Source organism: Azospirillum doebereinerae (assembly GCF_003989665.1).
In the GTDB taxonomy this organism is placed as follows: domain Bacteria; phylum Pseudomonadota; class Alphaproteobacteria; order Azospirillales; family Azospirillaceae; genus Azospirillum; species Azospirillum doebereinerae.
The window spans coordinates 1-57671 of the sequence record NZ_RZIJ01000033.1 but is presented as its reverse complement, the minus strand read 5'-3'; the positions used below and the strand labels follow the sequence as shown (position 1 = coordinate 57671).

50 protein-coding genes (1 of these 50 running past the window's edge) are annotated in these 57671 nt (G+C 68.9%); 30 read left to right on the top strand and 20 right to left on the bottom strand.

The genetic code is table 11. The features are described from left to right. Positions 1-6739, top strand: partial view of a beta strand repeat-containing protein gene (locus tag EJ913_RS27715; protein ID WP_244939519.1) — the 3' portion only. It extends 4484 nt beyond the left edge of the window; 6739 of the gene's 11223 nt are visible here — the last part of the coding sequence; the start codon falls outside the window, past its left edge; its stop codon occupies positions 6737-6739. Between the two features lie 56 nt (positions 6740-6795). Here EJ913_RS27715 and EJ913_RS27710 read toward each other — a convergent pair whose 3' ends face one another. The 6 genes from EJ913_RS27710 to EJ913_RS27685 all read right to left on the bottom strand — a co-directional run bounded on the left by EJ913_RS27710 (position 6796) and on the right by EJ913_RS27685 (position 12828). Continuing rightward, positions 6796-7308, bottom strand: coding sequence for a MarR family transcriptional regulator (locus tag EJ913_RS27710; protein ID WP_238520212.1), 513 nt, complete (start codon positions 7306-7308; stop codon positions 6796-6798). 366 nt (positions 7309-7674) lie between these two features. Next, entirely contained in the window at positions 7675-8475 is an 801-nt protein-coding gene (locus EJ913_RS27705; RefSeq protein ID WP_127004047.1) for an ABC transporter permease, read from the bottom strand. Further along, on the bottom strand, positions 8472-9401 hold the full coding sequence (locus EJ913_RS27700; RefSeq protein ID WP_127004045.1) for an ABC transporter permease: 930 nt from the start codon (positions 9399-9401) through the stop codon (positions 8472-8474). Before EJ913_RS27700 ends, EJ913_RS27705 begins: the two co-directional genes overlap by 4 nt. Then, complete coding sequence (locus EJ913_RS27695; protein ID WP_127004043.1) at positions 9398-10447, bottom strand: ABC transporter ATP-binding protein; 1050 nt, start codon at positions 10445-10447, stop codon at positions 9398-9400. Before EJ913_RS27695 ends, EJ913_RS27700 begins: the two co-directional genes overlap by 4 nt. Before the next feature lie 233 nt (positions 10448-10680). Continuing rightward, a complete protein-coding gene (locus EJ913_RS27690) occupies positions 10681-11691 on the bottom strand; it encodes an ABC transporter substrate-binding protein (protein ID WP_244939518.1) in 1011 nt (336 codons plus the stop codon). 225 nt (positions 11692-11916) lie between these two features. Beyond that, entirely contained in the window at positions 11917-12828 is a 912-nt protein-coding gene (locus EJ913_RS27685) for a LysR substrate-binding domain-containing protein (protein ID WP_127004041.1), read from the bottom strand. Positions 12829-13191: 363 nt separating this feature from the next. On the opposite strand from EJ913_RS27685, the gene EJ913_RS27680 reads away from it, so the two are divergent. From EJ913_RS27680 to EJ913_RS27650, 7 genes are all read left to right on the top strand, one after another. Continuing rightward, the gene (locus EJ913_RS27680; RefSeq protein ID WP_127004039.1) at positions 13192-14325 is read left to right on the top strand and encodes an NAD(P)/FAD-dependent oxidoreductase; all 1134 of its coding nucleotides are present in this window, start codon (positions 13192-13194) and stop codon (positions 14323-14325) included. After that, positions 14306-14602, top strand: a complete 297-nt coding sequence (locus EJ913_RS27675) for a (2Fe-2S)-binding protein (protein WP_127004037.1) — start codon at positions 14306-14308, stop codon at positions 14600-14602. The genes EJ913_RS27680 and EJ913_RS27675 overlap by 20 nt, the downstream gene beginning before the upstream one ends. Beyond that, on the top strand, positions 14599-16053 hold the full coding sequence (locus EJ913_RS27670; protein ID WP_244939517.1) for an FAD/NAD(P)-dependent oxidoreductase: 1455 nt from the start codon (positions 14599-14601) through the stop codon (positions 16051-16053). The genes EJ913_RS27675 and EJ913_RS27670 overlap by 4 nt, the downstream gene beginning before the upstream one ends. 12 nt (positions 16054-16065) lie before the next feature. Beyond that, complete coding sequence (locus EJ913_RS27665) at positions 16066-17199, top strand: NAD(P)/FAD-dependent oxidoreductase (protein ID WP_127004035.1); 1134 nt, start codon at positions 16066-16068, stop codon at positions 17197-17199. Between the two features lie 27 nt (positions 17200-17226). Continuing rightward, positions 17227-17574 (top strand): RidA family protein, encoded by a 348-nt coding sequence (locus EJ913_RS27660; protein ID WP_185909970.1) that lies wholly within the window; start codon positions 17227-17229, stop codon positions 17572-17574. Between the two features lie 165 nt (positions 17575-17739). Further along, positions 17740-18501: an ABC transporter substrate-binding protein gene (locus EJ913_RS27655; protein ID WP_127004033.1), complete on the top strand. Its 762-nt coding sequence runs from the start codon at positions 17740-17742 to the stop codon at positions 18499-18501. A 31-nt stretch (positions 18502-18532) separates the two neighbouring features. After that, positions 18533-18880, top strand: a complete 348-nt coding sequence (locus EJ913_RS27650) for a RidA family protein (protein WP_127004031.1) — start codon at positions 18533-18535, stop codon at positions 18878-18880. Between the two features lie 83 nt (positions 18881-18963). On the opposite strand, the gene EJ913_RS27645 is transcribed toward EJ913_RS27650, so the two are convergent. Next, a complete protein-coding gene (locus tag EJ913_RS27645) occupies positions 18964-20850 on the bottom strand; it encodes a multicopper oxidase family protein (RefSeq protein WP_185909969.1) in 1887 nt (628 codons plus the stop codon). Positions 20851-21084: 234 nt separating this feature from the next. Here EJ913_RS27645 and EJ913_RS27640 point away from each other — a divergent pair, with 234 nt between their 5' ends. The 10 genes from EJ913_RS27640 (at position 21085) to EJ913_RS27595 (ending at position 30171) form a co-directional block, all read left to right on the top strand. After that, positions 21085-22020: a pirin family protein gene (locus EJ913_RS27640; RefSeq protein WP_127004027.1), complete on the top strand. Its 936-nt coding sequence runs from the start codon at positions 21085-21087 to the stop codon at positions 22018-22020. A gap of 187 nt (positions 22021-22207) precedes the next feature. Continuing rightward, positions 22208-23527 carry an NAD(P)/FAD-dependent oxidoreductase gene (locus EJ913_RS27635; RefSeq protein ID WP_211099054.1) on the top strand — a complete coding sequence of 440 codons (1320 nt, stop codon included), beginning with the start codon at positions 22208-22210 and terminating at the stop codon, positions 23525-23527. A 2-nt stretch (positions 23528-23529) separates the two neighbouring features. After that, positions 23530-24078, top strand: coding sequence for an L-2-amino-thiazoline-4-carboxylic acid hydrolase (locus tag EJ913_RS27630; RefSeq protein WP_244939516.1), 549 nt, complete (start codon positions 23530-23532; stop codon positions 24076-24078). Positions 24079-24117: 39 nt separating this feature from the next. After that, a complete protein-coding gene (locus EJ913_RS27625) occupies positions 24118-25227 on the top strand; it encodes an ABC transporter substrate-binding protein (RefSeq protein ID WP_127004025.1) in 1110 nt (369 codons plus the stop codon). A 191-nt stretch (positions 25228-25418) separates the two neighbouring features. Further along, complete coding sequence (locus EJ913_RS27620; RefSeq protein WP_127004023.1) at positions 25419-26333, top strand: branched-chain amino acid ABC transporter permease; 915 nt, start codon at positions 25419-25421, stop codon at positions 26331-26333. After that, complete coding sequence (locus EJ913_RS27615; protein WP_211099053.1) at positions 26320-27378, top strand: branched-chain amino acid ABC transporter permease; 1059 nt, start codon at positions 26320-26322, stop codon at positions 27376-27378. The genes EJ913_RS27620 and EJ913_RS27615 overlap by 14 nt, the downstream gene beginning before the upstream one ends. After that, entirely contained in the window at positions 27375-28145 is a 771-nt protein-coding gene (locus tag EJ913_RS27610; protein ID WP_127004021.1) for an ABC transporter ATP-binding protein, read from the top strand. Before EJ913_RS27615 ends, EJ913_RS27610 begins: the two co-directional genes overlap by 4 nt. Next, positions 28142-28852 (top strand): ABC transporter ATP-binding protein, encoded by a 711-nt coding sequence (locus EJ913_RS27605; RefSeq protein ID WP_127004019.1) that lies wholly within the window; start codon positions 28142-28144, stop codon positions 28850-28852. The genes EJ913_RS27610 and EJ913_RS27605 overlap by 4 nt, the downstream gene beginning before the upstream one ends. Before the next feature lie 36 nt (positions 28853-28888). Beyond that, complete coding sequence (locus EJ913_RS27600) at positions 28889-29398, top strand: L-2-amino-thiazoline-4-carboxylic acid hydrolase (RefSeq protein ID WP_127004017.1); 510 nt, start codon at positions 28889-28891, stop codon at positions 29396-29398. Between the two features lie 203 nt (positions 29399-29601). Beyond that, positions 29602-30171 (top strand): hypothetical protein, encoded by a 570-nt coding sequence (locus EJ913_RS27595; RefSeq protein ID WP_127004015.1) that lies wholly within the window; start codon positions 29602-29604, stop codon positions 30169-30171. Positions 30172-30390: 219 nt separating this feature from the next. Here EJ913_RS27595 and EJ913_RS27590 read toward each other — a convergent pair whose 3' ends face one another. Further along, on the bottom strand, positions 30391-31182 hold the full coding sequence (locus tag EJ913_RS27590) for a DUF4394 domain-containing protein (RefSeq protein ID WP_127004013.1): 792 nt from the start codon (positions 31180-31182) through the stop codon (positions 30391-30393). Between the two features lie 195 nt (positions 31183-31377). Between EJ913_RS27590 and EJ913_RS27585 the strand changes: the two genes are divergently transcribed. The 3 genes from EJ913_RS27585 (at position 31378) to EJ913_RS27575 (ending at position 32861) form a co-directional block, all read left to right on the top strand. Continuing rightward, entirely contained in the window at positions 31378-31929 is a 552-nt protein-coding gene (locus EJ913_RS27585) for a sigma-70 family RNA polymerase sigma factor (RefSeq protein WP_127004051.1), read from the top strand. Next, the gene (locus EJ913_RS27580; protein WP_127004010.1) at positions 31926-32645 is read left to right on the top strand and encodes an anti-sigma factor; all 720 of its coding nucleotides are present in this window, start codon (positions 31926-31928) and stop codon (positions 32643-32645) included. The genes EJ913_RS27585 and EJ913_RS27580 overlap by 4 nt, the downstream gene beginning before the upstream one ends. Before the next feature lie 72 nt (positions 32646-32717). Beyond that, complete coding sequence (locus EJ913_RS27575; RefSeq protein ID WP_238520223.1) at positions 32718-32861, top strand: hypothetical protein; 144 nt, start codon at positions 32718-32720, stop codon at positions 32859-32861. A gap of 24 nt (positions 32862-32885) precedes the next feature. Here the strand turns inward: EJ913_RS27575 and EJ913_RS27570 are convergent, their stop codons facing one another. The 7 genes from EJ913_RS27570 to EJ913_RS27540 form a co-directional block, all read right to left on the bottom strand. Further along, positions 32886-33197, bottom strand: a complete 312-nt coding sequence (locus tag EJ913_RS27570; protein WP_127004008.1) for a hypothetical protein — start codon at positions 33195-33197, stop codon at positions 32886-32888. A gap of 10 nt (positions 33198-33207) precedes the next feature. Further along, positions 33208-34011: an ABC transporter ATP-binding protein gene (locus EJ913_RS27565; RefSeq protein WP_127004006.1), complete on the bottom strand. Its 804-nt coding sequence runs from the start codon at positions 34009-34011 to the stop codon at positions 33208-33210. Continuing rightward, entirely contained in the window at positions 34005-35045 is a 1041-nt protein-coding gene (locus EJ913_RS27560; protein ID WP_127004004.1) for an ABC transporter permease, read from the bottom strand. Before EJ913_RS27560 ends, EJ913_RS27565 begins: the two co-directional genes overlap by 7 nt. Positions 35046-35071: 26 nt before the next feature. Continuing rightward, on the bottom strand, positions 35072-36100 hold the full coding sequence (locus EJ913_RS27555) for an ABC transporter substrate-binding protein (RefSeq protein ID WP_127004002.1): 1029 nt from the start codon (positions 36098-36100) through the stop codon (positions 35072-35074). Between the two features lie 43 nt (positions 36101-36143). Next, positions 36144-36755 (bottom strand): malonic semialdehyde reductase, encoded by a 612-nt coding sequence (locus EJ913_RS27550; protein ID WP_127004000.1) that lies wholly within the window; start codon positions 36753-36755, stop codon positions 36144-36146. Between the two features lie 25 nt (positions 36756-36780). Further along, a complete protein-coding gene (locus EJ913_RS27545; protein ID WP_127003998.1) occupies positions 36781-37011 on the bottom strand; it encodes a hypothetical protein in 231 nt (76 codons plus the stop codon). A 239-nt stretch (positions 37012-37250) separates the two neighbouring features. Beyond that, positions 37251-39248 (bottom strand): TonB-dependent receptor plug domain-containing protein, encoded by a 1998-nt coding sequence (locus EJ913_RS27540; protein ID WP_185909968.1) that lies wholly within the window; start codon positions 39246-39248, stop codon positions 37251-37253. Positions 39249-39544: 296 nt separating this feature from the next. Here EJ913_RS27540 and EJ913_RS27535 point away from each other — a divergent pair, with 296 nt between their 5' ends. Beyond that, positions 39545-40717, top strand: coding sequence for a M20 aminoacylase family protein (locus EJ913_RS27535; RefSeq protein WP_127003994.1), 1173 nt, complete (start codon positions 39545-39547; stop codon positions 40715-40717). Between the two features lie 11 nt (positions 40718-40728). Beyond that, positions 40729-41265, top strand: coding sequence for a GNAT family N-acetyltransferase (locus EJ913_RS27530; RefSeq protein ID WP_238520225.1), 537 nt, complete (start codon positions 40729-40731; stop codon positions 41263-41265). A 50-nt stretch (positions 41266-41315) separates the two neighbouring features. Here the strand turns inward: EJ913_RS27530 and EJ913_RS27525 are convergent, their stop codons facing one another. After that, on the bottom strand, positions 41316-42653 hold the full coding sequence (locus EJ913_RS27525; protein WP_127003990.1) for an ATP-binding cassette domain-containing protein: 1338 nt from the start codon (positions 42651-42653) through the stop codon (positions 41316-41318). Positions 42654-42960: 307 nt separating this feature from the next. Here EJ913_RS27525 and EJ913_RS27520 point away from each other — a divergent pair, with 307 nt between their 5' ends. Then, positions 42961-44937 carry an acyltransferase family protein gene (locus EJ913_RS27520; RefSeq protein WP_127003988.1) on the top strand — a complete coding sequence of 659 codons (1977 nt, stop codon included), beginning with the start codon at positions 42961-42963 and terminating at the stop codon, positions 44935-44937. Here EJ913_RS27520 and EJ913_RS27515 read toward each other — a convergent pair whose 3' ends face one another. The 3 genes from EJ913_RS27515 to EJ913_RS27505 form a co-directional block, all read right to left on the bottom strand. Next, the gene (locus EJ913_RS27515; RefSeq protein ID WP_127003986.1) at positions 44938-46293 is read right to left on the bottom strand and encodes a di-heme oxidoreductase family protein; all 1356 of its coding nucleotides are present in this window, start codon (positions 46291-46293) and stop codon (positions 44938-44940) included. It lies immediately after the preceding gene. Continuing rightward, the gene (locus tag EJ913_RS27510) at positions 46290-47606 is read right to left on the bottom strand and encodes an ABC transporter substrate-binding protein (RefSeq protein ID WP_127003984.1); all 1317 of its coding nucleotides are present in this window, start codon (positions 47604-47606) and stop codon (positions 46290-46292) included. The genes EJ913_RS27515 and EJ913_RS27510 overlap by 4 nt, the downstream gene beginning before the upstream one ends. 76 nt (positions 47607-47682) lie before the next feature. Continuing rightward, a complete protein-coding gene (locus EJ913_RS27505) occupies positions 47683-48582 on the bottom strand; it encodes a LysR family transcriptional regulator (protein ID WP_127003982.1) in 900 nt (299 codons plus the stop codon). A gap of 105 nt (positions 48583-48687) precedes the next feature. Here EJ913_RS27505 and EJ913_RS27500 point away from each other — a divergent pair, with 105 nt between their 5' ends. The 4 genes from EJ913_RS27500 to btsR all read left to right on the top strand — a co-directional run bounded on the left by EJ913_RS27500 (position 48688) and on the right by btsR (position 53293). Beyond that, positions 48688-49881, top strand: coding sequence for an MFS transporter (locus EJ913_RS27500; protein ID WP_127003980.1), 1194 nt, complete (start codon positions 48688-48690; stop codon positions 49879-49881). Between the two features lie 45 nt (positions 49882-49926). Further along, entirely contained in the window at positions 49927-50751 is an 825-nt protein-coding gene (locus EJ913_RS27495) for an aldo/keto reductase (RefSeq protein WP_127003978.1), read from the top strand. A gap of 102 nt (positions 50752-50853) precedes the next feature. Further along, entirely contained in the window at positions 50854-52563 is a 1710-nt protein-coding gene (locus EJ913_RS27490) for a sensor histidine kinase (protein ID WP_127003976.1), read from the top strand. A gap of 13 nt (positions 52564-52576) precedes the next feature. Further along, a complete protein-coding gene (gene btsR, locus EJ913_RS27485; RefSeq protein ID WP_127003974.1) occupies positions 52577-53293 on the top strand; it encodes a two-component system response regulator BtsR in 717 nt (238 codons plus the stop codon). Between the two features lie 13 nt (positions 53294-53306). Here the strand turns inward: btsR and EJ913_RS27480 are convergent, their stop codons facing one another. Further along, positions 53307-53804, bottom strand: a complete 498-nt coding sequence (locus EJ913_RS27480; RefSeq protein ID WP_127003972.1) for a BLUF domain-containing protein — start codon at positions 53802-53804, stop codon at positions 53307-53309. A gap of 254 nt (positions 53805-54058) precedes the next feature. Between EJ913_RS27480 and EJ913_RS27475 the strand changes: the two genes are divergently transcribed. Together EJ913_RS27475 and EJ913_RS27470 are read left to right on the top strand one after the other, a co-directional pair. After that, on the top strand, positions 54059-55876 hold the full coding sequence (locus tag EJ913_RS27475; protein WP_127003970.1) for a carbon starvation CstA family protein: 1818 nt from the start codon (positions 54059-54061) through the stop codon (positions 55874-55876). A gap of 176 nt (positions 55877-56052) precedes the next feature. Then, the coding region (locus EJ913_RS27470) for a pyruvate formate lyase family protein (protein ID WP_127003968.1) at positions 56053-57671 on the top strand (1619 nt) is incomplete at its 3' end.

The following is a 57671-nucleotide window of genomic DNA, read 5'->3' as shown; positions in this document are numbered from 1 at the left end:
GATCAGCGCCATCACCATTTCCAACGTCCCGGCCGGGGCGAGCCTGAGCGCCGGCACCTTCACGACGCAGCCGGACGGCACCACCGTCTGGACGCTGACCCGCGCCCAGTTGAGCGGGCTGAAGATCACCCCGCCGCACGACTTCTCCGGCACCATCACGCTGAGCGTCACCACGACCTCGCGCGAGGCCGAGAACGGGTCGACCGCCGTGTCGAACGCGGTGCCGCTGACCATCACCGTGACCGGCGTGGCCGACGCCCCCATCGTCACCGCCCAGGCGGTGTCGGGCAACGAGGACACGGCCATTCCGCTGGCCGTCACCGCCGTGCTGTCCGACCTGACCGGCGAGACGCTGGACCACGTCACCATCACCGGCGTGCCGGCGGGGGCGAGCCTGTCGGCCGGCACCCGCAACGCTGACGGAAGCTGGACCCTGACGCCGGGCCAGCTGACCGGCCTGACCCTGACGCCGCCGTCCGACTATTCGGGCGCCGTGACGCTGAGCGTCACCGCCACCTCGGTCGAGGGCGCCACCACCGCCACCTCGGCGCCGGTGCCCTTCGTGGTGACCGTGGTGCCGGTGGCCGACACGCCGCTGCTGACGGCGAGCAGCGCCGTGGGCGCGGAGGACACGGCCATCGCCCTGTCGGTCACCGCCGCGCTCGCCGACCGCGACGGGTCGGAGACCTTGAGCATCCTGGTCTCCGGCGTTCCGTCCGGCGCGACCCTCAACCACGGCACGCTTGATGCCGGCACCGGGAACTGGGTGCTGACGCTGGCGGATCTCCAGGGGCTGACGATCACCCCGCCGCACAACTCCAACACCGGCTTCGACCTGACCTTCACCGCGCGGGCGACGGAGGGGGCCAACAACGCCCACGCCGACGCCGCCCCGGTGACCGTCCATGTCGAGGTGCAGGGCGTGGCAGACGTGGCGACGCCGTCCGGCGCGCTGACCGCCCACGGCACGGAAGACATCGCGGTCAACCTGGGCCTGGGCAACCTGCAACTGACCGACACCGACGGGTCGGAGCGGCTGTCGCTGGTCATCAGCAACATCCCCGACGGTGCCTCGCTGTCGCTGGCCGCCGGGCACGAGAGCGGACTGGTCTATCTGGGCAACGGGCGCTGGTCGCTCGACGTCGACTACCGCGACGAGCTGACGCTGTCGACCAAGGCGGACTTCGCCGGCACCGTCAACCTCAAGGTCGAGGTGATCACCACCGACAGCAACGGCGCCGCGCCCTTCGTCGTCAACGGGGTGACCTACCGCGGCACGCTGGTGCAGACCCGCGACCTGACCGTCACCATCGATCCCAAGACCGACGAGCCGACCGTCTCGATCTCCGCTCATGCCCTGGAAGACGCGCCCGGCGGCATCCCGCTGAGCATCTCCACCGCCACCGGCGACAGCGACGGATCGGAGCGCATCTCCGCCATCGTGATTTCCGGCCTGCCGGCCGGGGTGACGCTGACCAGCACGATCGCCGGGGCGCTGACCGACAACGGCGATGGCAGCTGGTCGGTCGATCCGGCCAAGACCGGCGGCCTGTTCCTGCACGTGGCCGAGCACAACGCCGACGACTTCCAGATCACCGTCAAGGTGACGGCGGTCGACGGGACCGACAGCCTGACGCGGACCTACACCCCGACCGTGACGATCACCGCCGTCGCCGACGCGGCGGTGTCGAAGGCCGCCGACGGGGCGCTGGTCGCCTACCACGTCGACGACCAGTCGACGACGGGCGTGCCGACCAACATGGTGCTGGACCTGAACGCCCACCTCCAGGACACCGACGGGTCGGAATCGCTGGGCGTCATCATCAACGGCGTGCCCAAGGGCACGGTGCTGTCGCGCGGCATCGACAACGGCGACGGCACCTGGACCCTGTCCCCGACGGAGTACACGGCGGCCCTGGCCGAAGGCGGCCTCAAGCTGACCGTCTTGAACGCCAGCGCGACCGGCATCGCCCACAGCACGGTCACCCTCAACGGCCAGAGCTACGACCAGGGAAGCGTCACGCTCACCGTCCGGCCCTTCACCGTCGAGACCGAGGGCGACCGCAACGCCACGGTGTCCGACAGCTTCGTCGTCAGTTGGACCGTGCCGCAAAGCACGAGCGGCGGCGGGGGCACCACCCCGACCGATCCGGGCAACGGGGGCGGCACCAGCCCGCCGCCCCCCCCGCCTCCTCCGCCACCCCCGCCTCCTCCTCCGCCGCCGGTCGGCGACACCGGGGTCGGCTACAAGACGCCGTCCGCCGTCACCACGGCCGAGGACAGCGCCGTAACGCTCAACCTCGACAGCGGGCTGTCGGATTGGCAGAACGTGTCGGCCGTCACCCTCACCGGCATTCCGTCCGGCGCGGTGCTGCGCGACCACACCGGCGCCGTCGTCACGGTGACCAACGGGTCGGCCTCGGTCGATCCGGCGCATCTGGCCGGGCTGACCATCACCCCGCCGGCCAACAGCGACGCCGACTTCACGCTGGGCGTCGTCGTGACCTCCGGCACGACCGTCACGCAGACGACCCTGCCATTGGCCGTGACGGTGACGGCCGTCGCCGACGCACCCCATCTGACGGTGCAGACCGCGACCGGCAACGAGGACTCGGCCATTCCGCTGAGCATCTCGGCCGCCCTGTCCGACACCGACGGGTCGGAGGTTCTGGCCTCCATCGTCATCGACGGCGTGCCGACCGGCGCCAAGCTGTCGGCGGGCTTCGAGGATCCGACCCAGCCCGGCCGCTGGGTGCTGACCCCGGCCCAGGCCGTCGGCCTGACCTTCACGCCGCCGGCCAACGTCAGCGGGGCCATCCAGCTGAGCGTCACGGCGGTGGCGCGCGAGACCAGCAACGCCGACCGCGCGACCACGACGCAGACCCTGACGGTCGACGTGGCTCCGGTCAGCGACGCGCCGTCGATCGGCGCCACCATCCCGGTCGCGCTGGAGGACCAGCCGGCCGCCCTTGGGCTCGTCGTCGCGGTCACCGACATGATCGGCACGCCGGAGGTGATCACCGCCGTGCGGATGACCGTGCCCACCGGCTTCACCCTGTCCGGCGGCACGGCGCTCGGCAACGGCGTCTACGACCTGTCGGCGCTGACCGCGCCGGAGCGCGCGGCGCTGACGCTCAGCCCGCCGGCCAACTACTCCGGCACGGTGAGCCTGTCGGTCACCGCCGCGTCGAAGGACGGCACGGCGGCCGAAGCCTGGACGACGCAGACCTTCTCGGTGACCTTCAAGGCGGTCGCCGACGCCCCCACCGTCATCGCCGCCGCCGCCTCGGGCGACGAGGACACGGCGATCCCGCTGACGCTCAGCGCGGCGCTGGTGGACACCGACGGCTCGGAGAGCATGACCATCATCCTGTCCGGGCTGCCGTCCGGCGCGGTGCTGAACCATGGCTCCAACAACGGCGACGGCTCCTGGACGCTGAAGCCGTCCGAGCTGGCCGGTCTGACCGTCACCCCGCCGCGCAACATGTCGGGCGGCATGACGCTGACGCTGACCGCCAACAGCATGGAAAGCTCCAACAAGAGCACCGCCAGCACCTCGGTCGACTTCCACGTCGCGGTCGCCCCGGTGACCGACGCCCCGACCGTCATCGTCTCCAGCGTGGCCGGCCGGGAGGACACGCTGATCGCGCTGGACCTGACCGCGCAGCTGGTGGACACCGACGGGTCTGAAACGCTGACCGTCGTCCTGTCGGGGCTGCCCGCCGGGGCCTTGCTGGTCGATGCCGGCGGCCACACGCTGACGCCGTCCAACGGGGCGGTCACGCTGACCTCGGCGCAGCTGGCCGGGCTGAAACTTCTGCCGCCGCCCAACGCGGGCGAGGACTTCACCCTGACGCTGACCGCCACCGCGACCGAGCAGGCGAGCGGCGTCTCGGTCGTCACCACCCAGGCCTTCCGGGTCAGCGTCGATCCGGTCGCCGACCAGCCCGTCGTGACGGTGGCTCCGGCCAGCGGGACGGAAGACCATGCCGTTCCGCTGAACGTGTCGGTCGCCCTGTTCGACACCGACGGGTCGGAGCATCTCGGTCTCGTCACCATCGCCGGGGTTCCGGCCTGGGCGGTGCTGTCGGCCGGCACGCTCAACGGCGACGGCACTTGGACGCTGACGCCGGACCAACTCAGCGGGCTGACGCTGACACCGACGCTCGACGCCAGCGGCGACTTCACCCTGACCGTCACGGCGGTCAGCACCGAGTCGAACGGGCAGACCGCGACCACCACCGTCACGATGCCGGTCAGCGTCGCCCCGGTGTCGGACACGCCGACCCTGATCACGGCGCCGGCCAGCGGCAACGAGGACACCGCCATCGCCCTGTCGGTCACGCCGGGCCAGACCGACACCGACGGGTCGGAGACGGTGAGCGTCACCCTGTCGGGCATTCCGATGGGCGCGGTGCTGAACAACGCGGCGGGCGACACGCTGACCGTCAGCAACGGCTCGGTCACCCTGACCACGGGGCAGTGGGCCGGTCTGACGATCACCCCGCCGGCCAACAGCGACGCCGACTTCGTCCTGACCGTGACCGCCATCTCCAAGGACGGCGCGGCGGCCGAGGCGACCAGGGTCTCGACCCTGGCGGTGACGGTGAACGCCGTGACCGACACGCCGACGCTGAACATCCAGCCGTCGGTCGGCAACGAGGACACGGCGATCCCGCTGGTGCTGAACGCGGCGCTGGGCGACACCGACGGGTCGGAGACGCTGAGCGTCGTCCTGTCGGGGATCCCGGCGGGCGCGGTGCTTCACAACGGCGCGGGCGACACGCTGATAATCAGCAACGGCGCGATCACCCTGACGCAGGCGCAGCTGACCGGTCTGACGATCACCCCGCCGGCCAACAGCGACGCCGACTTCACCCTGGGCGTCACGGCGACGGCCAGGGACGGTTCGGCGGCGCCGGTCACAACGACCGGCACGCTGGCGGTGACGGTGAACGCGGTGTCGGACGCGCCGACGCTGACCCTCCAGCCGGCGTCGGGCAACGAGGACAGCGCCATCGCCCTGCGCATCGCCCCGGCGCTGCTGGACACCGACGGGTCGGAGACTCTGACCACCGTCACGCTGTCGGGCATCCCGGCGGGCGCGGTGCTGCACAACGGCGCGGGCGACACGCTGACGATCAGCAACGGTTCGGCCGTGCTGACGCCGGCTCAGTTGACGGGCCTGACGATCACGCCGCCGGCCAACAGCAAGGACGCCTTCACCCTGACCGTCACGGCCGGGTCGAAGGACGGCACGGCGGCCGAGGCGTTCACCACCGGCACGCTGGCGGTCTCGGTCACTCCCGTGAGCGACCCGGTCAGCCTCACCGTCGCGGCGGCGAGCGGCGCCGAGGACAGCGCCATCCCGCTGACCATCACCCCGGTGCAGGCCGACGCCTCGGAGACGCTGACGGTCACCCTTTCGGGGATCCCGGCGGGCGCGGTTCTCCACAACGGGGCGCACGACACGCTGACGATCAGCAACGGCGCGATCACCCTGGCCGTCGGCCAGTTGGCTGGACTGACGATCACCCCGCCCCAGGACGTCAACGGCGCCTTCACCCTGGACGTCACCGCGACGACCCGGGACGGCACGGCGGCGCCGGTCTCGACGACCGGCCATCTGACGGTGACGGTCACCCCGGCGGCCGAGACGCCCGACCTGACGGTCACGGCGGCGCATGGCAACGAGGACACCGCGATCGCGCTGTCCATCACCGCCCTGCCGACCGACGTGAACGGCTGGGAAACGGTGTCGGTGACCATCGGCGCGCTGCCCGACGGCGCCAGCCTGAACCACGGGACGCGCAACGCCGACGGCAGCTGGAGCCTGACCGCCGCGCAACTGACCGGCCTGACGATCACCCCGCCGGCCGACATGCACGGCACGATCACCCTGTCGGTCACGGCGACCGCGCATGACGGGGTGAGCACGGCCATGACCTCGGAGACGCTGACCGTGACCGTCGACCCGGTCGACGACGCGCCGACCCTGACCGCCGCGCACAACGCGACCGTCCTCGCCGACAGCGCGGTCAACGCTCCGGTGGCCGGCGACGCCACGATCCAGGACGTGGACAGCCCGATCATGTCGGGCATGACGATCCGCATCGCCAGCGGGTCGCAGACCGGCGATCGGCTGAATCTCGACACGCTCGCCATCGACACCGATCCCGGCACCGGCACCAAGACCGTGTCCGGAACCGGCATCGTGGTCTCTTGGAACGACACGACCCACCAGATGTCGCTCCAGGGCGAGGCCTCGACGGCGGTCTACACCGACATCCTGCACCATCTGGCCCTGTCTCCGGGCGGCGATGGTTCGCGGACGTTGGAGGTAACGGTGACCGACCAGCAGGGGGCGAGCAGCGACCCGCTCGCCGTCCAGGTGCTGGTGTCGAGCGACGCGACGCTGACCGGGACGTCCGGTTCGGACATCCTCCACGCCGGCAGCGCGACGACCTCCATGGCGGGCGGGGCCGGAGACGACCTGTTCATCTTCGCGCCGCTCACCGGCAACATGACCATCGACGGCGGAGCCGGCTGGACCGACGTGGTGCAGATGAACAACTTCAGCGGGGGGAGCACGACGTGGCTCGACCAGCTCGACCCGCACAGCTTCACGCAGGATCCGTCGGGCCACGGCATCACCTTCCACACGGAGTGGTCGGGGACGCTGCATGACCAGAACGGGCATGAGCTGGTGTTGCAGAACGTCGAGCGTCTGACCTTCTGACGGCGCGGAAGGCGGATGGGGAACGCCTCCGGCGTTTCCCCGCCCGCTTCTTCGCGTCAGGCTATCGGAAGGTTGAGCGCAGCCGCTGGCGGAACGGGGGCGGGGACGGCGTCCGGGGGAGCCGGGCTGCGGTCCTGCATGTGGGTGACGATGCGCTTCATCAGGGTGGCCAGCACGGCCTGCTCGCTCTCCGTCATGCCGGCAACGGGCGGCCCCAGCAGTTGGCGGAGGGGATCCCTGTCCAGCAGAGCCCGGCCGTCGTCGGTCAGGTCGAACAGCCAGCCGCGCTTGAAGCCGGGATGCGGGCGGCGGGACAGCAGCCCCTTGTCGACCAGCGTCGCGACGGTGCGGGACACCGGGGCCAGATGGATGCGTTGGAAGCGGGCCAGCGCGGTCAGCGTCCGCGCCGATTCATCGGAGTCGTGGAAGTAGCGCAGGGCCACCCATTGGGCCGGAAACAAACCCTCGGCGAAGCCGATTCCGTAGACGAGCCGGCTCACATGGTCCAACAGGTTGACCACGTCGTCGCCCGCCGCCCCATCCCCGGACGCTTCCAAACCCTCCGACACGCCACCCTCCAAACACCCGCGCCGGAACCATCGGCCGCCGGAACCTTATTTCCCCTGGGAAAAATCACCGGACCGGCCGGCCCGGCCTTTTCCGGTTCGACTCTAGCGGCGCCATTTCAGAAGGGGAAGAGAGAGTCTTTGGAGAAATCGGATATTCAGTTGTGAAAACATCCCTTTTCGTAGAACTTGCCGTGTCTGTTGCGCATTAGGGTTGAAAGAGCGGGTGGACGTGCCAAACGATTGACCAACGCTGAACGCTGGATGATCAGCAGCCCATCGTCGCAAGCGAAGGAAAAGGCCGCTTTCCCTTGCGGTTTGCGGACCTCTCCTTTTGGTTAACCAAACCCTTCCTTCGCTCGACGTAACTCAGTCGCGCCCGCGTCCGACCAGCAGGCGCTCCAGCCCGTAGACGCGGTCGAGCACCAGCATGGCTCCGACCGTCATGAAAATCAGCAGGGCCGACACCGCCGCCACCAGCGGGTCGATGTTGTCCTGGATGTAGAGGAACAGGCGGACGGGCAGGGTGGTGGTCTCCGGCGAGGCGATGAAGACGGTCATCGTCACCTCGTCGAAGCTGTTGATGAAGGCCAGCACCCAGCCGCTCGCCACACCGGGCAGGATCAGCGGCAGCGTCACCCGGCGGAAACTGGTCCAGGCCGACGCCCCCAGCGAGGCCGCCGCGTTCTCGATGGAGCGGTCCATGCCGGTCGACGCCGCCAGGATCAGACGCAGCGCGAAGGGCAGGATGATGACGACGTGGCTCAGCACCAGACCGGTGAAGGTGCCGCCGAGCCCGATCTGTGTGAAGAAGCGCAGGAAGGCGATGCCCAGCACGATGTGCGGCACCATCAGCGGCGAGAGGAACAGCGCCTGGATCGCCTCGCGCCCGAAGAACTGGTGGCGGGCGATGGCGAGCGCCGCCGGCACCGCGATGACGATGGCGATGGTCGAGGACGCCACCCCCAGCATCAGGCTGTCCTTGAAGGCGCGGACGAATTCCGGGTTGTCGCCGATGGCCCGGAACCAGCGCAGCGACAGCCCCTTGGTCGGCATCGACAGATAACCGTCGGGGGTGAAGGCGACGGCGCAGACCACCACGATCGGCGCCAGCAGGAACGCCAGGAACAGCGCGTTGAAGATCAGCGCGAGCGGTCCGTTGCGGTTCATTCGAACACCTGTTTGTAGCGCCGTTCGACCAGCCGGTTGCAGCCGACGATGATGACGATGTTGGCGAGCAGCAGCAGGATCGCCACCGTGGCGCCCAGCGGCCAGTTCAGCGTGTTCAGGAACTCGTCGTAGGCGAGAGTCGCCGCCACCTTCAGCCGCCGCCCGCCGATGATCGCCGGGGTGGCGAAGGCGCTCGCCGCCAGGGCGAAGACGATGATCGACCCCGACAGGATGCCCGGCACGATCTGCGGCAGCACGATGCGGCGCAGCACGGTGGACGGCCCGGCGCCCAGCGACAGGGCGGCGTTCTCGACCTGCGGATCCAGCCGTTGCAGCGAGGCCCAGACCGACAGCACCATGAAGGGCACCAGCACATGGGTCAGCGCGATGACGACGCCGGTCTCGGTGTACATGAACTCGATGGGTTCCGATACCAGCCCCAGGTTCATCAGGGCCTGGTTCAGCAGCCCGGTGGAGCCCAGCAGCAGGGCCCAGCCCAGCGTCCGCGACACCACCGAGATCAGCAGCGGCCCCAGCACGATCAGCAGGCACAGGCTGCGCCAAGCCGGCGTCATCCGCCGCAGGATGTAGGCCTGCGGCGCGCCGAGCAGGGCGCAGAGCAGCGTCACCAGCGCGGCGATGCGGAAGGTGCGCAGGAAGACCTCGTGGAAATAGCTGTCGGCGAGGATTTCCAGATAGTTGTCGAAACGCCAGACGTCCTGGATGCCGCCGTAGAAGCTGAAGCTGTTGAGCGACAGCAACGCCGTCATCGCCAGCGGCACCAGCAGCAGCACCGCGAACAGGGCGAGGCCGGGAAGGCTCAGCAGATAGGGCGCCCAGGACCAGCGCTCCCCAACCCGTTCGGGAGCCGGTGCGACGGTCGGGACGGCGGGGGTGGCGGCGTCGGTGGAGGCGGCCATGGTCATGCCGCCTCCTGGGCGGGCATCACCGCCATGTCCTCCGGTCTCCAGCCGACCATCACGCGCTCGCGCTCGTTGGGCAGGACGCCGCCGTCGTGCTGGCGGATCACCATCATGCGGCCGGCGGCGGTCTCGACCTCGAACAGCCATTGGGTGCCCTGGAAGACGCGGGCCTGCACGATTCCGGACAGCCCGGCCTCGGCGACGAAACTGATCTTCTCCGGGCGGACGGCCAGCGCGCCCGGACCCGGCGGCACCGCCTGGATCACCGGCCAGCGCGCGTCGGCCACGGCGATGCTGGTGCCGTTCTGGTCGTGCTCGACGGTGCCCGGCAGCAGGTTGGTGCGGCCGAGGAAATTCGCGACGAAGGCGTTGGCCGGGCGGTCGTAGGCCTCCTGCGGGGTGGCGACCTGCTGGATGCGGCCCTTGTTCATCACGACGACGCGGTCGGACAGGGCCATCGCCTCCGACTGGTCGTGGGTGACGAGGATCATGGTGGTGCCGACGCTGCGCTGGATGCGGCGCAGCTCGATCTGCATCTCCTCGCGCATCTTGGCGTCCAGATTGGAGAGCGGCTCGTCGAGCAGCAGCAGATGGGGCTTGATGACCAGCGCGCGGGCCAGAGCGACGCGCTGCTGCTGGCCGCCCGACATGCGGCGGGGGTAGCGGTCGCCGTAGCTGTCCAGCCCGACCAGCTTGAGGGTGTTGGCGACCATGCGGTCGCGGTCGACGCGGCTGGTGCCGCGCATTTCCAGCCCGAAGGCGACGTTCTCGGCGGCGGTCATGTGGGGGAACAGGGCGTAGCTCTGGAACACGATGCCGAGGCCGCGCTCGTTCGGCTTCTTGGCCAGCAGATCCTGGCCGTCCAGCGTGATGCGGCCGGCGTTGGGGTCGAGGAAGCCGGCGATCATCTGCAAGGTGGTGGTCTTGCCGCAGCCCGACGGCCCCAGCAGCGAGATCAGCTCCCCCTTCTCCACGGTGAGCGACAGATCGTCCACGGCGGTCCAGGAGGTGAAGCGTTTGGTCAGTCGGTCGAGAACCAGATAGGACATACCGTCATCTCCCGTCGCCATCATCGCGAAAGCGCAAACTGAAACCCTCTCCTCCCCCGGGGAGAGGGTGGCCCACAGGGCCGGTGAGGGGGCGTTACGGCCGGTAGGCCGGAAAAAAAAGTGATGCGAGGCCGCTTCTTTTGCGTTTACGGCACGCGGTGCGTCCCCCTCACCCAACCCTCTCCCCAGGGGGAGAGGGCGACAGGGGTGGGAAAGGGGCTTTACGCTTGCCTTTAGCGCTCGATCTCGCGGGTCCAGCGCTTGTTCCAGACCTCGCGGTTCTCGTTGATCGTCGCCCAGTCGACCACCAGCAGCTTGCCGATCTGCTCCGGGCCGTAGGGGATGCCGGCCTGCTTGTCCGCCGGCAGCTCCACCGTCTTGTTGACCGGGCCGAAGCCGGCGCTGACGGCCAGCGAGGTCTGCGCCTCGGGCATCAGCATGTGCTGGATGAAGGACTGCGCCTCGGCGGCGTTCTTGCTGCCCGGAATGGCGCAGGCGGCCGAGCCCAGCACCACGCCGCCCTCCTTGGGGTAGACGAAGGCGGCGGGGAAGCCGGTGTCGGCCAGCGCCTTGGCGCGGCCCGAACCCCAGACGGCGACGACCGCCTGGTTGCTCTGGAACAGCTCGGTCATCTTGCCGGGCGAGGGTTCGTAGGCGAGCACGTTCGGGTTGATCTTGTCCTTGAATTCCTTGAAGCCGGGATCGATGGCCTTCTCGCCGCCGCCGTTCAGCCGCGCCATCATCACCAGCGCGTGCAGGCCGTAGCTGTTGTTGATCGGCGGGATCACCAGCTTCTTCTTGAAGCGCGGATCCTCGATGTCCTTCCAGGCGGAAGGAACCGGGATCTTGTTCTCCTCGAAATAGGTCTTGTTGTAGACGATGCCGGTGCCGACCGCGCCGAAGTTCACCGCCTTGCCCGAGGGCATCTTCGCCAGATCGTAGAGCTGGTCGTAGACCGGCGCCTTGGCCAGATCCGAGCAGAAGCCCAGCGCGACGGCCTGGTACATCGGCCCGTCGTCGAGGATGACGACGTCGATCTGCTGGTTGCCCTTCTGCGCCTGGAGCTTGGCGAGGTTGTCGGTCGAGTTGCCGGCGACGTACTCGACCTTGACGCCGGTCGCCTTCTCGAAGCTGGGGATGACCTCCTTGCGCATGGTCTGCTCGAAGGAGCCGCCATACGCCGCGACGTACAGGGTCTTCTCCTGGGCCAGCGCCGTACCGCACCACAGGGCCGCCGTCGCCATCAGGCCGCACGCCAAGGACCGCCCGTTTACCAAGGACCGCATCATCCGCTCTCCTCTTCTTTCCCTGTTCATCGACGCCGGTCCGAGGACTTGCGGCCTGCGTCCTTCTTGCGTCCGTGACGCCATGGAAAGGTGACGGCGCGGTCACATAACCGTCAAATCGAATTCCCGCGTCGATCCATGCGCCAATGTTATAATTCCGTCGCTCCAACCACTTCGCGATGCCTATTCCTCGCCGCCCAGGCTGGCGCGGAAGCGCTGGGTCTCCTCCAGGAAGCCGCCCAGGAAATCCTCGGCGATCATCGACAGCGGGACCTGCGCCGAGCGCAGGATGGCGATGTCGAAGGTGATGCGCGGCTCGAACGGGCGGACCACGAGGCCGAGCGGGATGTAGTCGTGCGCGGTGAAGGGATCGACGATCGACACGCCGTGGCCGCCGGCGACCATCGCGCAGGCGCTCATGGTCAGCTGCACCTCCACCCGCATGACGCGCGAGACCTCGTGGTCGGCGAAGGTGGTGTCGATGCGGTAGCGCAGCAGCGTCGGCGGCGTCGTCGAGATGAAGCTCTCCCCGGCGAAATCCTGGGGAACCAGCACCTCCTTGGCGGCCAGCGGGTGGCCCTGCGGCAGGATGGCGACGGCCGGCAGGCTCTCCAGTTTCTGGGTCAGCACGGCGGCGTGGTCGATGGGGGTGTGGGCGAATCCCAGCTCGCACTGGCCGGTCGCCACCCAGTCGAGGATGATGGGGGAGGTGCTGCCGCGCAGCGCGATGTCCACCTTGGGCCGTTCGGTCAGGAAGCGCGCGACGTAGCGCGGCAGGAACCCCACCCCCAGCGCCGGCATCGAGGCGACGCGCAGCGTGCCGCCGCGCCGCGCCGTCAGGTCGCGGGCGGTCTGCTCGATCAACTCCAGCCCGACGAAGGCGCGGTCGACCACCTGATAGAGCGACATCGCCTCGCTGGTGGGGGCGATGCGCGGGCCGCGCCGCTCGAACAGGGTCAGCTTCAGCGCGTATTGCAGGTCGCCGATCAGGCGGCTGACCGCCGGCTGCGAAATGTTCAGCAGCTCCGCCGCCGAGGTGATGCCGCCGGTCAGCATGACCGCCCGGAACGCCTCGATCTGCCGTGGATTGATCATGGGAGCCGGTCCGCCCTGTCGTGAGGCATCGGTGGAGCTTCATAACATTGCGGCATGAAACACCCCTCCAATCTGATTTGACAGTTATAGGTTGGCCGGTGATCCTGCCGCAAGGATTGCAGGGCTGCCCATCGCACCGTGCGGACCGGCGCAGTCATGGCGAAGAGGATGGGACGGTCCGGCGGCGCCCGGCCAAAGGATCGCACAACCTTGGCCGGGGCCGGCAAGAAAATGCGGGACTGTCCGAAAGCATCCGGGGTCCAAGACGAGGATCCGGTGGGCCGGCTCAAGCGGAACGAGAGGGATTCCCCCCGTGACGAACAGGCGGTCGAGTTCCTGGGGGCGAAGACGGGAGTGGGGACGATGACAGAGCCCAAGCGGGGCGGGGAGTTCGACATCGCCGTGGTCGGCGGCGGGCTGGTCGGCACGGCGGTGGCCTGGGGCCTCGCCCGGACCGGGGCCAAGGTCGCGGTGCTGGACGAGGGCGACGTCGCGGTGCGGCCGTCGCGCGGCAACTTCGCGCTGGTCTGGCTGCAGGGCAAGGGCATGGGCATGCCGGAATACGCCGGCTGGACCCGCGCCTCGACCGATTCCTGGGCCGGCTTCGCCGAGATGCTGCTCGAGCAGACCGGCGTCGACGTGGCGTTCCGCCGGCCCGGCGGCTTCATGCCGGTGCTGTCGCAGGCCGAGCTGGAAACCCGCGCCAACGCCATGATGCGGCTGCACAACCAGCCCGAGATGGTGCGCTACCCCTACGAGGTGCTCGACCGCGCCGCCCTGCTGAAGGAAATGCCCTTCATCGGCCCGGAGGTCGTCGGCGGCACCTATTGCCCGCTGGACGGGCATTGCAACTCGCTGCGCCTGCTGCGCGCCCTGCACACCGGTCTGGAGCGCAGCGGCGTCGCCTACCGCCCCAACCACCGGGTGGAAAGGGTCGAGCCGCGCGACGGCGGCTTCCGCCTGACCACGGCGGCGGGCGAGATCCGCGCTGGCAAGGTGGTGCTGGCCGCTGGGCACGACAGCGCGCGGCTCGCCCCGATGGTCGGGCTGGAGGCGCCGGTGCGGCCCCAGCGCGGCCACGTCATCGTCACCGAGAAGACCGCGCCCTTCCTGCACCACCCCACCGGCTACGTCCGGCAGACCGACGAGGGCGGGGTGATGATCGGCGACAGCTTCGAGGAGGCCGGCTTCGACACCACGCTGCAACCCGGCGTGTCCTCGGCCATCGCGGAGCGGGCGATCCGCTTCTTCCCGCTGCTCGCCAAGCTGAACGTGGTGCGCAGTTGGGCGGCGCTGCGGGTTCTCAGTCCCGACGGCTACCCGATCTACGAACAATCGGCGACGGCGCCCGGCGCCTTCGTCGTCACCTGCCACAGCGGCGTCACGCTGGCCGCCAACCACGCGCTGACCCTCGCGCCGATGATCGCGGCCGGGGGATTGAGCGACGCATTCAAGGTCTTCAGCGCCCGGAGGTTCCATGTTCCGCAGGCTGCCTGACATCGCGGGCGACCGCGTGTCCTTCACCATCGACGGCCGCCCGGCCGAGGCGCGCAGTGGCGACAGCGTCGCCGCCGCCCTGCTGGCCAACGGCGTCGCCGCCTGCCGCAACACGCCCGTGTCGGGCGCCGCGCGCGGCCCCTACTGCATGATGGGCGTGTGTTTCGACTGCCTGGTGACGATCGACGGAACCGGCAACCGCCAGGGCTGCCAGGTGCGCGTGGCGCCCGGCATGGCGGTGGAAACCCAGGACGGCAAGCGGGAGGCCGGGCGATGAGCGACCGGGCGATGAGTGCACCCGATTTCGACCTCGCGGTGATCGGTTCCGGCCCGGCCGGGCTCGCCGCCGCCGCCCTGGCCGCCGGCCGGGGCCTGTCCACCGTGCTGCTCGACGAGCAGCCGGAGGCCGGCGGCCAGATCTACCGCGCCATCACCGACACGCCGGTGCGCGACCGCCGCGTGCTGGGGCCGGATTACTGGCACGGCGCCGAGTTGCTGGGACCGCTCCGCGACAGCGGCGCCGCCCATTGGCCGGGCAGCACCGTATGGAGCGTCGCCCGCCCGCGCGAGGATCGGCCCGGCGACCGCCGACTCCAGATCGGGCTGTCGCGCGACGGCGCGGCGCGGATGCTGAGCGTGCGCCACGTCCTGATGGCGACCGGCGCTCTGGAGCGGCCCTTCCCGATTCCGGGCTGGACCCTGCCGGGCGTGCTGGGGGCCGGGGCGGCGCAGATCCTGCTGAAGACCTCCGGGCTGGTGCCGTCGGGCCGCGTCGTGCTGGCCGGGACCGGGCCGCTGCTGTGGCTGCTGGCGTGGCAGTACCTGCGGGCCGGGGCGGCGCTCGACGCCATCCTCGACACCACGCCCCGCGCCAACTGGCGCGCCGCGCTGCCGCTACTGCCGGCCTTCCTGCGCTCGCCCTATCTGGGCAAGGGTGCCAAGCTGCTGCTGGAGGTCCGCCGCAAGGTCAAGGTCGTCGACGGCGTCACTGAACTCCGGGCGGAAGGCGAGGGCAAGCTCGCCGCCGTGGTGTACCGGCGGGGCGATGGCGCGGAGCAGAGGATTGCCGCCGACACGCTGCTGCTGCACCACGGCGTGGTGCCGAACCTGAACCTTGCCAACGCCACCGGCTGCGCCCAGCAGTGGGACGAGACCCAGCGCTGCTGGCGCCCGACCACCGATTCTTGGGGCGCCACCTCGGTCGAGGGCGTGTCGCTGGCCGGCGATGGGGCCGGCATCGGCGGGGCGCTCGCGGCGGAGCAGGCCGGGCGCATCGCGGCGCTCGACGTGCTGCACCGGCTGGGCCGCATCGACCGGGCGGCGCGCGACCGCGCCGCCGTTCCGCATCGCGAAGCGCTGGAACGCGCCTTGCGCGGCCGCCAGTTCCTCGACACGCTCTATCGTCCGGCGGACGTCTTCCGCGCGCCGGCCGACGACACCATCGTCTGCCGTTGCGAGGAGATCACGGCCGGCGCCGTGCGCGAGGCGGTGCGGCTGGGGTGCAGCGGGCCCAATCAAGCCAAGTCCTTCCTGCGCTGCGGCATGGGGCCATGCCAGGGGCGGCTTTGCGGCCCGACGGTGACCGAGGTGATCGCCGCCGAGCGCGGGGTGTCGCCGGCCGAGGTCGGCTATTACCGCCTGCGTCCGCCGGTCAAGCCGATCACGCTCGCCGAACTCGCGGCGCTGCCGAAGACCGAGGCCGACATTGACGCCGTCCTGAAGCACTGAAGGCCGATCCCGATGTCCAGCCAGACGCCAGACACCCGAAAGCCCGATGTCATCGTGATCGGGAGCGGCCTGCACGGCTGCTCCACCGCGCTGCACCTGTCGATGCGCGGCGTGAAGGTGTTGGTCCTGGAGAAGGACCACGTTGCGCGCCACGCTTCCGGCGTCAACGCGGGCGGCGTCCGCCAGCTCGGCCGTCACGTCGCCGAGGTGCCGCTGACCGTCGCCTCGATGGCGCTGTGGCACCGCATCGGCGAGCTGGTGGACGACGATTGCGGCTTCGAGAGCCACGGCCAGCTCAAGGTTGCCGAGAGCGAGGCCGAGCTGGCCGGGCTGGAGGCGCGCGCCGCCGAGCTGCGGGCGCTGGGCTTCGGCCACGAGGAGGTCATCGGTCAGGCGGAGCTGCGCGCCTTGGTGCCGGCCATCGCCGATCACTGCGTCGGCGCGCTGATCTCGCGCGGGGACGGAGCGGCGATCCCCTTCCGCACCACCTTCGCCTTCCGCCGCAAGGCCATCGCGCTCGGCGCCCGCTTCGAGGAGGGGGCCGGCGTCGCCCGCGTCAGCCGCAGCGGCGGCGTCTGGAGCGTCGAGACCACGGCGGGCGACCGCCACGAGGCGCCGGTGCTGGTCAACTGCGCCGGAGCCTGGGCCGACCGCATCGCCGCCCAACTGGGCGAGCCGGTGCCGCTGGAGGTCATAGCACCCATGCTGATGATCACGGCGCGGGTGCCGCCCTTCATCAAGCCGGTGGTGGGGGCGGCCGGGCGCACGCTGTCCTTCAAGCAGTTCCCCAACGGGACGGTGCTGATCGGCGGCGGGCTGCTGGGCCACGCGGTGCGGGACGAGAACCGGACGGAGCTGGACTTCTCGCAGGTCTCGGTCAACGCCCGCACGGTGTGGGACCTGTTCCCGGTCATGCGCGGCGCCACCATCGTCCGCTCCTGGGCGGGGATCGAGGCGCGGATGCCCGACCAGATCCCGGTCATCGGCCCCAGCGGCACGCAGCCGGGGGTGTTCCATGCCTTCGGTTTCTCGGCCCATGGCTTCCAACTTGGCCCCATCGTCGGGCGGATCACCGCCGACCTGATCACGGCGGGCGCCACCGACCTGCCCATCGACGCCTTCCGCATCGGGCGCTTCGCCGCCTGACCCTTCTTCAAGAAACGGAGTTCTCCCTTGTCCATCCAGCGCGTCGATCCCGGCCCCCGCATGAGCGAAATGGTCATCCACAACGGCACGATCTATCTGTCCGGCCAGATCGCCGAGGATGGATCGACGACGGTCGAGGCGCAGACCCGCGACGTGCTGCGCCAGATCGACGCCCGGCTGGCCGAGCAGGGCAGCGACAAGAGCCGCCTGCTGACCGCCACGGTGTTCCTGGCCGACATCGCGACCTTCGCGCAGATGAACGCCGCCTGGGACGAGTGGGTCGACCGCGCCAACCCGCCGACCCGCGCGACGGTGGAGGCGAAGCTCGCCGACCCGGCGCTGCTGGTGGAGATCCTGGTGGTCGCGGCGGCCTGAGGGCGTTTCGGCCCTTGCCCCCTCCCTAACCCTCCCCCGCTTGCGCGGGAGAGGGAACTCCGCCGAACGCCACAAGCATCCTGCCCCCTCTCCCGCCAAAGGCGGGGGAGGGATGGGGAGGGGGCAACCCCGCCCGCCACCCCCACACCCCTCACGGAGCCCGCCATGAAACGCCTCGCGCTGGGCGTTGCCGCCCTGTTGTCCCTGTCCTCGGCCGCCTACGCGGCCGGTCCGGTCCGCATCGCGACCGAGGGCGCCTACCCGCCCTTCAACTTCACCCAGCCCGACGGCAAGGTCGCCGGGCTGGAGGTCGAACTCGCCAACGCGCTGTGCGAGCGGATGGCGCGGCCCTGCACCGTCGAGGCGCAGGATTGGGACGGCATCATCCCCGGCCTGCTGGCGAAGAAGTACGACGCGATCATGGCGACGATGAACATCACGCCGGAGCGCGAGAAGACCATCGGCTTCTCCGCTCCCTACATGGTCGTCCCCGCCTATTTCGTCGCCCCGGTCAAATCCGCCGTCGACGGCTCGCCGGAGTCCCTGCGCGGCAAGAGCGTCGGCGCCCAAACCTCGACCACCCATTACCGCTACGTCGAGAAGCATTTCGGCGGGTCGGTGTCGCTGAAGACCTACGACACGGCCTCCAACCTGCTGGCCGACCTGAAGGCCGGGCGCATCGACGCGGCGATCACCACCGGCGCCACCGCGTCGGACTGGGTGAAGGGCGACGCGGCCAAGTCGCTGCGCCTCGTCGGTCAGCCGGTGGTCGATCCCGCCGTGTTCGGCCCCGGCATCGGCGTCGGCCTGCGCAAGGAGGACGCCGAGCTGAAGCAGGCTTTCGACGCCGCCATCCAGTCGGTTGTCAAGGACGGCACGCTGGCCCGCATTGCCGCCCGCTACGTCGATTTCTCCATCACCCCCTGATCAACCCTCAATCACAACCGGGAGAGTTCCTGTGACCAAGCGCATCGAAAAGACCAAGATCATGCACCGCGTCGTCGTCCACAACGGCATCGCCTTCCTGGGCGGCATCATCGCCGACGACGTGTCGGTCGGCATGGGCGGGCAGGTGACGCAGATCTGCGCCAAGCTGGACCAGGTCCTGGCGATGGCCGGTTCCGACAAGACCAAGCTGCTGTCGGCCCAGCTCTTCATCACCGACATGTCGATGAAGGACGAGATGAACGAGGCGTGGCTGTCCTGGCTGAACGGCGACGACCTGCCGGCCCGCGCGACCATCGGCGTCGCCGACCTTGGCAAGCCGGAGATCAAGATCGAGGTCGTGGTGACCGCCGCCGCCTGAGGCGCCGTTCCCACCCCTGACAGAGCGAAGGCGCCGGCAGGCCATGCCGGCGCCTTCACGCGTTCAAGAGGGCGGGATCAGGCTCAGTGCTTGCCGTGCCTGGGGACGGAGCCGGCCGGGTTGGCCTTGTCCACCACCGTCACGTTGGTCATCATCCCGGCGTCCTCGTGGTCGAGGATGTGGCAGTGGATGGGGAACGACCCGGAATAGTCGGTGTATTTGGTCAGGGCCTTGTAGCCGTTCGGGCCGGCCAGCATGGTGTCGCGCCACATCGGGGTCGACAGCGGCTTCCCGTTCACCTCGGTAACGAGGAAGGGGTTGACGTGGATGTGGAAGACGTGGAGACCGGGCGAATCGACGAAATACTGGTCCACCGAATCCAGAGACGGCTGGAACATGATGCGGCCGGGGCAGAACAACTCGCCGTTGATCTGGAGCTTGAACACCTGCGGCACCGCCCCTGGATTGTAGCTGGGGAGAGAGTTGGCGGGCGGGGGCGGCACCTGCGGGCTGGTGAAGGACGTGACGTCGAAATTGACGTAGCGGTAATTGTCGGGCTGGGTGGCGGCGGTGATGTCCGGCACCAGCGGCTTGGGCAGCGGATTGCTCGGCAGGGACATCGGCTTCGCGGCGCCCGCGACGTTGACGGTGAAGAGAACCGTCGGCGTTCCCTGGAAGGGCGTTTCCTGCCAGACGCCGCCGATTTCGAAGCCGGCCTGGATGCCAGCCTCCTCCGGTGCCTGGTTGGCGTCGAGCTTTATGTAGGGTCCGGCCTGCGCCAGCAGCCGGCCCGGCGCGTCGGGGGCCTTCACCAGGATGTCGGCCCGCCCGCCCGGCGGCAGGTAGACCGCCTTTACCGTCGCCGCCGTGGTGAAATTCACCCCGTCCATCGCGATGAGGGTCACATCCATCTCCGGGAAGCTTCCGCTCCCGGCCACGCCCGCCGTCTGGACTCCCCCGATGGCCAAGGAGAAGCGGGCCTCGGTCTGGAAGCCGGTGTTGACGATGCGCCAGCGCTGGACCTCGCCCGGCTGCATCGGCAGCGTCCGGCCGATGGTGCCGTTCACCGTCCAGTCGGCCACGGCGACCGGGGGGGTGGCGTTCCAGATCGTGTCGAAATCGGGCAACTCCCCGTTCGCGTTGAGGAGCACCTGCTGGATCAGCAGCACCTGTTCGGTGATGCCGTTGATCCCAGGGAAGGTGTCGACTGTGCCCGCCCCGCCCCGGACGATCAGCGCGCCGGCCGCGCCGCTCGCCACCTGCACCGCGACCGATCCGTGCCGGTGCGGGTGGTACCAGAAGGTGCCCGGCGTGTGGTTGTTCAGGTCGTAGGTGTAGGTGAAGTCCCCGACGAAGCTGGTGACGCCATCGGCGTATTTGGCGTCGGTGCCCTGCGGCAGGACCTCCAGATAGACGTTGTCGCCAGGGCTGTTCGGCGAGACGTGCAGGCCGTGGGTGTGCAGGTTGGTGGTGTTGAACTGGCTGGGGATGTTGACGATGTGCGGCTGGTCCTGGTCCGGATTCAGCGGCAGGCGGTTGGCCAGCGTCACCGTGAAGCTGCCGGTCTGCGCCATCTCCAGAGTCGGTCCCATCAGGTATTGGGGGGCGGAGCCGTTGTCGTAGACCCGCAGGTTCTTGGCCGGCCGGTCGCCCAACTGATAGTCCTGCGCCTTCATCGGCAAGGTGCCGGGTCCGGACGCCAGCGACAGGACCGGCGGCATTGGCAAGGGGTCCGCCGTCAGGGCCGGAGCCTGCGCGTTCCGCGCGAGGGCGGCCTGGGCGCGGGCCTCCGGGGTGCGGATGCGGGTGCCCAGCATGCCGGGATGGCGTGTGGCGTGCCCGCTGTGGCCCGTCGCCTGGGCGTGCGCGGTGCCGCCCGTCGTGACCGCCGCCGTGGCAATGACGGCGGATCCCCCCAACAGCGCGGCACGCCGCGAGACCGTGCGCGTTTCCAGCCAATGCTTCAGCATCCGCGTTTCCATCCTTGTTCCATGCGCGTGCGCGCGCCAATTTCATTAGGAGAAGAAATTCACGCAAATATCCTAAAAAGAGATATTTAAGTCAATGTTCTCCCAATAAAAGAAATTTGCTTCGATAAGGCGCGCCACGAAGCCGTGCTTTCCGCAAGGCCACCGGTTCCCATTCCGCCGTCCGGCGCCCATACTCAGCTCCCGACGGACCACCACACCGATGGAGAGGCAGGCATGGACGAGCGCATTCCGGTCCAACCCAACCCGGCGCGACCAGATACGGCGATCGAGACCGTTGTCGTGCCGCGCAGCAGCGACATCGGCGGGCTGGAGGTGCGACGCGCCCTGCCGTCGGCGCAGCGGCGGATGGTCGGCCCCTTCGTCTTCCTCGACCAGATGGGGCCGGCGCTGCTGCGGGCCGGCAGCGGGCTGGACGTGCGACCGCACCCCCACATCGGGCTGGCCACCGTCACCTATCTGTTCGATGGCGAGATTCTCCACCGCGACAGCCTGGGCACGGTGCGGACGATCCGGCCCGGCGCGGTGAACTGGATGACCGCCGGCAGCGGCATCGTCCATTCCGAGCGCACCCCGGCCGAATCGCGCGGCGCCGACAACCCGCTGGCCGGCATCCAGATGTGGGTCGCGCTGCCCAAGCCGCTGGAGGAGACCGCGCCGGCCTTCGTGCATCACCCGGCGGAGGCTCTGCCGGTCGCGGAAGGGGAGGGCAAGCGGGTGCGGCTGATCGCCGGGGAGATGTACGGTCTGCGTTCTCCGGTTTCCACACTGTCGCCGATGTTCTACGCCGACGCGGCGCTCGATGCCGGCGCGCGGCTGGAGCTGCCGGCCGAGCACGAGGAACGCGCGATCTACATCGCCGCCGGCCGGATCGAGGTCGCCGGCGACGGGTTCGACACCGGACGCCTGCTGGTCTTCCGCTCTGGCGACGCGATCGTCCTGACCGCCGTCGAGGCGTCGCGCGTCCTGCTGCTCGGCGGGGAGCCGTTGGACGGGCCGCGCCGGATGTGGTGGAATTTCGTCTCCAGTTCGCAGGATCGCATCGAGCAGGCCAAGGAGGATTGGCGGGCCGGGCGCTTCACCCCGGTGCCCGACGAGGGCGAGTCCATCCCGCTGCCCGAAACGCCGCCACCGCCGGTCCGCTACCCCTGACCATTCCCCATGGGGAAACCAGCCCTTGTGGAAAATCGGCTTGCCCGGCCAACATTTCGCATTTCCCACCGAGCGCTGTGGAAGTTTTCCACTTTCCGCTAGAAAATCTCGGGAATTGCGCAAGCCTCCGATTTGTCCCATAGTTCGGCCCGAAACCATTGGACTGAAACGAGCGGGACGACGACCGGTGGCAGAGAGGACGCACAACACTCCGGGGCAGAGCGGGATCTGGGAGCGTCCGGATTCCCTGTGGGAGGCCACCGCCCCGCCGCCGCCGGCCCTCGCCCCGCTGAACGGGTCGGCGCAGGCCGACCTGCTGGTGATCGGCGGCGGCTTCACCGGCCTGTCGGCGGCGCTGCACGCGGCCGAGGCCGGCAAGCGCGCCGTGGTGCTGGAGGCGTCGGAGATCGGGCGCGGCGCCTCGGGGCGCAACAACGGTCAGGTGATCCCGACGCTGACCCGCCCGGATCCGGACGACCTCGTGGCGCGCTTCGGCGGCGAGACGGGCGAGCGCTTCGTCGCGCTGATCCGCGACAGCGCCACCACGTTGTTCGATCTGGTGCGCCGCCTGAACATCGACTGCGCGGCGGAGCAGACCGGCTGGGTCCAGCCCGTCCACACGCCGGGCCGCATCAAGATCGCCGAGCGTCGCGCCGCCCAATGGGGCCGCCGTGGCGCGCCGGTCGAGCTGCTGGACCGCGCCGCCGTGTCGGCGATGCTGGGCACCGACGCCTATCACGGCGGTTGGATGAACCGCAGCGGCGGGCACATCAACCCGCTGGCCCTGGCGCGCGGCTTGGCCGCCAAGGCGGTCAAGGCCGGGGCGGCGGTCCACGTCAACTCCCCCGCGCTGTCGGTGGAGCGGCAGGGCGACATGTGGGTCGCCCGCACGCCGCAAGGCATCGTCACCGCCGACTCGCTGGTGCTGGGCACCAACGGCTACGCCGCCTCGGTCTTCCCGGAGATCCGGACGGAGGTCGTGCCGGTCCTGTCCTGGCAGATGGCGACCGCGCCGCTGGGCGAGGCCATCCGCAAGACGGTGCTGCCCGGCCGCCCGGCGATGTCCGACACCCATGGCGACCTGCGCTTCATGCGCTACACCGCCGACAACCGGTTGGTGAGCGGCGGCGCCCTGCTGATCCCGGCGAACGGGCCGGAGCGGTTGCGCCGCATCGTCGGCGAGCGGCTGGCCGGGCTGTTCCCGGCGTTGCGCGGCGTGACCTTCGACCATGTGTGGAACGGCCGCATCGCCATGACCACCGACTATTTCCCACGCGTCCACCGGCTGGGGCCGCACGGCTTCGCCTGGGCCGGCTGCAACGGGCGCGGCGTGGCGCTGTCGGTCTCGCTGGGGCGGGAGCTGGCGCGCGCGGCGCTGGGCCAGGACCCGGCGGAGTTGGCGCTGCCGCTGACGGCGCCCACCCCGCTTCCCTTCAACGCGCTGCTGCAAAAGATCGGGCCGTTGAAGATCCTGCAATACCGCTGGAACGACGCGCGGGAAATCTGATCGTGGCGGACATTCACAAGGAGGGCGCGGCGATGGCCGGCGAACCCGATTACCCGACTCTTCTGCGCAACGCCTACGCCATGCGCGCGGCGAGCTACGGCCACATGTTCGACGTCCTGCGTGACCGCTTCGGCACGGAGACGGCGCTGGAGATCGGGCAGGAATCGACCCGTCGGCTCGGGGAATCGATGGGCGTCAAGTTCGCGTCGCACGGCCCGGACGATCTGGCGGGGCTGTGCTACGCCTTCCTCGACGGCATCCCGATCCGCGACGCCATGTTCGCGCCGGAGATCGTCTGCTGCGATGACGAGACGTTGGAGATCCATTTCCACCGCTGCCCGCTGAAGGAGGCGTGGCAGGCGCAGGGGCGCTCCGAGGACGATCTGGAACTGCTCTGCCGCATGGCCGGCGCCATCGACGGCGGGCTGTTCGAGGCGGCCGGCTTCGTCTTCCGGGGCGAGACCTGGAAGCCGGGCGACGAGGGCTGCTGCCGCCTGAAGGTGCTTCCCGGTCCGACGCCCGCCGAACCCGCCGCCGACGCCAGCGCGTAAGAACGCCCGCCACCAACCATAAGAAAAGGTGCCACCGCCATGACCTTCCGCCGCCTCGCGCTCGCGACCGTTGCCGCCGCCGCCTTCGCCGCCCCGGCGCTCGCCGCCGACACGGTCAAGCTCGGTTACCAGCTGCCGCTGACCGGCGACACCGCCCAGTACGGCCAGGACTTCCGCAAGGCCGCCGAGATCGCGCTCGACGAGTTCAACGCCGCCGGCAAGCCCTTCAAGGTCGAGATCGTCTTCGAGGACAGTCGCTCCGACGCCAAGGAGGGCACCAACATCGCCCGCAAGTTCGTGGACGACAAGGCGATCGTCGGCGTGCTCGGCGACTTCACCTCGGGCGTGTCGATGGCCTCGGCGCAGGTCTACAAGGAGGCGGGCCTCGCCCAGCTCTCGCAGACCGCCTCGCACCCCGACTACACCAAAATCTCCAAGTACCAGTTCCGCAACATCGCCACCCAGGCCCAGGAAGGCCCCTACAACGCCCAGTGGATGGCGTCCAAGGGCTACAAGAACGTCGCGGTGATCGCCGAGCAGACCGATTGGGGCCAGTCGGTGGTCAGCGGCTATTCCGAGGCGGTCAAGGCCGGCGGCGGCACGGTCGCCTTCTCGGAGTTCTTCAACCGTGGCCTCAAGGACTACCGCTCGCTGATCAGCAAGATCGAGCGCGCGAAGCCCGACGCCATCTACACCGGCTTCTTCTACGAGGACGGCGCGCAGTTCCTCAAGCAACTGCAGCAGCTGGGCGTCAAGACCCCGGTCTACTCGACCTCGGCCGCCTACAGCCCCAAGCTGATCGAGCTGGCCGGCGACGCGGCGGAGGGCGTGCGGCTGACCTCCAACTTCCTGCCGACCGACCCGGCGCCGAACGTCCAGCATTTCGTCACGGAGTGGAAGAAGCGCTCCGCCGACGCGGTGCCCGGCCAGTTCCCGGCCCAGGCCTACGACGCCGTCCGCATCATGCTGGCCGCCGTGGAGAAGGCCCAGCCCAACCCCACCCGCGAAAAGGTGCGCGACGCGCTGGCCCAGACCACCGACTTCCCCGGCGTGACCGGCAAGACCACCTTCAACGCCGAGCGCGAGCCGGTGAAGGAGTTGGTGAAGGTCGAGGTGAAGGGCGGCGCCTTCGTGCCGGTCGCCGAGTAAGGCACTGTGTTTTTCCCTCTCCCGCCCCGGGAGAGGGAAGGGGCCCGCTAAAAGCGGGAAGGGTGAGGGGCTGTCGGGCGTGGTACGCAATCCATGCCCCGATAGCCCCTCACCCTCCCCATGCTGCCGCATGGGTCCCCTCCCTCTCCCGGGGCGGGAGAGGGCGATTTTCCTCCCGCGAAGAAGCCCGCATGATCGATCCCTATTACCTCCAGCAGTTGGCCATCGGCCTGTCGCTGGGCATGACCTACGCGCTGATGGCGATCGGCTTCACGCTGATCTTCGGCGTGCTGAACGTCGTCAACTTCGCCCATGGCGAGATCTACACGCTGGGCGCCTTCGCCGGGCTGGTGGTGATCTCGGCGACGGCGCCGCCGGTCGTCGCGGTGATCTTCGCGGTGCTGGCGGCCGGCGCGCTCGCCGGCTTCTCGCTGGAGCGGCTGGCCTTCAAGCCCTTTCGCCGCTTCACCGACGAGGCGTCGCTGAAATCGCGGGCGATGCGGGAATCGACGCTGCTGTCCTCTCTGGCGGTGTCCATCGTGGCGCGCGAGGCGCTGGAGCTCCTGTTCGGCTCGCAGATGCGCTCGGCCCCGGCGGAGTACCTGATCAACACCCCGGTGCGGGTCGGGCCGGTGATCCTGGTGACCGGCGACTTCATCATCTTCGGCGTCGCGGCGGTCATGCTGGTCGGCCTGCAATACCTGCTGACGCGGACCCGCGCCGGGCTGGCGATCCGTGCCGTGTCCAACAACCCACTGGGCGCCAAATACGTCGGTATCGACACCGACCGCACCATCATCCTCACCTTCGTCGTGGGCTCCATGATGGGGGCTGCGGCCGGCATCCTGATGGGGCTGTATTACGGGGCGGTGTTCCCGGCCATGGGCTTCGTGCCCGGCATCAAGGCCTTCGTCGCCATGGTGATGGGCGGGCTGTCCTCGATCCCCGGCGCGGTGATCTGCGCGCTGATCCTGGGCGTGTCCGAGAGCATGGCGACGACCTTCGTCTCCTCGGGCTGGTCGGACATGGTGGCCTACGGCTTCCTGATCCTGACGCTGGTCTTCTTCCCCAACGGCTTGTTCGGAGCGCGCCGTGAACGTGTCTGACCTGACGGCTCCCGGCCAAACTCCATCCGGCCTGACCGCGCCTGACCGGCGCCGGGGCTGGATCCTGCCGGCGCTGGTCGCCCTGGCGGTCTTCGTCGCGCTGCCGGCGGCGCTCGCCGCCTTCGACCGCGGCTATTTCTACCAGATCGCCAACCTCGCGCTGATCTTCGTGCTGCTGTCGGCCTCCATGCATCTGGTGACGGGGGTGGCCGGGCTGCTGCATCTGGGCCACGCCGCCTTCTACGGGGTCGGCGCCTACACCGCCGCGCTGATGACCTCCAAGCTGGGGCTCGGCTTCACCGTGACGCTGCCGGCCTCCGGGCTGGTCGCGGCGGCGGTCGCCTTCCTGGTGGCGCTGCCGACCATGCGGCTGGTCAGCATCTACTTCGCGGTGGCGACGCTCGCCATCGGGCAGATGCTCTATCTGGTCATGCTGAACTGGGTGGAGTTCACCAAGGGGCCGAACGGCGTCATCGTCACCAAGGGCTTCGAGCTGTTCGGGTTCGGCCTGTCGGGACGGATCGCCGCCTATTACACGGTGGCGGTGGTGGTGACGCTGTGCGTCGTCGCCATCGGGCGGCTCAGTCATTCCTATTACGGCAACGCGCTGCGCTCGATCCGCGAGGACGACCAGTGCGCCGACGCCATGGGCGTGCGGACCGTGCGCCTGAAGATGGAGGCCTTCACCCTGTCGGCCTTCTTCGCCGGGGTGGCGGGCGCGCTGTGGGCGCACATGACCGGCTACATCTCGCCGGGCGACTTCAAGTTCTCCGAATCCATCCTGATCCTGGCGATGGTGGTGGTGGGCGGGCTGGGCAGCCTGCCCGGCGCCGTCATCGGCGCGCTGCTGCTGATCCTGCTGCCCGAGGGCCTTCGGGGCTTGGGCGATTTCCGCAACGTCATGGTGGGGCTGGTGATGTTCCTGTCGATCCTGCTGCTGCCCAAGGGGCTGCTGGGGGAGGTCTCGGCGCTCGGTCTCGTGCGCCGGCAGTTCGGCGCCGCGTGGCGGCGCACGGCGGGCGGGGAGGGGATCGGCTGGCGATGACCCGACTTCTCGACATCCGCAACGCCAGCCGCCGCTTCGGCGGCGTGCTGGCCGTCAACGACGTGACCGCCCATGTGGACGAGGGCGAACTGGTCGGGCTGATCGGTCCCAACGGGGCCGGCAAGACGACGCTGTTCAACCTGATCTCCGGCTTCACGCCGCTGTCCTCCGGGACCGTCGCCTTCGGCGGCCGGCCGCTGGCCGGGCTGACCACCAACCAAGTGGCGCGGCTCGGCATGAGCCGGACCTTCCAGAACCTGCGCGTCTTCCCCAACATGACGGTCTTCGACAATGTATCGGTCGGCGCGGTGGGCGCGTTGCCACAGGGGGCGCTGGGCGCGCTGTTCGGCGGACTCTCGGAAAGCGGCCGCCAACGCAGCGCCGACATCAGCCGCCGGACCTGGGAGGCGCTGGAGGCGGTCGGGCTGACCCAAGTCGCCGGGGAACTCGCCGCCAACCTGCCCTACGGGCAGCGCAAGTATCTGGAGATCGCCCGCGCGCTCGCCATGAAGCCGCGCTTCCTGATCCTGGACGAGCCCGCCGCCGGCCTCAACGACACCGAGACCCGCGACCTGGCCGCCTTCATCAAGCGGCTGCACGGGCAGGGGCTGACCGTCATGCTGGTGGAGCACGACATGACGCTGGTCATGGGCATCTGCCAGCGCATCCTGGTGCTGGCCTCGGGCCGCAAGATCGCCGACGGCACGCCGGACGCGATCCGCAACGACCCGGCCGTCCTGGAAGCCTATCTGGGAGTCGACGCATGACCGCGCCGCTGCTCGCCATCGAGAACCTGCACGTCGCCATGGGGCCGCAGGAGATCCTGCACGGGGTCAGCCTGTCGGTGCCCGAGGGCTCCATCGTCGCCGTGCTCGGTTCCAACGGGGTGGGGAAGACCACGCTGATGCGGGCGGTGTCTGGTATCTACCGGGCCAGGCAGGGAAGCATCGCCTTTCGCGGCCAGCCCATCGCCAATTTGCCGGCGCACCGCATCGTCCAACTGGGCCTGTCGCAGGCGCCGGAGGGGCGGCAGATTTTCTCGAACATGAGCGTGCGCGAGAATCTGGTGCTCGGCGGCGGCGAGGTGGGCCTGGGCGAGTTGGACCGCGTGCTGGGGATGTTCCCGGTGCTGTCCGAGCGCATGAAGCAGAACGCCGGCTCGCTGTCGGGCGGCGAGCAGCAGATGCTGTGCATCGCCCGCGCGCTGATGCGGCGGCCGGCGCTGCTGCTGCTCGACGAGCCGTCGCTGGGGCTGGCGCCCAAGATCGTCGCGCAGATCTTCGATCTGGTGCGGCGCATCCGCTCGGAGGGCGTGTCGATCCTGCTGGTCGAGCAGAACGCCCGCGCCGCGTTGCGCATCGCCGATTTCGCGGCGGTGATGGAGGACGGGCGCATCGCCCTGTCCGGCCCGGCCGAGCAGTTGCGCGACGACCCCCGCATCGCCGAGGCCTATCTCGGCGGCCACACGCATTGACGCCACGCGCCGTCGCCCAAGGAAAGGGAGAGCAAAATGAGCCAACCCGCAGCCGACACGCCCGCGACCGACAAACCGGTCATGGGTATCCTGGAGCGGCGCCGGATCGAGGCGGAGATCCTGAAGCCGGTCTACGAGGAGATGGCCGCCCGCCTCGGTGAGACGCTGGCGCAGGAGATCCTGGGCGCCGCCATCACCAAGGCGGCGCTGGCCGCCGCCTCGGCCTTCGCCGCGACCGAGCCCGACGGCACCAGCCTGAACAGCTTCGCCGATCTCCAGCATCTGTGGACCAAGGACGACGCGTTGCGCATCGAGGTGAAGCGGCGGGACGACACGCATTTCGACTACGACGTCACGCGCTGCCGCTACACCGAGATGTACCGGGAACTGGGGGTGGGGCACATCGGGCATCTGCTGTCGTGCAACCGCGACGCCGCCTTCTGCACCGGCTACGACCCGCGCATCACGATGGAGCGCACGCAGACCCTGATGCAGGGCGCCGACCGCTGCGACTTCCGCTACCGCTTCGAGGCGAAGGGCGAGTAGGGGCGGGGGAAGCCCGAGAAAAGGCCACGCTCCATTCGGGGGCGTGGCTGGGCCTGTTCTGGATTCACGTATTTCCCGGAGCCGAGCTACACGCAGTGGGCGAATCGTTGCATTATATTCAGTGTTTTAGTAAAAATTTCAGGAATCCTTATTCCAAAAGCATACTGAGGTGGATAGAAATGTCTGTTAAACGGTTGCGATCCATGTTGTTCGCTCTGAGCACGCTGATGTTGGTCAGCGCCTGCGCAAGCTCGCATATGCGGGATGTTCCAGAGCCGGTCACGGTTTCCAAACCCACCGACAACACCGCGACGCTTGTCCTCATGCGGCCATCGATATTTGGAGGCGCGATCCAATCCTCGGTGTTCGATATCACCAGTGGGGACCCCCAGTTTGTCGGCATTGTCTCTGCCGGCAAGAAGCTTGCGTATGAGGCGCCTGCCGGTAAGCGCCGCCTTATGGTCGTCGGTGAATCCGCCGACTTCATGGATGCGGATTTTGCTGCCGAGCAAATTTACTTCGCTCGCGTCGCTCCACGTCTTGGGCTTTGGAAAGCGCGGTTTTCTCTGGAGCCAGTCCCTGCTTCGTCGCCGGATCTTGAAAGTGACCTGCGAGCTTGTACTTGGGTCGAAAATACCCCGGCGTCGCGTGACTGGGCCCGCTCGAACATGGTCAACATCAATGCGAAGAAGGCGGAATACCTGCCGGATTGGAACTCAGGATCAGACAAGCCCTTCCTCGCCCAAGACACGGGTAGGAAAGCTCGGCAGTAAATCATCTGCGAGGCCCTCTGCAGCCTGGAGTTATCTAAGATCCGTAGGGTGAAATGGCTGGCGGCGTATGGCGCGGCGGTGATTTGGTCCGAGGCAAGCGTGCCGTTCTCTCATCACCGCCGCGCGTATCTTCAGGACTGGCCGGGCACACTTCAGAATGGAACCTACCAAAGGGGGAGTTTAAAACGCATAACCATTCTTATGGAAAATAAAGTCGAATTACATCACCGGAAGGATCGCGATGTCGCGCACCTCGCCCTGAAGCCCCGCGATCGTGCCGACCTCGGTCGCCGCGCCGGTTTCGAGGTTGACCGTGTAGAGTGTTTTCCCGGCCGCCAGGAAGGCGGTGTTCTTGCCGTCCTCGGTCGCCTGGATGTCGAAGGCGTAGGTCTTCGGCGCGTCCTTGATCCCGAGGGCGCCGATGGTCTTCAAGGTGCCGTCGTTCGGCTTGGTCTGTTGCACCAAGGCGCCCATCGTCGCGTCGATGTTGTACATCGCCGTCTTTTCCGGCTTGCCCCAGGAATTGGTGTAGGCCGCCGCCATGATGTTCGGCGCTTTGGCCTTGTTCGCGTCGCCGTCCTCGAAGGCGAGCGTGCCGTCGACCGTGACGGCGCCGGTGTCGGGATGGACGCGGTGGTTGGTGGTGCCGGTCATGAAGCGCAGACGATCGGCCATCGGGTTGAAATCGACCACGACCGGGGCCTGCGCCACCGTCAGCGTCTTGTCCATCCTGGCGGTTTCGGTCGCGGCGCCGGTGCTCAGATCAATTGAGACGATGCGGTGATCCGGCGTGACACCGATGACGGTCTTGTTGCCCGGACGGAAATCGATGCCGACCAACTTGTCGATTCCCTTTACCTCCATGGTCTTGGTGACAGCCGGCTTGGCCGTGTCGAACAGGATCAGCGTCTTGTCGCCGGTCAGGCCGAGGACCGGTGCGGCGCTGGCCGCCACGGCCGAACCGGCAAGCAGCGTGGACGTGATCAGGGCGGTCCTGAGGGTGTTGTTCATGGCTTTTCTCCCGTGCGTTTCCGTCGCGAGAGCGGCGCGGCGCGCAGCCTTTGGCCGCTCTCGAACTGAGGACCCACGGGCCGCCTCGTTTGGATGCAGGCCCCGAAAATATTTTTCCGCGATGCCTTCGTTGTCCGGCCCCACATGCAGGGATGTTACGCTGTGGGACCGCGATGGAGGGTGACGTTGAATGTGATGCAGGCGCAGATGGACGATCTCGGGCCTGACCTCGCGGCCTGCGCCAGGGGCGATCGGAACGGCTTGAAGCGCATTTTCGACGGCGAAGCCGGACGCCTGATCGCCATCGCGGAGCGCATCGTCCGCCGCCGGGATCTCGCCGAGGAGGTCGTGCAGGAGGCCTTTCTCCGCATCTGGACGAGCGCCCATCAATACACGCCCGAACGCGGGTCGGCGCGCGGCTGGATCACCGCCATCGTCCGCAACCGGGCGCTCAACCTGCTGCGCGACGGCAAGCGCGAGGATCTGGTGGCCGACGACCGGCTGGAAGCCCTGCTGGACACCGACCAATTCGAGAAGATCATGGCGTCGTGGCACAGGCTGGACCAGGACAGCCGGCTGCGCGACTGCCTGGGAGCGCTCGACGAGACCAAGCGGCGCGGCATCCTGATGGCCTATGTCGGCGGCTACAGCCACGGCGAGATCGCCGGCCGGCTGCGCGTTCCGCTCGGCACGACGAAATCCTGGATCCGCCGGGGCCTCACGGCGCTGCGGGAGTGCATGGCATGAGACACGACCGCAAGGATCTTCCCGAGATCGCCGACGAGTATGTGCTTGGCCTGCTGGAGCCAAGCGCCCAGGCCGAGGTCGAAGCCGCGATGGAGCGGGACGCCGCTCTGCGCGCCGCCGTCGCCGCCAGCCGGGAGCGCTTCCTGCCGCTCGACACGGCGGTCGAACCGGCGGCCGTCGATGAAGGGCTGTGGGGCAGGATCGAGGCGGCGCTACCGACAGCACCAGCCATTCCGGCCGGGAGGTCCGTCTCTGCCGGCTCTTCCCCCTCCTCCAACGACAACCGCCCGCGCGCGTGGCGGGCGACGGCGCTTTCGGCGCTCGCCGCCTCCCTGCTGCTCGCGGTTGGACTGGCCTGGAGCCTCACGCGGACCGTGGAGCCGCTGGTGATCGCCGTGCTGCTCAACGAGACGGGCGAGGCCCAGGCCGTCGTCGAGGATTTCGGCAACGACACCGCCAAGGTTCGGCTGCTCAACGAATTCGCCGTGCCGGCCGACAAGACCATCCAGGTCTGGACCCTGCCCTCGCGCGAGATGGGGCCTGTATCGCTCGGCCTCGTCCGGGGTTCGCAATCGGCGGTCTTGCAGGCGCCGGCGCTTCCCAGGCCCCGGCGCGACCAGCTCTACGAGCTGACGCTCGAACAGGCGGGCGGCTCCCCCACCGGCCGGCCGACCGGTCCGATCCTGGCCAAAGGGTTCGCCAGACGGCCGCTTTAAGGCGGAAAGCGGAGGCAGATCAATGACGGTCGGACGGCCGAGGGCTCAACGTCCCTCCGGCTTCCATGAACCATGGACCCGTCATCATGGACAATCGACGTCGGCCATTACCTGATGAACCTCGGCGCGGTGACCCTGGGCAACTGGGTCGGCGGGGCCGTGCTGGGCGGCGCGGTCTACTGGTTCATTTACCGGCGGCCCCGCGTCCGGCACTGACGCCCTGCCCCATCTTCCGTCCGGTCAGGGATCGAGCACCACCGCCCCACCCGGATTCTCGGTGACGGCCAAGGTCTCGAAATACTCGATTTCCGGGTAGGTGCCGTAGCGGGCGAGGATTCCGTCCAGCCACGGCCCCTGATAGAAGCGCTTGGCGTCGGCGACGCTGGCCCATTGGTAGACGCCGCCGGCGGTGCCGGTCTCGCTCCAGATGAACTGCTTGCGGATCAAGCCGGGGATGTCGCCGAACCCGGCGGCGATGCGGTGGAAATGCTCCCGGCACGCCTCGCGCCCGATGGTGGCGGGCAAGCGGTAGCGGACGATGGCGGTGATCATGCGGTTCTCCTCACCACGTCCCGGCCAAGCCGAGCAGTTCCAGGATCGCGTGGCGCAGCTCGGTCAGCACCGGGTCGCCGCGATGGCGCGGGTAGTCGCGGTCGATGCGCAGGTCGGCCGTCACCTTGGCGGGCCGCTCGCTGAACACGATGACGCGGGTCGCCATGAACAGCGCTTCCTCGATGTCGTGGGTCACCAGCAGCGCGGTGAAGCCGGCGCGCCGCCACAGATCGACCAGTTCGCTCTGCATGGTCAGCCGGGTCAGGCTGTCGAGCTTGCCCAGCGGCTCGTCGAGGATCAGCAGGCGCGGGTCGTTGACCAGCGCGCGGGCGAGAGCCGCGCGCTGCGCCATGCCGCCCGACAGCTGGTGCGGGTAGGCCTTGGCGAAGCCCGTCAGCCCGACGAGCGCGAGCGCCTCGTCGATCCGGTGGCCCTGGCTGCGCAAAAGCCCTCGCGCCTCCAGCCCGAGCGCCACGTTGTCGCGCACGGTCCGCCACGGGTAGAGCGTCGGGTCCTGGAAGACCACGACGCGCGACGGGTCCGGCCCCTGGATCGGGCGGCTGTCGGCGAGGATGCGGCCCCGGCTCGGCGGCTCCAGCCCGGCGATCAGGCGCAGCAGGGTGGACTTGCCGCAGCCCGACGGCCCCAGCAAGGCGACGAACTCGCCCGGCTCGACCCGCAGGTCGACGCCGTCCAGCACCGGCAGCGGCGCGCCATGCAGCTCGAAGCGGTGGCTGACGCCGCGCGCGTCGATGGTCATGCCGGCGGGATCGACCGAGGCAGGATGTTCGGCGATCTGTTGGAGGGCTACCATTTCAACATTCCCTTCTGCCACGCGAGCAGGCGGTCGCGGACGCGGAACAGCAGCGTCACCAGACCGGAGCAGACCAGCGCCATCACCAGCAGCGCCGCGTACATGTTGGCGTAGGCCGCCCAGCCTTGCGCCCATTGCAGGTACCAGCCGATGCCCGACTTCACGCCCAGCATCTCGGCCACCACCAGCACGGCGAAGGACGCGCCCAACCCCATGAACAGCCCGACGAAGACGTGCGGCATGGCGGCGGGAACGGCGACGCGCAACACCAGGAAGCGCTGCGAAGCCCCCAGCGTGCGGGCGATGTCGTAATAGGCGCTGTTCACCCCGGCCACGCCCGACCAGGTCAGGATGGTCACCGGCACGCCGGTGGCGAGCGCGATCAGGAAGACGCTGGCGCTCCAACTCGACGGGAAGGCGAAGAAGGCGATGGGCAGCCAGGCGGTGGCCGGCAGCGGCCCGATCAACCGCAGCACCGGATGCACCCAATAGCCCACCGCCCGCGACCAGCCGATGGCGACGCCGGTGACGATGCCCAGCGCGGCGCCGATGGCGTAGCCGGTGAACAGCAGTTTCAGCGACGCGGCGAAGCAGTCCAGCAGGCGCGGCCAGTCGTCGAGATAGACCTCCAGCAGCGCCTGCGGCGGGGCGAAGAAGGGGCGCGGCAGCAGGTTCAGCTTCGCCGTCAGGATCTCCCACCCGATCAGGCCAAGCGCCAGCACCACCAGCCACGGCACCGCCGCGACCAGACGGTCGGTGACCGGCTTCCATCGGGCGACGCCGCTCAGCGAGAAGGGCAGCGCCAGCACCAGCGCGCCGCCGGCCACGACCAGCAGGCTGGCGAACTCGCCGGTGCGCGGCCAGGCGTCGGGATCGGAATCCGGCCATAGGGCGGTGACGGCGGCGGCGGCGAACCACAGCCCCGCCGCCGCCGCCAGACCGAAGCGCGCCCGGATCCCGGACGCGGAGAGGGCTTCCCCCTCCGCTCCCCCGTCCTCCGCCATCAGACCGGCGGCCGTGTCGTTGACGCTCATGATGCCGTCTCCGTTCCTCGGACCGGTCAGCCGAACACGTCGGTCGTGACGCGCTCCGCGAATTTGGCGGTGTCGGTGGTCGGCTTGAACACCTTCACCGACTTCAGCGCCTCGGCGTATTGCGCGACCTCGCGACGGATGTCGTTGCCCTGCGGGTGGTGGTGGTGGGTGTGGCTGCTGAGCTGCGCGGTCAAATCCTCCAGGCTCGCCTTGGGGGCGTATTCCTGATAGGCCTTGGCGGCTTCCGCCGGGTTGTGGGCGCTGTAGTCCTGCGCCTCGAGCAGGGCGCGGACCAGCGCCTGGACCGCCGGCTTGTCGTCGCGCAGCAGCGTGTTGCGCACGCCGACCACGCAGCAGACCCGGTTGGCGTATTCGCCGGACAGGTTGCTGGCGATCTCCACGAGGTTGCCCGACTTCAGGAACTGGTAGGCGACCGGATCCCAGTGGGCGATGGCCTGCGCCTCGCCCTTGTCGACCGCGACGCCCAGCAGGTCGCCGGGGTAGACGCGCCATTCGACCTCGGTGTTGGGGTCGATACCGTCCTTGGCCAGCAGGATCGAGAAGAAATGCTTGGCCGGGCTGGCGAGGTCGCTGATCCCCACCACCTTGCCGCGCAGTTGCTTGATGTCGGTGACGCCGCCGGCCTTGGGGGTCAGCAGCCGCATGCAGCCGCCGTGCACGCCGGTGGCGATCTTGACGTCGAAGCCCTGCTCCAGCGGCTTCAACCATCGCAGCGCCATGCCGTGGCCGGCGTCGGCCTTGCCGGTGGCGATGGCCTCCAGAAGCTGTTCGGTCGAGCCGGCGAAATTCACGTATTCGACGTCCAGCCCATGTTTGGCGAAGAAGCCGTTCTTCTGCGCGACCACGATGGGCGCGCCGCAGACGGCGCCGGTGTTCCAGGCCAGCCGGATCGGCTTCAGCGCCGCCGGAGCGGGGGCGGCCAGCACGGACGGGATCACGCCGCCGAGCGCGGCGGCAGAGGCGGCGACGGCGCCCGCGCGCAGCAGCGAACGGCGGGACAGGCTGGACGGATCGAACAGGGACGGCGCGGTCATGGGAAGGCGGGCTCCAGGAGGACAGATCGGAAAAGAAGGGAAATCAGAGGATGGTCACGGCCTCGTCGACGTCCAGGCGCGGCGCGCGCGGACGGGCCGGCGGGCCATCGGCGTGGCCCAGCGCGACCAGGATGTTCGAGCGGACGCGCCCGCCGGGAAAGAACTCGGCGTCCAGCGCAGCGTTGTCGAAGCCGGACATCGGCCCGGCGTCCAGCCCCAGCAGCCGCGCCGCCAGGATCAGGTAGCCGGCCTGGAGCGTGCCGTTGCGGAACGCGGTGGTCTCGGCGAGGGACGGGTTGTCGGTGAACAGCGCCGACGGGTCGTAATGCGGGCTGAGGCGGGGCAGATGCTCGAAGAAGCGCAGATCGTGGGCGACGATGGCGATGGCCCCGGCCTTCAACTTGGGCAGGTTGCCCTTGCTGAGCGCCGGGCGGAGCCGTTCCTTGGCCTCGGGCGTCGTCAGGAAGACCACGCGGGCGGGGCTGCTGTTGAACGCCGTAGGGGCCAGCCGTGCCAGCTCGTAGAGGCGGCGCAGCGTCTCGGCCGGGACCGGCCGGTCGGACCAGGATTGCGGCGTGCGCGCGTCGAGGAACAGCGGGCCGGCGGCCGGGAGGGCGGCCCCATCGTCATGAAGGGGCGAGGCGGTGTCGGGCATGGCGTCGCTCTTCGTCGGGTTGCGGTCAGGGGGCCCAGGCGATCGCCGGCAACAGCGCCAGCAGGCCGACGGTCAGCGTCGCGACGCTCAGCAACAGCGCGAGGCCGGTGGCGTCGGCGCTGGGCTTCGAGACGGCGGGGCGGGGCCGGTGCCCGGCGGGATCCCAGCCGTCCAGCGCGGCCAGCAGGAGCAGCCCATCGGGCGTCGGCATCAGGGAGGCCACCACCATCAGGTCGATGTCGTTCGAGCGCTGCATCGTGTCGTTCCTCCGATCCCGGTGATTCCAAGGGGCTAGGGATTGTGCGAAATAATTCCGTTGTTCTGTGATATCCACATCACAAATTCATCATCGATTCAAATTTCCTATCTTGCAAGTGGATTTATAATGCGCAGAACGGGCTGTGAATTTCGGGCGTGTGCCGGAAACGACAAAGCGCGCCTGCCGAGGAAAGTCCCTTGGCAGACGCGCTTTGTGATTTCAGAACGGGACAGGCGTCAGAAGGTGTAGCGCGCGGTCACGAACGCCGTCCGGCCCGGCTCCGGGAAGCCGTCGGCCAGCGAGTAGTTGGAATCGAACAGGTTGCGCACGCCGGCCGACAACTCGGCGTTGGCGGTCAGGGCGTAGCTGGCCTGGAGATTGGCCAGAAGGTAGCCGCCGTTGCCCAGGAACACGGTGCCCGACGTGCTCTGGCTGTAGCGGCCGCTCGCCGCCTCGACGCTGGGGACGACGGTCAGACTGTCGGTCGGGCGCCAGTCGGCGTGCAGGAAGACCTTGTGGTTGGGCGTGCCCACCGCCTTCATGTTCGGCACGGCCGGGTCGGACAGCGAGCGGATCGTCAGTGTGTAGTTGCCGCCGACATCGAGCATGGGGGTCAGGCTGGTGCTCACCCCGACCTCGAAGCCCCGGTAGAGGCCCGAGGCCATGTTGCGGCTCTGCGTCGTCGCTTGGCCGTTGATGACGATGGGAGCGTTGGCGATCACGTCGCGCAGGCGGCTGAGGAACAGCGCGCCCTCGATCCGGGTCGATCCGAAGCGTTCCGAGGCTCCGACCTCGTAGTTGATCGCCCGCTCCGGCTTCAGATCCGGGTTGGAGGCGGTGCCGTTGAAGCGCGTGCTGAAACGCTCGAAGAGGCTGGGGAAGCGGCTGCGGGCCGACACGCTGGCGTGCGCCTCGCCGGTCTTGGAGAAGCGGTGGATCACCGCGCCCTGCCCGTTCGTGGCGTCGCTGTCGGCGCGCTTGTAGTCGAGCATCGAGCCGGTGGCGGTGCCGTTCCAATCCTGCGCCTTGTGCAGGCGGCGCCAGTCGTGGCTGACGCCCAGCACGACGTCGAGCGCGTCGGTGACATGGACGCTGTTCTCCAGCGCGACCGACCAGGTGTCCTCCAGCGCCTGCTGCTTGGGCTCCACGAAATTGCCGGGGTAGAGGCGCTGCCATTCGCGGTGGTCGTCGCGGCGGACGTGCAGCGCGCCCTTCAGCGTGTTCATCGGGATCAGATCGGTGCCCAGCTCCAGGCTGCCGCCATAGGCCTTGTCGTCGTAGTAGCTGCGGAAGGAGCGAGCCAGGGTCTGCCGCGTCAGGCCGGGATCGTCGAAGGAGTACAGCCCGTTCTGGAAGGTGTTGTAATACAGCTTTGTCTTGGCGTAGGACGCGCTCCCCAGCTTGGTGTTGGACAGCCAGTAGACGCTTTGCAAATCCCAGTAGGGCCAGCTCCAGTAGCGTTGGTTGGCGGTGGTGTCGTTGACGTTCAGCGGGGCGCCCTTGCTGCCCGACTGCTTGAGGACATTGACCGAGTACTCGTCGGTGTCGTTCGGCGTGAATCCGGCCTTCAGGTTCACCCGCCAGTCGGCGGTGTGCGACTGGTTGCGGTTGCCGCCGTTCTCGCTGGGCACCGCCTTGAAGTCGTCGGGCAGGCCGGTGTGGGTCGTCTCGGTCTTGGTGCCGCTGGCCTGGAGATAGAAGCGCTCCTGCCGGGTGCCGACCGACCCGTAGGTGGTGTAGCCGCCAAACGCCGCATCGTTGTCGAAGGATAGGCCGGCGCGCAACTCACCCTCGAACTCGCGGGTCGGCTTGCGGGTGACGAGGTTGATGGCGCCGCCCATGGCGCCCGGCCCGTCCAGCACCGAGGCGTAGCCCTTCGACACCTGGATTTCCGACAGGTCGGGGGTCAGGAAACGGCCGAAATCCAGCCGGTTGTCGGCGGGCAGATAGACGCGGACGCCGTCCAGCGACAGCGGAATCTGGAAGCGGTCGAATCCACGCACATAGACCAGCCGCTCGTTGCGCTGCCCGCCGGTCGTGGACGACACGACGCCGGGGACGAGATCCAGGGCTTGGTCGAGGGTCGGCTTGTTGAAGGTTAGGATCTCCTCGGCCGACAGGCTGGCGCCGCCGATGGGTTGCCCGCCCGTCTGGGCCGACACGTTGATCTGGCCCAGCGTGAAGACGCTGGACGGCGACTCCGCCGCCCCAGCCCCGCCCGAGAGCAACGCCACGACCGAACACGTCATATACACACAGGAATTACGCATCTCATCCCCTTGAACGACCGTATCGCGATCCACCGCATTGGCAGCCCGTCACTCCGCCCCCGGCCGGCCGCCCAACGATATGTCCGTATCGATACATCGTATGTTCGTGCCCTGTCAAAAGCCCATGCATACTGCAGGATGAAAAACACAGCGTTCCGAGGCGGAACCGCCACAAAGCCCTTTTGCAGGCGTGCGCATCATGGGCAAGATCGCCCACGCGTGCCGGCGAGGAGGCCGGCGGAACGGAAGGAACGGGGATCATGGTCGAGACGGTGGCGGGAATCGATGGGCTGACGGCCGATGTGACGGCGTGGCGGCACGACCTGCACGCCCATCCGGAAACCGCCTTCGAGGAGGTGCGGACCAGCGACTTCGTCGCGGAAAAGCTGACCTCCTTCGGGCTGGAGGTGCATCGCGGGCTGGCCAAGACCGGCGTGGTCGGCATCCTGCGCAACGGCGAGGGGCCGTCGGTCGCCTTCCGCGCCGACATGGACGCGCTGCACATCCAAGAGGAAACCAACCTCCCCTACCGTTCGCGCAATCCGGGCCGGATGCACGCCTGCGGGCATGACGGGCACACGGCGATGCTGCTGGGCGCCGCCCGTCATCTGTCGGAGAAGCCGAACTTCCAGGGCTCCATCGCCTTCGTCTTCCAGCCCGCCGAGGAGAACGACGGCGGCGGCCGGGTGATGGTGGAGGAGGGGCTGTTCGACCGCTTCCCCGTCGAGCGGATCTTCGGCATGCACAACTGGCCGGGTCTGGACGTCGGCCGCATCGCGCTGCGGCCCGGACCGATCATGGCCGCCTACGACGTGTTCGAGCTGACCCTGACCGGGCGCGGCACCCACGCCGCCATGCCGAATCTGGGCACCGACACCATCCTGGTCGGCAGCCAGATCGTCGCGGCCTTCCAGACCATCCCGGCCCGAAACGTCCATCCGGTGGATGCGGCGGTGGTCAGCGTCACCCAGTTCCACGCCGGCGACACCTGGAACGTGCTGCCGGCCACCGCCGTGCTGCGCGGGACCGTCCGCACCTTCCGGGGCGAGGTGCAGGATTTGATGGAGCGCCGCATGGGCGAACTGGCGACCGCCATCGCCAAGGCCTACGGGGTGGAGGCCAGCCTGCGCTACGAGCGCCGCTACCCCGCCACCGTCAACAGCGCGGCCGAGACCGAGATCGCCCGGCAGGTCGCCGTCCGCGTCGTCGGCGAGAGCGCCGTCGACCTCGACCCGATGCCCAGCATGGGCGCCGAGGACTTCGCCTTCATGCTGCAGAAGCGTCCCGGCTCCTATGTCTGGATCGGCGCCGGCCCGTCGGACGGCGGGCGCAACCTGCACAGCCCGCACTACGACTTCAACGACGCGGTGCTGCCCATCGGCCTCAGCTATTGGGTGCGGCTGGCCGAGACGCTGATGCCGAAGGCGGCGTGATGGCGGAGGGCGTGACAAGCGGGCCGGTGCTGGAAACCGGGCGTCTGATCCTGCGTCCGACCCGCGCGGAGGATTTCGACGCCTGGGCCGCCTGGAGGGGCGACGCCGAGGCGACCCGCTTCGTCGGCGGCCCCCAGGCCCGGCCGCAGGCGTGGCGGGATTTCCTGGTCATGGCCGGGGCGTGGTCGATGCAGGGCTTCGGCATGTTCTCGGTGATCGAGAAGACGACGGGGCTGTGGGTCGGGCGGCTCGGCCCCTGGATGCCGGAAGGCTGGCCGGGACCGGAAGTCGGCTGGGGCCTCGCGCGGGCGGCCTGGGGCAAGGGCTACGCGACGGAGGGGGCGGCGGCGGCCATCGACTGGGCCTTCGACACGCTGGGCTGGACCGAGGTCATCCACTCCATCGACCCGGACAACGCCCCGTCGCAGGCGGTGGCGCGGCGTCTGGGTTCCCGCCCGCGTGGTCCGGGGTGCCTGCCGGTTCCCTTCGACACGGCACCCATCGAGATCTGGGGCCAGACCCGCGAGGAGTGGCGCGCGCGCCGGTAACGGCGGCTCCTCCTCCCCTTATGCGACGTCGCATCGCGGGGGGCGGCGGTTCACGCCACGGCGTGCAGCCGCCCCCCGTCCAGCCGCAGGCTGCGGTCCGCCCAGCCGATGGTCGGCAACGCGCCGTGGGTCGCCAGCAGAACGGCCGATCCGTCCCGCCGCGCCGCCTCGGCCAGCACCGTCAAGGCGTGGGCGGCGCGTTGCGGGTCGAGCCCGCTCAACGGCTCGTCCAGCAGGAACAGCCGGGGCTGCCCCGCCACCAGACCGGCCAGGGCCACCAGTTGGCGCTCGCCGACGCTGAGGCTCTGCGGCGCCCGCTCGGCGAGCGGGGTCAGGCCGAAGCGCTCCATAACCCGCTCCACCCGCTCCTCGCGGTCGGGCGGGCGCAGCCCCGCGCGGGTCAGGGAAAAGCCGATCTCCATGCGGACCGTCTCGGTGAAGAAATGGCGGGGCGGGTCCTGGGGCAGGAAGCCGACGCGGCCCGGCAGGTCGCGCGGGCTCGGGTTGCGCAGGTCGGTGACGGTGACGGTCCCGTCCGACACCGGCTCCGCCCCGATCAGGCAGCGCAGCAAGGTGCTTTTCCCGGCCCCGTTGACGCCGCTGAGATGAATTCGCCGCCCCGCCGGCACGGTCATCGCGAGACGGTCGAACAGCGGGCGGCCGCCGTCGCGCGCCAGCCGCAGCCCTTCGGCGCGCAGGACCGCCGGCCTTTCCTCCGCCTCACCGTTCCCGAGGGCCGGGGTGTCCTGGGGCGGCTGTGGAAGGACGGCGTCCGGGGCCGGCATGTGGAGGTGGATCGCCGGCAATCCCCGCAGGCGTTCGGGCCGGTGTTCGCTGATTAGCAGGATGCGCCCCCTTTCCAGGCGGCGGCGGATGATGCCGCGCAGCGCCTGGACCCCGTCCGCGTCCAGCGGGGCGAAGGGCTCGTCGAGCAGCAGCACCGCCGGCTCCCCCACCAGCGCGGCGGCAAGCGCCAGCCGGTGCCTTTCGCCCATCGACAGGGTTTCCACAAGGCGCGCGGCGGTGCCGGCCAGCCCGACCTCGTCCAGGGCGGCGTCGGTCCGCGCCGCCGCTGTCCCGACCGGCAGGAACAGCCCGCGCAGCCCGGCGGCCATCGCCTCCCCGACCCGGCCGCTGCGCAGCGGCACATCGGGGAGCTGGGGCACGAAGGCGATGGGGCGCTGGGTTCCGCGCGGCACCGCGATGCCGCCATCGACCGTCAACCGCCGCCCGTTCCATCCCGGCAACCCGGCGAGTGCCTGCAGCACGCTGGTCTTGCCGGTCCCCGTCGGCCCGGTGATCAGCCCGCATTGCCCGGCGGTCAGGTGGACGCGCCCCAGCCGCAACCACGACGCTCCGTCGCCCACGATGACGATGGGTGGCTTCATCGCTGTCTCTCCGTGCCCCGCCCCCGAATGGGAAACGCATTATATCCAATAAAATACAGCGACGTTGATCGACGCACAAGATGCCGTCATTTGCCAACCGCTCTTTGGAGTGAATCGCGAATTGACCATCCCTTGGCGTTATGGGTCCAGCGTGACCGGGTTGGCCCCAAGGCGCTACCCCCTCCCAGCGCAAGCGCTGCCTCCACTGCGGTGCACACTGGAAAGACGATCGTCGCTATCTGATGGAGCACGTCTTCGGCGGAAGGACGGCCGGACGGGAAGCGTCACGATCCAGGGATCAGAGGGAATGATGCGCTACAGACCCGACATCGACGGCCTCCGTGCGGTGGCCGTGATACCCGTTGTCCTGTTTCACGCCGGCATCGGCGCGTTCAGCGGGGGATTCATCGGCGTCGACGTGTTCTTCGTCATTTCCGGCTATCTCATCACCGCGCTGATCGCGGCGGACATCCGGGAAGGGCGTTTCTCGATCGCCGAGTTTTACGAACGGCGCATCCGCCGCCTGCTGCCGGCGCTGGTCGCCATGCTGCTGTTCAGTTCGGCCGCCGCGTCGCTGATTCTGCTGCCGAACGATTTCCGGCTCTATTCGCAGAGCCTGCTCTCGGCGCTGTTCTCCGTCTCCAACATCTTCTTCTGGCGCCAGTCCGGCTATTTCAGCGAGGCGGCGGAGCTGCAACCGCTGCTGCACACATGGTCGCTGTCGGTGGAGGAGCAGTTCTATGTCGTCCTGCCCGTCTCCATGCTGCTGCTGCACCGCTATCTGAAGGGTCGCTGGATCCCGGTGCTGGCGCTGGCCGCCGCGTTGTCCTTCGGGCTCAGCGTCTGGCTGGTGACGCGCAAGCCGGACATCGCCTTCTACCTGATCCCGACCCGCGCCTGGGAATTGCTGCTGGGCTCGCTGCTGGCGCTCGGCGCGGTGCCGGCCTTCCGCAGCCGGATGGCGAACGAGGCCGGCGGCCTGCTGGGGTTGGGGCTGATCGGTTGGAGCGTGGCGAGCTTCACCAGCGCCACCGCCTTCCCCGGCCTGAACGCCCTGTATCCCTGCCTTGGGGCAGCGCTGCTGATCCACACCGGCGGAATGGGGACCGTCGTTGGACGGCTGCTGTCGCTGGCGCCTATCGTCTTCGTCGGGGCGATTTCCTATTCGCTCTACCTGTGGCACTGGCCGCTGATCGTCTTTACCAATTACTACAGCTTTGGGGAAATGGACGGCGCGCGGGTCGCGCTTCTGCTGGCCGCGACCTTCGGCTTGGCGGTGCTGTCCTGGCGTTTCGTGGAAAAGCCCTTCCGCCACGCGCAAGGACTGCTGGGCGGGCGGCGCGCCTTCGCCCATGCCGGTGTCGCCATGGCCCTGTTCGCCGCTTTCGGCGCCTATGGAACCCTGACCCAGGGCTGGGGCGGTCGCTACGACCCGCGCGTGGTGGAGCTGGACGCTTACAGCACCAACCGCTACGCCTTCCTGCCGGCCTGCCACGACCGCAAGCCGGCCGACGTCGACGCTGGGCGGCTCTGCGTCATCGGCGCCAAGGACGTGCCCGACGCCGACAAGGATGTTTGGCTGTTCTGGGGGGATTCGCACGCCGCGGCGACGCAGGACGTCTACGACGATGTGTTCCGCTCCATCGGCAAGAAGGCCATCGTCGCGGCCTATCACGGCTGCGTCCCGCTGTTCGGGTTGCAGCGCGTCGGCTACCCGGAGCCGTGCTACGGCTTCAACGAGAGCGTCAAGGCCCTGATCGCGAAGAACAAGATCAAGAACGTGGTGATCACCGCCTACTGGACCGGCTACTATCACGACACGGACCAGATCGACCTCGACCCCACCGCCACGAGCGGGCGGTCGCGGGAGGCCATCCTCGACGATGGCATCACCCGCACGCTGACGGCGCTGGATGCCGCCGGTGTCAACATCCACCTGACCGATCCCCTGCCGGGCGCCCGCCATTTCGCCCCGCGCGCCATGGCGGCGAGCGTCGCCTGGAAACGCCCGGTCGATCAGCCGTTCAGCCTTGCCGAGTTCCAGCAGCGGAACGAAGCCTTCTTCCGCACGGTCCAGAAGAACGCCTCCCACATCCGCTCCCGCCTGTCGCTGTGGAAAACGATCTGCCAAGGCGACGTCTGCCCCTACGAACACAACGGTCTGCCCATCTACTTCGACAACAACCACCCCTCGCGCGACAATTTTGAGTTTGCCAAGGGCCCCATCGCGTCCTTTCTTGAGGGCAACCTCGTCGCGGAAAGCGGGACGATCGTCCGGCAATAGCTAAAGGGAGTCGAGGAAGGCCAGCAGCGCCTTGCGGTTCAGCGAGGGCATGCGCCGCACCGCAGCGCCGGCCGGTTCCGCCTCGCCGCCATGCCACAGGATCGCCTCCAGTGGGCTGCGGGCGCGGCCGTCGTGCAGATAGGCGGCACGGTCGGCCACCGCCGCCGTCAGGCCCAAGCCCCACAGCGGCGGGGTCCGCCATTGCCGGCCCGTCGCGTGGAAATCCGGCCGCCCGTCCGCCAGCCCCTCGCCCAGATCGTGCAGCAGCAGGTCGGTGTAGGGGTGGATCTCGCGCGAGGCCAGCTCCGGCAGGGCCGGAAACGGGCCGGTGCGCAGGGTCGGCGTGTGGCAGGCGGCGCAGCCGATGGCGGCGAACAGCCCCTCCCCCACCCGCACCAGCGGATCGTCGGCGTTGCGCCGCGCCGGCACCGCAAGGGCCTGGGTGTAGAGCGTCACCGCATCCAGCTGCGCGTCGGACAGCTCCGGCCCGCCCTCCCCCGCCGCCGCCGCTTGGCAGGCGGCCTGCGACGCTGTGCAGCCATGACCCGGAAACAGCGAAGAGGTCAGCCCGAGATCGCCGTTGAAGGCCCCGGCGTTCTGCTGGCGCAGGCTGGGCTGGTTGGCCTTCAGCCCGAAGCGTCCGAGCCCGAAGGCCCCGCGCGCCGTGTCCCACACCCAGTTGGGGCGCCCGCGCACCCCGTCGCCGTCGCGGTCGTCCGGATCGGCGCGCGCCAGCAGATCGGCCTCCGGCACCGCCTCCAGCAGGCCGAGTCCGATGACCGGCGGCGCCATCCGCACCGAGGTCATCACCCCCGCCCCCAGCGGTCCGTAGGCGAGATCGCGCAGCAGCAGCGACGGAGTCCGCAGGTTTACGACGGTGCCATCATCCAGACGCTCGATCCGATCGGACCAGACGAGCGTCGCCCGCCCCTCCCCCGGCACACCGGGAATGCCGTCCGGGTTGAACTGATCGCCGTAGACCGGGTGCGGTTCGGGCGCGCTGCCCGGCTTTCCACCGGGCACCGACAGCCGCACCAGGGTGGAGCGCATGGAATCGCCCTCCCCTTCCGGTGGTTCGCCGCGCCCGCTCTTGGCGTGGCAGGCGATGCAGGATTGCCGGTTGAACAGAGGGCCGAGGCCGTCCAGATCGGAGCGCACCTCCGAGGGGCCGACCGTCCACACCTGCTGGAACAGCGACCGCCCGGTCTGGAACGCCGCCCGCCGCGCCGGATCGAGCGCCGGCAGGGGGCGGGAAAAGGCGTCGCGCCCCTGGATGTTCACCGTCACCCCGTCGTCGGCCCACAGGGGTGTCGCGACCGTCAGCAGCGCGGCGACGAGAAGAAACGCGCGCCTCATGGCGTCGGCAGGGCTTGGCGCGCCAGATCCAGCGCTTCGGCGTGGGCGGCGGCGACGCAAGTCTCCCACTCCTTTTGGAAGACCGCGCGCTCGTCCGGGTTGGTGTTGGCGCGGCGTTGGTAAAAGACGGCGGCGATCCGGTCCACGTCGGCCCCACCGACCGGCACGAAGCCGGCGAGCGCCCGCGCCCGCGCCAGACGCGCGGCGCGCTCGGGATCCGGCTTGGCGGCCAGGGCGGTCTCGGCGGCGTGGATGGCACCCCACAGGGTCTTCAGCCGGTCGTGGTCGCGAACGATCAGGGCATCGAACAGCTCGGCGATCAGGCCGTGGCGGCCAAGCCCCTTTTCCATGTCGTAGGCGTAGGCTTCCGCACCGGCCCGCTGGAAGGGATTGACCGTTCCGGCCGGCGCCTGGGCGTAGACGTCGGGCCGCACCGGGTAGCGGCGGATGTCGGGGTGGAACAGCAGCGTCTGCCCCGGCGCCGACAGCGCGAAGTCGACGAAGGCGCGCGCCGCGTCCGGGTGCGGCGCGGATTTGGTGATCGCGACCTGGGCCGGCAGGAAGGCGGTGCGCGGCGGATAGACCAGCGTCACCGGATGGCCGTTGGCGATGGCGCTGCGCGCGAAGAAGTCCACGGTCAGGGCGACGTCGGCGTGGCCGTCGATCACGCTCTCGCTGACCTGCCCGCCGCCGCCGATCAGGGTCGCGTCGGCCGCCGCCTCGGCCAGCAACGCCCAGCCGGCCTCCCAACCCTCCGCCTGGAGCAGCACGTCGTAGAGCGCCCCGGAAAAGCCGACCTGCCCGGCGATGGGCAGCGCCAGCCGTCCGCCCCAGCGCGTCGCCGCCAGATCGCGCCACGTCGACGGCTGCGGGACGCCGTGCTTGGCCAGATTCGCCGGGTTGAGGATGAAACCGTAGCCGGCGACCTCGAACGCCTCGAAGAAGCCCTGGCGGTCGGACACGAACTGGCCGTCCACGGCGCCCGGCAGGACGGCGCGGTCCACCGCCAGCGGGCGGAAGGCCCCGGCGTCGCGCATCCGGGGGAAGCTGCCGAGCGACGGCGTCCAATAGACGTCGATGCCGCCCTGGTCGGGCTTGCTCAACTCCACGGCGGCGTCGCGCGCCGGTTTCCAGACGATCTGCAGATCGGTGCCGGGGTTGGCGCGCTCGAAGGCCTGCTCGAAGCGTTGAACCAGATCGTCCGGGTAGCTGGTCATCACCACCACCCGGTCCTCCAGCGCCCATCCCGCCCCCGGAGCCAGGAACAGGGCGGATCCGAACAGCGAGGCGGCAAGGCAGAGGATTGGGCGCATAGCGAAAGGGCCGTCCTTGGCTGTATCTGTTTTGATATAGCGAAAGACATTATACCTCTTGAGATACAACGGCAAGCTACAGAAGCATCGCCCGCAGGCGCGGCGTCGAGAAGTCGAGGAAGGCCCGCACCCGTCGGGGCGTGCGCCCGCGCCCGATGTGGATGGCGTGGAACTCCTCGCTGTCCACCATGGCGTCGTCCAGCACGGTGACCAGCCGCCCGGCTGCGATGTCCTCCCGGACGTGGAACTCGGCCAGCCGGGCCAATCCCAACCCCAACAGCGCCAGATGGCGCACGGTCTCGCCGTTGTTGGCGTCGATGCGGCTGTGGACCTCGCGGTCGATCAGCCGTCCGCCCGTCTTCAGCGGCCACACCGCCGCCGCCCGGCGGAAGTTGAAGCCCAGGCAATCGTGCCGCTCCAGATCGGCGGCGGAGCGGGGAACGCCCTTGCGCGCCAGATAGTCGGGCGAGGCGACGATGCGCCGCCGCACGTCGCCCAGCCGGATCGCCAGCAGCGTCGAATCCGGCAGCCGCCCGGTGCGGAACGCAATGTCGGCCTGCGCCGCCTGGAGATCGACCACCTCGTCGGTCAGCGTCAGGTCGAGCCGGATGTCGGGGTAGGCCCGCGCGAAGTCCGGCAGCAGCGGCAGCACGCAATGCCGCCCGAACGGCACCGAGACGTTGATGCGGATCACCCCGGTCGGGCTGCGGGCACCGCCGGCGATCTCCGCGTCGAAGGCGTCGAGGTCGCCCAACAGGATCTCCGCCCGCTCGCGGTACAGCTCGCCCTCGTCGGTCAGGCGCAGGCGGCGGGTGCTGCGCTCGATCAGCCGGACGCCCAGCCGCGCCTCGATGCGACTGATCAGCTTGGCCGTGGCCGACGGCGTCATCCCGACATCGGCGCTGGCGGCGCTGAAGCTGCCCAGCGCCGCCACCCGCAGGAAGACCTTCATTTCCCAGGCCCGAGGATCGCTCATGGCGTCACCTTGTCATTCAATGACACAATGATACGAACCGGCGGGGCATTCCGCCAAAGCCGTTCACGGGGCATCTCTGGGGCCACATCTTTTGGAGTCACGTCCATGCCCCTCGCCTTGCTGGCGCTCGCCATCAGCGCCTACGCGATCGGAACCACCGAGTTCGTGATCGTCGGGCTCCTGCCCACCGTCGCCGACGACCTGTCCATCAGCCTGCCGCTGGCCGGCATGATCGTCAGCGTCTACGCGCTCGGCGTCACCGTCGGCGCGCCGGTGCTGACCGCGCTCACCGGACGGCTGCGGCGCAAGCCGCTGCTGCTCGGCCTGATGGGCGTCTTCGTCGCCGGCAACCTGCTGGCCGGAGTCAGCCCCAACTACGAGATCCTGCTGGTCGCCCGTGTGCTGAGCGCGTTCGCGCACGGCGTCTTCTTCTCGGTCGGCGCCACCATCGCCGCCGATCTGGTGCCGGAAGACAAGCGGGCGTCGGCCATCGCCATGATGTTCTCCGGCCTGACCATCGCCATCGTCACCGGCGTGCCGATGGGCACCTGGATCGGCCAGCATTTCGGCTGGCGCGCCACCTTCCTGGCGGTGTCGCTGCTGGGCGTGATCGGCGGCCTGGGCGTCGCGGCGCTGGTGCCGCGCCGGCTGAGCCAGCCCCCCGCCGCCGGGATCGGCGACCAGATCCGCGTGCTGGGCAAGCCGCGCCTGCTGCTGGCCTTCGCCATCACGGCGCTCGGCTATGGCGGCACCTTCGTCGCCTTCACCTATCTGGCGCCGATCTTGGAGACCATCACCGGCTTCTCCAACAGCACCGTCAGCCTCGTGCTGGTGCTCTACGGCGCCGCCATCGCGGTCGGCAACGTCGTCGGCGGCAAGCTGGCCAACCGCGACCCGGTCCGCGCGCTGGCTTGGCTGTTCGCCCTGCAGTCCCTCGTGCTGTTCGTCTTCGCCTTCACCGCCGACGCCAAGATCCCGGCGCTGGTCACGCTGGCCGCCATGGGCGCGCTGGCCTTCGCCAACGTGCCGGGCCTCCAGCTCTACGTCGTGCAGCTGGCGCAGCGCCACGCGCCGGGGGCGGTCGACGTCGCCTCGGCCCTCAACATCGCCGCCTTCAACCTGGGAATCGCCGCCGGGGCCTTCTTCGGCGGTCGGGTGGTGGCTTCCCCTCTGGGGCTCGGCGCCACACCTTGGGTGGGTGGGCTGTTCGTCCTCGGCGGGCTGGGGCTGACCCTGCTCAGCGGGGCGCTTGATCGCCGCGAGGCCCGACGCGACGCCCAAGCCTTGCAGCCGGCCTGATCCCTTTCCCATCTGCATAATTCTGCGCTTTCGAAGGAGTTCACGATGCACACCGTCACCGCCAACGGCGCCGCCATTCCGGCGCTCGGCTTCGGCACCTTCCGCGTGGACAAGGCCGACACCCTGCGGATGGTCCCGCATGTCCTGAAGCTCGGCTACCGCCACATCGACACCGCCCAGATCTACGGCAACGAGGCCGAGGTCGGCGAGGGCATCGCCAACTCCGGCGTGCCGCGCGGCGAGGTCTTCCTGACCACCAAGGTCTGGGTGGACAAGTACCGGCACGACGACTTCCTGCGCTCGGTCGACGACAGCCTCGCCAAGCTGCGAACCGACCACGTGGACCTTCTGCTGCTGCACTGGCCGAACGAGGCGGTGCCGCTGGCCGAACAGATCGGCGCGCTGAACGCGGTGCGCGCGGCCGGCAAGGTCCGCCACATCGGCGTCAGCAACTTCAGCACCGCGCTGATGGCCGAGGCGGCGCGCCTCAGCGACTCGCCTCTGGTCACCAACCAGGTCGAATACCATCCTTATCTCAGCCAGAAGCCGGTGCTCGACGCCGCCCGCAAGGCCGGGCTGTCGGTGACCGCCTATTACGCGATGGCGGACGGCAAAGTGCTGACGGACAAGGTTCTGGCCGGCATCGGCGCCCGCCACGGCAAGAGCGTGGCGCAGGTCGTGCTGCGCTGGCTGATCCAGCAGGACGGCGTCGTCGCCCTGTCCAAGACGGTCGGCGAGACCCGCGCCGCCGAGAACCTTGCCGTCTTCGACTTCGAACTGTCGGCCGGGGAGATGGCGGCGATCCACGCCCTGGCCGAGCCGAAGGGGCGCATCGTCAGCCCGCAGGGTCTGGCCCCCGCCTGGGACTGATCCGTCCGGAAGGCGCAACGCTGCCCGGATCGATGGCGTCTTGCCCCCACACGGCGAGGGGCTTAGATCTGGGGCAGCGGCCGCCGCTCCGGAACTCCGCCCATGCTCATCGAGCCCTTCAGCCTCGTTCTTCTGCTGCTCCAGCAGATGTGCGTCTATCTGGTGATCGCCTATCTGCTCAGCCGGACGCCGCTGTTCCTGCCGGTGATGCACGTGACGGTCCGTTGGCCGCACAAGCTGGCCTGCTTCCTGATCTTCTCGATGTTCTGCATCATGGGGACGTATTTCGGGCTGCAGGTGGACGATTCCATCGCCAACACCCGCGCCATCGGTGCCGTGCTGGGCGGCATCCTCGGCGGACCGTCGGTCGGCGTCGCGGTGGGGTTGACGGGGGGCTTGCACCGCTACTCGCTGGGCGGGCTGTCGGCGCTGGCCTGCGCCATCTCCACCGTGGCGGAGGGGCTGATCGGCGGGCTGATGCACCGCTGGATGGTCCGGCGCGGCCGGATCGATTCGCTGTTCGATCCCTGGCATGTCGGTCTCGTCACGCTCTTCGCCGAAATCGTGCAGATGCTCATCATCCTGGCGGTGGCCCGGCCCTTCGACGCGGCGCTGCATCTGGTGCAGGTGGTGGCGGCCCCGATGATCGTCGCCAACACGGTGGGCGCCGCGCTGTTCATGCGCATCCTGATGGACCGCCGCGCCTTGATCGACAAGCAGTCCAGCGCCTTTTCCGCCAAGGCCCTGACCATCGCCGCCAAGGCCGACGGCATGCTGCGCGGCGGCTTCAACCAGGAGAACAGCACCCGTGTCGCCCGCGTCATCTACGAGGAGACCGGCGTCGGCGCCGTCGCCATCACCGACCGCGACAAGCTGCTGGCCTTCATCGGCGTCGGCGATGACCACCACCGGCCGGGCACGCCCATCACCTCGCCGCTGACCCACCGGGCCATCGCGGAGAACCAGGTGATCTACGCCGACGGCAACGAGGTCGCCTACCAGTGCTCGATCCACCCGCAGTGCCGGCTGGGGTCGTCGCTGGTGATCCCGCTGGTCGGCGAGGAGGACCGCGTCATCGGCACCATCAAGCTCTACGAGCCGAAGACCAAGCTGTTCTCCACCATCAACCGCACGCTGGGCGAGGGCATCGCCCGGCTGTTGTCCAACCAGATCCTGGCCGGGCGCTACGAGCAGCAGAAGGCACTGCTCGCCCAGTCGGAGATCAAGCTGCTGCACGCGCAGGTCAACCCGCATTTCCTGTTCAACGCGCTGAACACCCTGTCGGCGGTGATCCGCAACGACCCGGAGCGCGCCCGCCAGCTGGTGCAGAACCTCTCCACCTTCTTCCGTAAGAATCTGAAACGCCCCAGCGGCGACGCCACCCTGGCCGACGAGATCGAGCATGTGAACGCCTATCTCCAGATCGAGCTGGCCCGCTTCGTCGGCCGGCTGACGGTGGACATCGACGTGCCCGACGCGCTGCGCCACGCCCGGCTGCCGGCCTTCTCGCTCCAGCCGCTGGTGGAGAACGCCATCAAGCACGGCACCTCGCAGCTTCTGGGCGCCGGTCATGTGCGGATCGCCGCCGCGCGGGACGGCAACGCCCTCCTGCTGTCGGTCGAGGACAACGCCGGCCTCTACGAGGAGAAGCCGGCCGGCGACGGGCTGGGCATGACCATCGTGGACCGCCGGGTGAAGAACCGCCACGGCGACGGCTATGGGGTCGAGCTGGCCTGCGAGCCGGACGTGTCCACCCGCGTGACGTTGCGCCTGCCGCTGGAAGGCGCCATGCTTCGGGACACCGCCGCATGACGAAGACCGCCTGATGAAGATCCTGATCGTCGACGACGAGCCGCTGGCCCGCGAGGAACTGCGCCGCCTGCTGGAGGAACGGCCCGGCCTCGCCGTCATCGGCGAATGCGCCAACGCCATCGAGGCCATCGGCGCCATCAACCGGCAGGCCCCCGACGTGGTGTTCCTCGACATCCAGATGCCGCGAGTCAGCGGGCTGGAGATGCTGAGCATGCTCGACCCCGAACGCATGCCGCGCATCGTCTTCCTGACCGCGCACGACGAATACGCGGTGCAGGCCTTCGAGGAGCACGCCTTCGACTATCTGCTGAAACCGGTGGACCCCGCCCGGCTGGACAAGACGCTGGGCTACCTGCGCCGCGACCGCGCGCCCCAGGACACCGGCCCACTGCGCGAGCAGGCGCCGCTGCGGCAGATCCCGTGCAGCGGCCTGAACCGCATCGTGCTGCTGAAGCTGGAAGAGGTCGAGTGCGTGGTGTCCAAGGCCAGCGGCATCTTCGTGCTGGCCGCCGACGGGCAGGAGCGCTTCACCGAGCTGACCCTGCACACCCTCCAGGAGCGCACGCCGCTGTTCCGCTGCCATCGGCAGTATCTGGTCAACGCCGACCGCATCAAGGAGATCCGCCTGATCGACAACGGTCTGGCCGAGATCCTGACGTTGGGCGGCCAGACCATCCCGGTCAGCCGCCGCTTCCTCGGACCGTTGAAGGAGCGGCTGGGAATCGGGTGAGCCGGACGCCGCCTCACACGGGTTCGGGCTGTCCGGCGAGGACCGGCCGTTTCCCGCGCACGTAATCGCCGATCACCGGGTCGGCATCGGTCAGAATGCAGGCGTGGGTGTAGGCGCGGGTCAGGACCCGCAGGGCAAAATTCGCCGAATGGGACTTGATCCGAAACTCCTTCCGTCCCCGAAAATCCGCGAACTCGCCGGTCCAGAAATCCGGGTCGCTCAGAGGCCCGAAATTCATCGACCAGAATCCGAAAGTCCGCTCGTCCCGGCTGATCTCGTGGCTCAGGATCGACACGTTCTGGTGACGGCCGTCGGTGACGATCCGGTCGAACAGGCGCTCCACGTCGCGCGGTTCCCCCTCCAGGACCTGAAGGAAGGTCCCCTCATGCTCCACCAGGAAACCGGTGATGCCCAACCGGCGATTCTTGGCGGCGCTCTGGAAGCACAGATCCGACAGGGTCGAATGCGGCAGCAGGACCGCCGCGTCGCTCCGGTACACAAGCGTCAGCATGGGGTGCCTCTCTTCTCCATTCGCCTGATACGAGCATGGCATCGGAGGTGCTCCAGGCGCCATTGAGCTTTGGTCAGGACCGCCTGGGCCAAGCGTGCTTCGGCCATAGCGGGGGGCGTCCTATGAAGACCGGCCACCGCTCGCCCCCCGTTTCCGACCGCTCGCCCCACCATGACGCCGCTCCGGGGACATCACCCCACGGCGCGCGATCCCGCTCCTACAGTGGCGGCACGTCCTTTCCAAGGAGAGCCGTCATGGATCACGCCATAACCTTTGTGATCGCGACATTGTGCGTTCTCACCATCTGTTACCGCTTCTACGGCGTGTTCTTCGTGCGCAAGGTGCTGCGCGCCGACGATTCGGAGGTCACCCCCTCCCACACGCTGGAGGACGGCCGGAACTACGTCCCCACCAAGAAATGGGTGACCGCCGGCCAGCATTTCGCCGCCATCGCCGCCGCCGGTCCGCTGGTCGGCCCGGTGCTCGCCGCCCAGTTCGGTTACCTGCCGAGCTTCCTGTGGCTGCTGATCGGCTGCGTCGTCGGCGGTGCCGTGCACGACACGGTCGTCCTGTTCGCCTCGATGAAGCACCAGGGCAAATCGCTGTCCGAGGTCGCCAAATCCGAACTCGGGCCGGTCGCCGGCTGGTGCACCGGTCTGGCGATGCTGTTCATCATCACCATCACCATGGCCGGCCTGTCGATGGTCGTCGTCCACGCGCTGGAACGCAACGCCTGGGGCACCTTCGCGGTGTTCATGACGATCCCCATCGCCATGGCCCTCGGCCTCTATGAGCGCGTCACCGGCAGTTCCAAGGGCGCCACCAACGTCGGCATCGCCGCCATCGCCGCCTCCGTCCTCGCCGGCCCCTACATCCAGGGCACGATGCTGGGCGACTGGCTGACGCTGCACGCGGAAACCGTGGCCATCGCCCTGCCGATCTACGCCTTCTTCGCCACCGCCCTGCCGGTGTGGATGCTGCTGACCCCGCGCGGCTATCTGTCGAGCTTCATGAAGATCGGCGTGTTCGGCGCGCTGATCGTCGGCGTCGTCTTCATCAACCCGGAAATCCGCTTTCCCGCCTTGACCGACTTCATCCATGGCGGCGGTCCGGTGCTGTCCGGTCCGGTGTGGCCGTTCATCTCGATCACCATCGCCTGCGGCGCCATCTCCGGCTTCCACGCCTTCATCGGGTCGGGCACCACGCCCAAGCTGATCGACAAGTGGAGCGACATCCGTCCCGTGGCCTTCGGCGGCATGCTGGCCGAATGCATGGTCGGCGTCATGGCGCTGATCGCCGCCACCTCGCTGCACCCGGCCGACTACTTCGCCATCAACTCCGCCCCCGCCGCCTTCGCCGCGCTCGGCATGAACGTCGTCGACCTGCCCCGCCTCAGCCAGGAGATCGGCCTCGACCTCTACGGCCGCACGGGCGGCGCCGTGACGCTGGCGGTCGGCATGACCGAGATCTTCACGCGCATTCCCTGGTTCGGCAGCCTCGCCTCCTACTTCTTCCAGTTCGTCGTGATGTTCGAGGCGGTGTTCATCCTGACCGCCGTGGACAGCGGCACCCGCGTCGCCCGCTATCTGATCCAGGATCTGGGCGGCGACGTCTACGCTCCCCTGAAGCGGCTGGAATGGGTCCCCGGCTCGATCGGCGCCAGCGTCGTGGCCTGCGCCGCCTGGGGCTACCTGCTGACCTCGGGCGACATCAACTCGGTCTGGGCGCTGTTCGGGGTGTCGAACCAGCTGATGGCCTCCATCGGCCTGATCATCGGCGCCACCATCATCCTGCGCCTGTCGCAGAAGCGCTCCTACATGCTGACCTGCCTGATCCCGCTGGCTTACCTGTTCGTCACGGTGAACTACGCCGGCTACTGGATGATCGCCAACGTCTACCTGAACCCGCTCGCCAAGGGCTACAACGTCTTCAACGCCGGCATCTCGATCATCATGCTGGCGCTGGGCGTGGTGATCATGATCGCCGCCCTGCGCAAGTGGAAGGAGCTGCTGGACGGCATTTCCACCAAGCCCGGCACCCCCACCGGCTTCGTCGCCACCGCGGCGGAATGACCCCCCGGTTTCCCTCCCCCGCCTCTCCCATCGGAGGGCGGGGCCAGGGAAACGAACGCACACAAACGACGCATGAAAATGTCCTAAGTCAATGCCCGCCTCTGGGCGAAGGCGCATCCTGACCCCAGATCACGCTGCAACGCCCGATCGTCTGCCTCAATCGGAAAGTCACGATCATGGACACTCTGTTGACGGAATCGGCTGTCGCCTCGCTGGCCGGAACGCCGGCGCCCCATCCCTGGCGAGGCTTCGCCGGCGGGGCGTGGCGGCACGAGGTCAACGTCCGCGATTTCATCCTGCGCAACGTCCACCCCTACGAGGGCGACGCTGCCTTCCTCGCCGGCCCGACCGGCCGCACCAAGGCCCTGTGGGCCACCGTCGCCGAGCTGCTGAAGAAGGAGCGCGCGGCCAAGGGCGGGGTGCTCGACGCCGACACCGAGCTGGTGTCCTCCATCGCCGCGCATGGCCCCGGCTACATCGACCGCGACCTGGAACTGATCGTCGGCCTGCAGACCGACAAGCCGCTGAAGCGCGCGATCATGCCGTTCGGCGGCTGGCGCACGGTGAAGAACGGGTTGGAGGCCTACGGCTTCACCCCCTCGCCCAAGCTGGAGGAGGTGTTTCCCCGGCTGCGCAAGACCCACAACGACGGCGTCTTCGACGTCTACACCGACGAGATGCTGCGCTGCCGGAAATCCGGCGTCATCACCGGCCTGCCCGACAGCTATGGGCGCGGCCGCATCATCGGCGACTACCGCCGCCTCGCCCTCTACGGCGCGACCTTCCTGATCGCCGACAAGACCGACCAGCTCAAATCCCTGGAGGTCGACCGCGTCGACGAGGAGACCCTGCGCCTGCGCGAGGAGTTGACTGAGCAGATCCGCGCGCTGGAGGAGTTGGTCACCATGGCGCGGAGCTACGGCTTCGACGTGACCCGTCCGGCCGGCAGCGCGCGCGAGGCGGTGCAGTGGACCTACCTCGCCTATCTGGCGGCGGTCAAGGAGGCCAACGGCGCCGCCATGTCCATCGGCCGCGTCTCCAGCTTCCTCGACGTCTACGTCGAGCGCGACCTCAAGGAGGGTCTTCTCACCGAAGAAGAAGCGCAGGAGCTGATCGACCAGTTCGTCGTCAAGCTGCGTCTGGTGCGCTTCCTGCGCACCCCCGAATACGACCAGCTGTTCTCGGGCGACCCGACCTGGGTCACCGAATGCCTGGGCGGTATGGCGCTCGACGGCCGCACGCTGGTCACCAAGAACAACTTCCGCATGCTGAACACGCTGCACAACCTGGGTCCCGCGCCCGAGCCGAACCTGACCGTGCTGTGGTCCGAACAACTGCCCGAAGGTTTCAAGCGCTTCTGCGCCGAGACCTCGATCAAGACCTGCTCGGTGCAGTACGAGAGCGACGACCTGATGCGCCCCTACTGGGGCGACGACTACGGCATCGCCTGCTGCGTGTCGGCGATGCGCATCGGCAAGCAGATGCAGTTCTTCGGCGCGCGCGCCAACCTCGCCAAGACGATGCTCTACGCCATCAACGGCGGCAGGGACGAGATCTCCGGCGAGCAGATCGGCCCGGCCTTCGCGCCGGTCACCGGCGACGTGCTGAAATACGACGAGGTGGTAGCGCGGCTGCTGCCGATGATGGAGTGGCTGGCCAAGGCGTACATGAACACGCTGAACGCCATCCACTACATGCACGACAAGTACATGTACGAACGGCTGGAGATGGCGCTGCACGACCGCGACGTGCTGCGCACCATGGCCTGCGGCATCGCCGGCCTCAGCGTCGTGGC

Bases quoted from the DNA above. Each gene is read 5' to 3' on its own strand.
- EJ913_RS27705 (WP_127004047.1), bottom strand. From the start codon at position 8,475: ATGAACCGCAACGGACCGCTCGCGCTGATCTTCAACGCGCTGTTCCTG.
- EJ913_RS27700 (WP_127004045.1), bottom strand. From the start codon at position 9,401: ATGACCATGGCCGCCTCCACCGACGCCGCCACCCCCGCCGTCCCGACC.
- EJ913_RS27695 (WP_127004043.1), bottom strand. From the start codon at position 10,447: ATGTCCTATCTGGTTCTCGACCGACTGACCAAACGCTTCACCTCCTGG.
- EJ913_RS27690 (WP_244939518.1), bottom strand. From the start codon at position 11,691: ATGGCGACGGCGGCCCTGTGGTGCGGTACGGCGCTGGCCCAGGAGAAG.
- EJ913_RS27685 (WP_127004041.1), bottom strand. From the start codon at position 12,828: ATGATCAATCCACGGCAGATCGAGGCGTTCCGGGCGGTCATGCTGACC.
- EJ913_RS27680 (WP_127004039.1), top strand. From the start codon at position 13,192: ATGACAGAGCCCAAGCGGGGCGGGGAGTTCGACATCGCCGTGGTCGGC.
- EJ913_RS27675 (WP_127004037.1), top strand. From the start codon at position 14,306: ATGTTCCGCAGGCTGCCTGACATCGCGGGCGACCGCGTGTCCTTCACC.
- EJ913_RS27670 (WP_244939517.1), top strand. From the start codon at position 14,599: ATGAGCGACCGGGCGATGAGTGCACCCGATTTCGACCTCGCGGTGATC.
- EJ913_RS27665 (WP_127004035.1), top strand. From the start codon at position 16,066: ATGTCCAGCCAGACGCCAGACACCCGAAAGCCCGATGTCATCGTGATC.
- EJ913_RS27655 (WP_127004033.1), top strand. From the start codon at position 17,740: ATGAAACGCCTCGCGCTGGGCGTTGCCGCCCTGTTGTCCCTGTCCTCG.
- EJ913_RS27645 (WP_185909969.1), bottom strand. From the start codon at position 20,850: ATGCTGAAGCATTGGCTGGAAACGCGCACGGTCTCGCGGCGTGCCGCG.
- EJ913_RS27640 (WP_127004027.1), top strand. From the start codon at position 21,085: ATGGACGAGCGCATTCCGGTCCAACCCAACCCGGCGCGACCAGATACG.
- EJ913_RS27625 (WP_127004025.1), top strand. From the start codon at position 24,118: ATGACCTTCCGCCGCCTCGCGCTCGCGACCGTTGCCGCCGCCGCCTTC.
- EJ913_RS27620 (WP_127004023.1), top strand. From the start codon at position 25,419: ATGATCGATCCCTATTACCTCCAGCAGTTGGCCATCGGCCTGTCGCTG.
- EJ913_RS27610 (WP_127004021.1), top strand. From the start codon at position 27,375: ATGACCCGACTTCTCGACATCCGCAACGCCAGCCGCCGCTTCGGCGGC.
- EJ913_RS27605 (WP_127004019.1), top strand. From the start codon at position 28,142: ATGACCGCGCCGCTGCTCGCCATCGAGAACCTGCACGTCGCCATGGGG.
- EJ913_RS27600 (WP_127004017.1), top strand. From the start codon at position 28,889: ATGAGCCAACCCGCAGCCGACACGCCCGCGACCGACAAACCGGTCATG.
- EJ913_RS27595 (WP_127004015.1), top strand. From the start codon at position 29,602: ATGTTGTTCGCTCTGAGCACGCTGATGTTGGTCAGCGCCTGCGCAAGC.
- EJ913_RS27590 (WP_127004013.1), bottom strand. From the start codon at position 31,182: ATGAACAACACCCTCAGGACCGCCCTGATCACGTCCACGCTGCTTGCC.
- EJ913_RS27585 (WP_127004051.1), top strand. From the start codon at position 31,378: ATGCAGGCGCAGATGGACGATCTCGGGCCTGACCTCGCGGCCTGCGCC.
- EJ913_RS27580 (WP_127004010.1), top strand. From the start codon at position 31,926: ATGAGACACGACCGCAAGGATCTTCCCGAGATCGCCGACGAGTATGTG.
- EJ913_RS27575 (WP_238520223.1), top strand. From the start codon at position 32,718: ATGGACCCGTCATCATGGACAATCGACGTCGGCCATTACCTGATGAAC.
- EJ913_RS27570 (WP_127004008.1), bottom strand. From the start codon at position 33,197: ATGATCACCGCCATCGTCCGCTACCGCTTGCCCGCCACCATCGGGCGC.
- EJ913_RS27565 (WP_127004006.1), bottom strand. From the start codon at position 34,011: ATGGTAGCCCTCCAACAGATCGCCGAACATCCTGCCTCGGTCGATCCC.
- EJ913_RS27560 (WP_127004004.1), bottom strand. From the start codon at position 35,045: ATGAGCGTCAACGACACGGCCGCCGGTCTGATGGCGGAGGACGGGGGA.
- EJ913_RS27555 (WP_127004002.1), bottom strand. From the start codon at position 36,100: ATGACCGCGCCGTCCCTGTTCGATCCGTCCAGCCTGTCCCGCCGTTCG.
- EJ913_RS27550 (WP_127004000.1), bottom strand. From the start codon at position 36,755: ATGCCCGACACCGCCTCGCCCCTTCATGACGATGGGGCCGCCCTCCCG.
- EJ913_RS27545 (WP_127003998.1), bottom strand. From the start codon at position 37,011: ATGCAGCGCTCGAACGACATCGACCTGATGGTGGTGGCCTCCCTGATG.
- EJ913_RS27535 (WP_127003994.1), top strand. From the start codon at position 39,545: ATGGTCGAGACGGTGGCGGGAATCGATGGGCTGACGGCCGATGTGACG.
- EJ913_RS27525 (WP_127003990.1), bottom strand. From the start codon at position 42,653: ATGAAGCCACCCATCGTCATCGTGGGCGACGGAGCGTCGTGGTTGCGG.
- EJ913_RS27520 (WP_127003988.1), top strand. From the start codon at position 42,961: ATGATGCGCTACAGACCCGACATCGACGGCCTCCGTGCGGTGGCCGTG.
- EJ913_RS27515 (WP_127003986.1), bottom strand. From the start codon at position 46,293: ATGAGGCGCGCGTTTCTTCTCGTCGCCGCGCTGCTGACGGTCGCGACA.
- EJ913_RS27510 (WP_127003984.1), bottom strand. From the start codon at position 47,606: ATGCGCCCAATCCTCTGCCTTGCCGCCTCGCTGTTCGGATCCGCCCTG.
- EJ913_RS27505 (WP_127003982.1), bottom strand. From the start codon at position 48,582: ATGAGCGATCCTCGGGCCTGGGAAATGAAGGTCTTCCTGCGGGTGGCG.
- EJ913_RS27500 (WP_127003980.1), top strand. From the start codon at position 48,688: ATGCCCCTCGCCTTGCTGGCGCTCGCCATCAGCGCCTACGCGATCGGA.
- EJ913_RS27495 (WP_127003978.1), top strand. From the start codon at position 49,927: ATGCACACCGTCACCGCCAACGGCGCCGCCATTCCGGCGCTCGGCTTC.
- EJ913_RS27490 (WP_127003976.1), top strand. From the start codon at position 50,854: ATGCTCATCGAGCCCTTCAGCCTCGTTCTTCTGCTGCTCCAGCAGATG.
- btsR (WP_127003974.1), top strand. From the start codon at position 52,577: ATGAAGATCCTGATCGTCGACGACGAGCCGCTGGCCCGCGAGGAACTG.
- EJ913_RS27480 (WP_127003972.1), bottom strand. From the start codon at position 53,804: ATGCTGACGCTTGTGTACCGGAGCGACGCGGCGGTCCTGCTGCCGCAT.
- EJ913_RS27475 (WP_127003970.1), top strand. From the start codon at position 54,059: ATGGATCACGCCATAACCTTTGTGATCGCGACATTGTGCGTTCTCACC.